The 57671-nt window shown below is 46.3% G+C and carries 51 protein-coding genes and 1 other annotated feature (1 of these 52 running past the window's edge); of the genes, 12 read left to right on the top strand and 39 right to left on the bottom strand.

The features are described from left to right. Positions 1-2054, bottom strand: the 5' portion of a protein-coding gene (locus tag NCY57_RS09390; protein ID WP_173739369.1) for a methyltransferase domain-containing protein. The gene continues 388 nt to the left of window position 1, outside the view; the window shows 2054 of its 2442 coding nt (coding positions 1-2054); it begins with the start codon at positions 2052-2054; its stop codon lies off the left edge, out of view. Positions 2055-2310: 256 nt separating this feature from the next. Between NCY57_RS09390 and NCY57_RS09385 the strand changes: the two genes are divergently transcribed. Beyond that, positions 2311-2946 carry an endonuclease III domain-containing protein gene (locus NCY57_RS09385; protein WP_022427162.1) on the top strand — a complete coding sequence of 212 codons (636 nt, stop codon included), beginning with the start codon at positions 2311-2313 and terminating at the stop codon, positions 2944-2946. Between the two features lie 47 nt (positions 2947-2993). Continuing rightward, positions 2994-3527 (top strand): DUF3877 family protein, encoded by a 534-nt coding sequence (locus tag NCY57_RS09380; protein WP_161209162.1) that lies wholly within the window; start codon positions 2994-2996, stop codon positions 3525-3527. Between the two features lie 142 nt (positions 3528-3669). Here NCY57_RS09380 and NCY57_RS09375 read toward each other — a convergent pair whose 3' ends face one another. The 5 genes from NCY57_RS09375 to NCY57_RS09355 all read right to left on the bottom strand — a co-directional run bounded on the left by NCY57_RS09375 (position 3670) and on the right by NCY57_RS09355 (position 8833). Beyond that, entirely contained in the window at positions 3670-5481 is a 1812-nt protein-coding gene (locus tag NCY57_RS09375) for a DUF6320 domain-containing protein (RefSeq protein WP_059086220.1), read from the bottom strand. Then, positions 5447-6736 carry an alpha/beta hydrolase gene (locus NCY57_RS09370; RefSeq protein ID WP_330383264.1) on the bottom strand — a complete coding sequence of 430 codons (1290 nt, stop codon included), beginning with the start codon at positions 6734-6736 and terminating at the stop codon, positions 5447-5449. Before NCY57_RS09370 ends, NCY57_RS09375 begins: the two co-directional genes overlap by 35 nt. 19 nt (positions 6737-6755) lie before the next feature. Next, entirely contained in the window at positions 6756-7562 is an 807-nt protein-coding gene (locus NCY57_RS09365) for a DNA-3-methyladenine glycosylase family protein (RefSeq protein WP_021652785.1), read from the bottom strand. After that, positions 7559-8095 carry an AraC family transcriptional regulator gene (locus NCY57_RS09360; RefSeq protein ID WP_147603203.1) on the bottom strand — a complete coding sequence of 179 codons (537 nt, stop codon included), beginning with the start codon at positions 8093-8095 and terminating at the stop codon, positions 7559-7561. The genes NCY57_RS09365 and NCY57_RS09360 overlap by 4 nt, the downstream gene beginning before the upstream one ends. Positions 8096-8389: 294 nt before the next feature. After that, positions 8390-8833, bottom strand: a complete 444-nt coding sequence (locus NCY57_RS09355; protein ID WP_114001518.1) for an HD domain-containing protein — start codon at positions 8831-8833, stop codon at positions 8390-8392. A 305-nt stretch (positions 8834-9138) separates the two neighbouring features. Here NCY57_RS09355 and NCY57_RS09350 point away from each other — a divergent pair, with 305 nt between their 5' ends. Next, positions 9139-9417: a type II toxin-antitoxin system HicB family antitoxin gene (locus NCY57_RS09350; RefSeq protein ID WP_015525547.1), complete on the top strand. Its 279-nt coding sequence runs from the start codon at positions 9139-9141 to the stop codon at positions 9415-9417. A gap of 141 nt (positions 9418-9558) precedes the next feature. Here the strand turns inward: NCY57_RS09350 and NCY57_RS09345 are convergent, their stop codons facing one another. The 14 genes from NCY57_RS09345 to NCY57_RS09280 all read right to left on the bottom strand — a co-directional run bounded on the left by NCY57_RS09345 (position 9559) and on the right by NCY57_RS09280 (position 21730). Further along, positions 9559-9999, bottom strand: coding sequence for a MarR family winged helix-turn-helix transcriptional regulator (locus tag NCY57_RS09345; RefSeq protein WP_022427168.1), 441 nt, complete (start codon positions 9997-9999; stop codon positions 9559-9561). Positions 10000-10134: 135 nt separating this feature from the next. Further along, entirely contained in the window at positions 10135-11889 is a 1755-nt protein-coding gene (locus NCY57_RS09340; protein WP_250789616.1) for an acetyl-CoA carboxylase carboxyltransferase subunit alpha, read from the bottom strand. After that, entirely contained in the window at positions 11879-13243 is a 1365-nt protein-coding gene (locus tag NCY57_RS09335) for an acetyl-CoA carboxylase biotin carboxylase subunit (protein WP_250789615.1), read from the bottom strand. Before NCY57_RS09335 ends, NCY57_RS09340 begins: the two co-directional genes overlap by 11 nt. Positions 13244-13252: 9 nt before the next feature. Next, a complete protein-coding gene (gene fabZ, locus NCY57_RS09330; RefSeq protein ID WP_015525544.1) occupies positions 13253-13681 on the bottom strand; it encodes a 3-hydroxyacyl-ACP dehydratase FabZ in 429 nt (142 codons plus the stop codon). 57 nt (positions 13682-13738) lie between these two features. Continuing rightward, positions 13739-14314, bottom strand: coding sequence for an acetyl-CoA carboxylase biotin carboxyl carrier protein (gene accB, locus NCY57_RS09325; protein WP_022427171.1), 576 nt, complete (start codon positions 14312-14314; stop codon positions 13739-13741). A gap of 4 nt (positions 14315-14318) precedes the next feature. Beyond that, positions 14319-15560, bottom strand: coding sequence for a beta-ketoacyl-ACP synthase II (fabF, locus tag NCY57_RS09320; protein WP_015525541.1), 1242 nt, complete (start codon positions 15558-15560; stop codon positions 14319-14321). A 32-nt stretch (positions 15561-15592) separates the two neighbouring features. Then, on the bottom strand, positions 15593-16333 hold the full coding sequence (gene fabG / locus NCY57_RS09315; RefSeq protein ID WP_015525540.1) for a 3-oxoacyl-[acyl-carrier-protein] reductase: 741 nt from the start codon (positions 16331-16333) through the stop codon (positions 15593-15595). Positions 16334-16448: 115 nt separating this feature from the next. Next, positions 16449-17369: an ACP S-malonyltransferase gene (gene fabD / locus NCY57_RS09310; RefSeq protein WP_022427172.1), complete on the bottom strand. Its 921-nt coding sequence runs from the start codon at positions 17367-17369 to the stop codon at positions 16449-16451. A gap of 3 nt (positions 17370-17372) precedes the next feature. Then, positions 17373-18317: an enoyl-[acyl-carrier-protein] reductase FabK gene (gene fabK, locus NCY57_RS09305; RefSeq protein WP_022427173.1), complete on the bottom strand. Its 945-nt coding sequence runs from the start codon at positions 18315-18317 to the stop codon at positions 17373-17375. A gap of 121 nt (positions 18318-18438) precedes the next feature. Then, complete coding sequence (locus tag NCY57_RS09300) at positions 18439-19404, bottom strand: beta-ketoacyl-ACP synthase III (RefSeq protein ID WP_015525537.1); 966 nt, start codon at positions 19402-19404, stop codon at positions 18439-18441. A 262-nt stretch (positions 19405-19666) separates the two neighbouring features. Beyond that, positions 19667-19939: a DUF1294 domain-containing protein gene (locus tag NCY57_RS09295; RefSeq protein WP_022427174.1), complete on the bottom strand. Its 273-nt coding sequence runs from the start codon at positions 19937-19939 to the stop codon at positions 19667-19669. A gap of 56 nt (positions 19940-19995) precedes the next feature. Further along, positions 19996-20562 carry a class I SAM-dependent methyltransferase gene (locus tag NCY57_RS09290; protein ID WP_022427175.1) on the bottom strand — a complete coding sequence of 189 codons (567 nt, stop codon included), beginning with the start codon at positions 20560-20562 and terminating at the stop codon, positions 19996-19998. A gap of 23 nt (positions 20563-20585) precedes the next feature. After that, the gene (locus NCY57_RS09285) at positions 20586-21077 is read right to left on the bottom strand and encodes a GNAT family N-acetyltransferase (protein WP_022427176.1); all 492 of its coding nucleotides are present in this window, start codon (positions 21075-21077) and stop codon (positions 20586-20588) included. A gap of 14 nt (positions 21078-21091) precedes the next feature. Continuing rightward, positions 21092-21730 (bottom strand): Crp/Fnr family transcriptional regulator, encoded by a 639-nt coding sequence (locus NCY57_RS09280; protein ID WP_022427177.1) that lies wholly within the window; start codon positions 21728-21730, stop codon positions 21092-21094. Between the two features lie 291 nt (positions 21731-22021). Between NCY57_RS09280 and NCY57_RS09275 the strand changes: the two genes are divergently transcribed. After that, the gene (locus tag NCY57_RS09275; protein ID WP_021652771.1) at positions 22022-23815 is read left to right on the top strand and encodes a flavin reductase; all 1794 of its coding nucleotides are present in this window, start codon (positions 22022-22024) and stop codon (positions 23813-23815) included. Between the two features lie 222 nt (positions 23816-24037). On the opposite strand, the gene NCY57_RS09270 is transcribed toward NCY57_RS09275, so the two are convergent. Then, entirely contained in the window at positions 24038-25168 is a 1131-nt protein-coding gene (locus tag NCY57_RS09270; protein ID WP_021652770.1) for a glycerate kinase family protein, read from the bottom strand. A gap of 105 nt (positions 25169-25273) precedes the next feature. Between NCY57_RS09270 and NCY57_RS17055 the strand changes: the two genes are divergently transcribed. Then, complete coding sequence (locus NCY57_RS17055) at positions 25274-25522, top strand: helix-turn-helix domain-containing protein (protein WP_334290831.1); 249 nt, start codon at positions 25274-25276, stop codon at positions 25520-25522. 13 nt (positions 25523-25535) lie between these two features. Here NCY57_RS17055 and NCY57_RS09260 read toward each other — a convergent pair whose 3' ends face one another. Continuing rightward, entirely contained in the window at positions 25536-25808 is a 273-nt protein-coding gene (locus tag NCY57_RS09260) for an acylphosphatase (protein WP_022427179.1), read from the bottom strand. Between the two features lie 249 nt (positions 25809-26057). On the opposite strand from NCY57_RS09260, the gene NCY57_RS09255 reads away from it, so the two are divergent. Next, a complete protein-coding gene (locus NCY57_RS09255) occupies positions 26058-26576 on the top strand; it encodes a nitroreductase family protein (RefSeq protein ID WP_015525528.1) in 519 nt (172 codons plus the stop codon). A gap of 184 nt (positions 26577-26760) precedes the next feature. On the opposite strand, the gene NCY57_RS09250 is transcribed toward NCY57_RS09255, so the two are convergent. Both NCY57_RS09250 and NCY57_RS09245 read right to left on the bottom strand, forming a co-directional pair. Further along, the gene (locus NCY57_RS09250; RefSeq protein ID WP_015525527.1) at positions 26761-27672 is read right to left on the bottom strand and encodes a LysR family transcriptional regulator; all 912 of its coding nucleotides are present in this window, start codon (positions 27670-27672) and stop codon (positions 26761-26763) included. A 77-nt stretch (positions 27673-27749) separates the two neighbouring features. Beyond that, positions 27750-28703, bottom strand: a complete 954-nt coding sequence (locus NCY57_RS09245) for an SH3 domain-containing protein (RefSeq protein WP_021652766.1) — start codon at positions 28701-28703, stop codon at positions 27750-27752. Between the two features lie 365 nt (positions 28704-29068). Here NCY57_RS09245 and NCY57_RS09240 point away from each other — a divergent pair, with 365 nt between their 5' ends. Beyond that, positions 29069-30160, top strand: coding sequence for a DnaJ C-terminal domain-containing protein (locus tag NCY57_RS09240; RefSeq protein WP_021652765.1), 1092 nt, complete (start codon positions 29069-29071; stop codon positions 30158-30160). A 91-nt stretch (positions 30161-30251) separates the two neighbouring features. Here NCY57_RS09240 and NCY57_RS09235 read toward each other — a convergent pair whose 3' ends face one another. Together NCY57_RS09235 and NCY57_RS09230 are read right to left on the bottom strand one after the other, a co-directional pair. After that, positions 30252-31343, bottom strand: coding sequence for a PTS transporter subunit IIC (locus tag NCY57_RS09235; protein ID WP_015525523.1), 1092 nt, complete (start codon positions 31341-31343; stop codon positions 30252-30254). A 49-nt stretch (positions 31344-31392) separates the two neighbouring features. Beyond that, on the bottom strand, positions 31393-32517 hold the full coding sequence (locus NCY57_RS09230; RefSeq protein ID WP_173739372.1) for an aldo/keto reductase: 1125 nt from the start codon (positions 32515-32517) through the stop codon (positions 31393-31395). A 362-nt stretch (positions 32518-32879) separates the two neighbouring features. On the opposite strand from NCY57_RS09230, the gene NCY57_RS09225 reads away from it, so the two are divergent. Beyond that, entirely contained in the window at positions 32880-33725 is an 846-nt protein-coding gene (locus NCY57_RS09225; protein WP_173739373.1) for an AraC family transcriptional regulator, read from the top strand. Positions 33726-33740: 15 nt separating this feature from the next. Here NCY57_RS09225 and NCY57_RS09220 read toward each other — a convergent pair whose 3' ends face one another. After that, a complete protein-coding gene (locus tag NCY57_RS09220; RefSeq protein WP_237971967.1) occupies positions 33741-35372 on the bottom strand; it encodes a glycoside hydrolase family 36 protein in 1632 nt (543 codons plus the stop codon). A 515-nt stretch (positions 35373-35887) separates the two neighbouring features. Here NCY57_RS09220 and NCY57_RS09215 point away from each other — a divergent pair. Further along, a complete protein-coding gene (locus NCY57_RS09215; protein WP_015525518.1) occupies positions 35888-36340 on the top strand; it encodes an Hsp20/alpha crystallin family protein in 453 nt (150 codons plus the stop codon). 368 nt (positions 36341-36708) lie between these two features. Continuing rightward, entirely contained in the window at positions 36709-37353 is a 645-nt protein-coding gene (locus tag NCY57_RS09210) for a hypothetical protein (RefSeq protein WP_021652759.1), read from the top strand. 69 nt (positions 37354-37422) lie between these two features. Here NCY57_RS09210 and NCY57_RS09205 read toward each other — a convergent pair whose 3' ends face one another. Then, positions 37423-38388, bottom strand: coding sequence for a hypothetical protein (locus NCY57_RS09205; RefSeq protein WP_044962268.1), 966 nt, complete (start codon positions 38386-38388; stop codon positions 37423-37425). Between the two features lie 821 nt (positions 38389-39209). Here NCY57_RS09205 and NCY57_RS09200 point away from each other — a divergent pair. Together NCY57_RS09200 and NCY57_RS09195 are read left to right on the top strand one after the other, a co-directional pair. Further along, entirely contained in the window at positions 39210-40424 is a 1215-nt protein-coding gene (locus NCY57_RS09200) for a DUF4317 domain-containing protein (protein WP_021651296.1), read from the top strand. 10 nt (positions 40425-40434) lie between these two features. After that, positions 40435-41232: an HAD family hydrolase gene (locus tag NCY57_RS09195; RefSeq protein ID WP_044961449.1), complete on the top strand. Its 798-nt coding sequence runs from the start codon at positions 40435-40437 to the stop codon at positions 41230-41232. Between the two features lie 106 nt (positions 41233-41338). Here the strand turns inward: NCY57_RS09195 and NCY57_RS09190 are convergent, their stop codons facing one another. The 11 genes from NCY57_RS09190 to NCY57_RS09140 all read right to left on the bottom strand — a co-directional run bounded on the left by NCY57_RS09190 (position 41339) and on the right by NCY57_RS09140 (position 57562). Beyond that, a complete protein-coding gene (locus NCY57_RS09190; RefSeq protein ID WP_049946995.1) occupies positions 41339-42598 on the bottom strand; it encodes a hypothetical protein in 1260 nt (419 codons plus the stop codon). A gap of 213 nt (positions 42599-42811) precedes the next feature. Next, on the bottom strand, positions 42812-46138 hold the full coding sequence (gene mfd / locus NCY57_RS09185; protein WP_021651299.1) for a transcription-repair coupling factor: 3327 nt from the start codon (positions 46136-46138) through the stop codon (positions 42812-42814). A 7-nt stretch (positions 46139-46145) separates the two neighbouring features. Further along, positions 46146-46724, bottom strand: coding sequence for an aminoacyl-tRNA hydrolase (pth, locus tag NCY57_RS09180; RefSeq protein WP_015525511.1), 579 nt, complete (start codon positions 46722-46724; stop codon positions 46146-46148). 79 nt (positions 46725-46803) lie between these two features. Further along, the gene (locus NCY57_RS09175; protein WP_021651300.1) at positions 46804-47754 is read right to left on the bottom strand and encodes a TIGR03943 family putative permease subunit; all 951 of its coding nucleotides are present in this window, start codon (positions 47752-47754) and stop codon (positions 46804-46806) included. Positions 47755-47876: 122 nt separating this feature from the next. Beyond that, a complete protein-coding gene (locus NCY57_RS09170; RefSeq protein ID WP_114001534.1) occupies positions 47877-49073 on the bottom strand; it encodes a CobW family GTP-binding protein in 1197 nt (398 codons plus the stop codon). A gap of 212 nt (positions 49074-49285) precedes the next feature. After that, the gene (locus NCY57_RS09165) at positions 49286-49519 is read right to left on the bottom strand and encodes a hypothetical protein (RefSeq protein ID WP_044962326.1); all 234 of its coding nucleotides are present in this window, start codon (positions 49517-49519) and stop codon (positions 49286-49288) included. 136 nt (positions 49520-49655) lie between these two features. After that, positions 49656-50768, bottom strand: coding sequence for a DUF3878 family protein (locus NCY57_RS09160; RefSeq protein ID WP_021652868.1), 1113 nt, complete (start codon positions 50766-50768; stop codon positions 49656-49658). Further along, positions 50752-51684, bottom strand: a complete 933-nt coding sequence (locus tag NCY57_RS09155; protein ID WP_015525506.1) for a GTP-binding protein — start codon at positions 51682-51684, stop codon at positions 50752-50754. The genes NCY57_RS09160 and NCY57_RS09155 overlap by 17 nt, the downstream gene beginning before the upstream one ends. Before the next feature lie 225 nt (positions 51685-51909). Next, positions 51910-55242, bottom strand: a complete 3333-nt coding sequence (locus NCY57_RS09150) for a TRAP transporter large permease subunit (RefSeq protein ID WP_021652866.1) — start codon at positions 55240-55242, stop codon at positions 51910-51912. Continuing rightward, positions 55243-55746, bottom strand: coding sequence for a TRAP transporter small permease (locus NCY57_RS09145; RefSeq protein ID WP_015525504.1), 504 nt, complete (start codon positions 55744-55746; stop codon positions 55243-55245). 85 nt (positions 55747-55831) lie between these two features. Continuing rightward, positions 55832-56078: a binding site (T-box leader), on the bottom strand. Positions 56079-56164: 86 nt separating this feature from the next. Then, entirely contained in the window at positions 56165-57562 is a 1398-nt protein-coding gene (locus NCY57_RS09140; RefSeq protein ID WP_015525503.1) for an alanine/glycine:cation symporter family protein, read from the bottom strand. Positions 57563-57671 lie beyond the last annotated feature (109 nt).

The following is a 57671-nucleotide window of genomic DNA, read 5'->3' as shown; positions in this document are numbered from 1 at the left end:
TCAAATTCCTCATCCGGGAAATCCGGAGCTTCTGCATCCATCACCATAAACCGGCAGTTTGCTTTTTCTTCCTCCGCCAGCTCCTTTGCATGAGTGATCATATCCGGCGTCAGATCGATCCCGGTTACCTGATGGCCCTCCTTTGCAAGAAGAATGGTAAAAAATCCGGTTCCGCAGCCTACATCCAGGATCCGGAGATTCTTTTTCTCAGGCAGATACTTCTTAAGCTCAGTCATCCAGCGGCCTGCAAGTGCACTGTGAAGCTCTGCTCTTCTCTGTTCCAGAAAGCTGTCGCTGCGCCTGGTCCAGTACTGGGCGATCCTTGTTTTCCGCTCGTCTTTTTCTCTTACGATATTTCCGTAGGTGATCACAGGGCCGCCTTCCACAACCTGAAGACTGGATACCTGATAAAGGATCACACCATCCATGTCTGCACGACAGATTTCCTGTACATTTCCCTCATAATCACGGATCTCGCCAAGATACTCATCCTGATGAACAATATCGCCTGGTTTCTTCACCGGGTACCAGAGACCGTTGACACTGGCGCACTGATAACGCACATCATCCATTTTCAGCGGATAGTACGTACTGTGGGAACGGATTCCGTTATAGGCTCCGATGCTGCAGAGGATATTTCTTACATCTCTTCGCATGGAATCCACTTCCTCCCGTTCCCAGGTTCCCATACAGCCGCGTTCCAGAAGGACCGCCGGAATATGGAAGGTACTTGCCGCATAATTGTAGGCGCCGCCTGTACTCACATTTGACTGTACCATATATGGGACATCAACCTGCTCTGCCATTTTTCGGGAAGCTTCCACGATCTCTGGCTTTGCCACGCCTGCAAAATATACATACGGAGTCAGCTCCTCATAATCATCACCGCCGTGAAGATCGATATAATAATCTGCCTTCCGGATCAGGGATTCTGTGATGGCCGCTGCCAGTCGTTCCATTTTTGTGCCATCTTTTCTGCCAGGGAAAACACGGTTCAGATTTTTTCCGTCTTCCCAGCTGATGCTGCCTGCACGCTTCTCAAAGTCTTCCCGGTTCAGTACCTTTACCAGAACCAGCTGGCCCTTTACCTTTTCCGGTTTCAGCCGCTTCGACAGCTCGATCAGAGTCTGGATCCCTACATACTCTCCTGCATGAAGACCTGCTGTGACGAGAACGGTTTTTCCAGGATCTTTTCCACGGATGATGGTTGCAGGAAGGACAAATTCTCCATCTCCGAGCTCAAGAAAGCCTTCTGTTTTTTCTCCTGCCGCAACCGGAAGATTCAGGAAATGATCCGGCTTTACACCAGTTACCATAAACATTGGTGTGGACTGATAATTTAATCTCTCCTCCTCACTCCAGACCGTTTTCCATATTTCTGTGTCTGTGCGAATCCCAAGAAGTCCTGCTTCTCTGAGAGTTTTTACATCCCACTGGGGACGACTGATCTTTGACAGCGGTACCTGGAGGGCAATCCGCTCCATGCGCTCAATATCCGTACAGAGATAGTGATCATCCAGGCTGTTGTTTTCCACATTTTTCCGGTCGTTTTCGTAGGCCTTACGCTGCTCTTCCTCATAAAGATAACCGTACCAGTTGGCATCAAAATTCAGAAGTCTTCCTCCTACCTTCAGTACACGGACCCACTCTCTGTAAGCAACATCAGGATGCTCCAGATTCCAGGTAAGATTTCGGGAAATGACCACGTCAAAGGTATTATCCTCAAAATCCAGCTTCTGTGCATCCATCCTCAAAAAGCGGATATTCCGGCAAAGGTCTCCTGCATTTTCCTTTGCCTTTTCCAGCATTCCTTCCGTATAATCCACTGCATCTACATGATATCCGGCTTCTGCCAGGATCACAGGAAAAAATCCGGGGCCTGTTCCGATATCCAGGATACGGATCTCTTCCTTGGGTTTGTCCGGAAACTGACTGGTCAGCACCTTAAGCCATGCGTTTTTCTGCGTTCCTGCAAGCTCTTTATGATTCACTTCGGAGTACCCTTCTGTACGGGTGCTCCAGTAAGATTCGATTTCATCGAGAAGTTTTTCCACGTTGATTCCTCCGCACTTTTCTATTCACGTGAGGGAGATCAGGTCCCTCACAGGTCACGTTTAATGTACCAAATTGTCAGGGTATTAACAAGCCCCTGGGGGGGATTCCCAAAATTGCTCTGCTGATAAAATTCCCAAATGCCACACACTGCTTCTGTACTCCTGTCCACCTTGTAATTCTCCGAATGCTGTGGTATCATCCTGGCTGTAGTAATTCAGTAATATAACCGAAATTGAAAGGATGGTTCATATACAAATGACAACACAGGAACTGGCCTATGAAGTTATCAGCCGTTTAAAAAAGGAATATCCGGATGCAGACTGTACACTGGATTATGATGATGCCTGGAAGCTTCTTGTAAGTGTCCGTCTGGCAGCTCAGTGCACCGATGCCCGGGTCAATGTAGTTGTTCAGGATCTCTATGCAAAATACCCAGATGTGGCAGCCCTGGCAGCAGCAGAGCCGGAAGCGATCGAAGCCATTGTACGTCCCTGCGGCCTTGGAAAAAGCAAAGCCCGGGACATCAGCGCCTGTATGCGCATTCTCCACGAACAGTATCACGACAAGGTGCCGGAAGACTTTAACGCGCTTCTGAAACTTCCCGGTGTGGGCCGAAAAAGCGCAAACCTAATCATGGGTGACGTATTCGGCAAGCCCGCCATTGTAACAGATACTCACTGTATCCGCCTTTCCAACCGCATCGGCCTTGTCCATGACATGAAGGATCCAAAAAAGGTGGAAATGGCTCTCTGGAAGATCATCCCTCCGGAAGAAGGCAATGATCTCTGCCACCGTCTTGTCAATCATGGAAGAGAAGTCTGTACAGCGCGGACAAAGCCTTACTGTGACCGCTGCTGTCTCAATGATATCTGCGAAAAAAATGGGATCTGAATGTATGCAGTTCAATAAACCTTCAGACCCCGGAAAGGAAAAACATAATGAATTTCAAAAAACTGGAAAATAATCTCCTGGATATGATCCAGGAACAACAGGTAAAGATCGGATACATGAGCGGAGTTACCCGTTTTTATTATCCGCTGCAGTCTCTGAACCGCCTTCTTGGCACAGAGCTTACGGAAGAAGAAATGCAGCATGCAATGGAAGAATTCTCAGATCATGCCTGTGACCGTCTTGGAAAAGTAACGGCTTCTTCCAAAAACGGGCGTTTCTGCATCACCCTGCCGCCTCAGGCCTCGGACTACGTTCACGAAAACCGGAAGCCGAGTGAATTTCTGGTACGCTTTATAGGCACGGTTGCCCGTCATGGCTGTACTCTGGATGAAGTGATGGACGTTTTTCATGCTTATTCCGACCATGTACACATGGAAAAAACAACCGGAACCGGATTTGATTATCTTGTATATTTCGAAGACGGGATTCCGGATGACTACCGGTATTGTCTGTCCCTGGAGGGTGAGCATATGATCTATCATAAGTTCACACCTGAGGACTATGAGGACTTCGGATTCTGATCTCCGAACACCGGGCAAGTTTTCCCCTCTGCTTATTGCTTTTCGCAGCTCTGCAGGGAACTTCCTTTATTTGCTAAACAACCGCCGGTCTGCAGACAGATCTTCAAAAAGTCCTCTGCAGATCGACGGTTGTTTTTATTTTCTATGCACGGAATTTCTTCTGCATCTCCCGCACCATATCTTTCCTCTTAAACAGGAACAGCCATACCAGCATCAGAAAGCTGACGCATATACAGATCAGCGACGGATACAGCACCGTTACCACACCGGCAGCCAGCAGGATCACAGGGATCACTCCTCCGAAAGCTCCTGCTTCCAGAAGATAGATCATATATTCCGCCACCTCCAGCTTCTGTACCGCAGTGATCACCCACATGGAGCAGATCACAGCAAGCGAAGCCAGAGGAAGCAGATAATCCACAGACCAGCCACGCCAACCGGTAAACACATCCCAAAGCACTCCTGCAACAGCTGCGATCACCAGCTGCCACATCTCATTCTTCAGAAGATTCCGCCGCTTCACATAAGCCACTGAAACCATCAGCCAGGTGCAGAACGCCCCTGCAGTCACAAACCAGGCCCAGCCTATATGACTATCCAGCAGATAATCGATCAGATTACATACCACAGCCAGCACAATACACAGAAATGTAAAGCTCTCAAAAAGCTTCATCTGCTGTTTCTGCTCCTCTTTTTGTCCCGGAAGATCATTCTCCCGAATTTTACAGGATACCTGCTCATTTTTCAGTCTCTCCACAAAATTCCGCTCAATATTTCCATTGGGGATCTTGGACGTAAAGCTTAAAACCATCTCATCTCCAAAAGAACAGGAACACAGCTGCAGACTGTCCGTGCTTGCAAAAAGTCCGAATCTCTGAATATATTTCCGATATTCCTCCGGCATCCGGATGATCCCCACATTGGAATAGATCGCCGTGATAGACCTCCCTCCGAGAGTTGTCCCGGCAAGAAGGAACGGGGTTTTGATCTCCAGTGGTACCAGACGCAGGATCGGATTTTTCTCCAGGCTTACCAAATCATTCAGCTTTGCTTCGATCACGTCCTTACTCAGTTCCTTTGCAAACTGCTCCTTTACGGAGCTCAGAATATCCTCAAAGGCTGTATCAGGCTGAAAATAACAGCTGATCTCGATCCATCCGAAAAAATTTGCCATAGACCGGGACGGAAAATAATTTCTCAAATTTACCGGGATCATCAGACCAATGGGCTTTTTCGCCTGATTCTGAGGTACTTCTTCATGGATCGCCCAGATAAGTGCTGCCGTAAGGAAAACCGTGATCGATACACCGGCCGCTTTTGCACGGGCGTGGATCTCTTTTACCGGAACACAGACTTCCGTGATATTCATATCCTCCTGCCTGAGCTTCTCGCCTTTTAACTGGAAAGCAGGCTTCTTGGACTCTCTCTTTCTTGGCGCATCGGAGGAATAATACTGGGAAAAGCTGTCCTCCTCCATATCCCTGCCCGTAATGTTTTCATCCGAAAAAAGCTCCGGAAGCTCTGCGGATGGGTGCGTCTCCTGAAGATAATTTTTCACCAGCTCCATCAGAAAATGCATGGCTCCCGTTCCATCCGTCAGCGCATGAAATACCTCGAAATTAATCCTGTTCTTATAATAGCTCACCCGAAAAAGAAGCGTTTTTTTGTCCGGAATATAAAGTCCGCTGCAGGGTGCACCTGCTTCTTTCTTTACCACTGCCGGAATATCACGTCTCTCCAGATAAAACCAGAACAGTCCCTTTCTTAAAACTGCACGGAAAAGAGGATATTTTTCCAGTGTCCTCTCCAGGGCTTCCTGCAGGTTTTCTTCTTTTATCTCTTCTTTCAGTTCACAGTAAAAACGAAATACCCTGGTGTCATTCTTTCCTGTCACCGCCGGGAACGCCAGCGCCGCATTGTCAAGTTTTCTCCACTGTGCATATTCGTTCTTCATGATGCTTTCCTTCTTCCTGTTCCTCTGTTTCCAGAAAACGATTTACATATGCAAAGCTCTCCTGCACATGCAGAAATTTGATCCCCAGTGCAAAATACCCGTGAAACGCACCTGCGATCCTGTGCACTTCCACACGATTTCCCGCTTCCTTCAGTTTTTCACCAAATGCCTCACCTTCATCCCGAAGAGGATCGAACTCAGCGGTAAGTATCAGTGTATCCGGCATATTTCGAAAATTCTTCTCCAGGATCGGCGCAAAATAGGGATTCCTCCTGTCTTCCGGACAACTCTCATAGAATTTCAGATAATCTTCCATCTTCTCCGCTGTGAGAAGATAACCGGTTCCATTTGTTTTTACGGATTCAAAAGGAGAGTCTTCCGTATAACAGTTGTTCAGTGCCGGATAAATAAGGATCTGTTTTTTGGGAAAAAAATCTCCGCGGTCTCTGGCCATCATACATACAGCCGCTGCCAGATTTCCGCCTGCACTATCTCCCATAATGGTGATACGATCCGGATCCGTATTCAGAAGAAAACGATTGGTGTAAAAAGTCTTCGCAGCTGCATAACAATCCATCAGTCCCACCGGGAAACGGTATTCCGGTGCCAGCCTGTATTCAACAGACGCCACGATCTGACCGGTAGACTGTGCCATTCTGGCACAAACCCGCTGATAATTCTCTACACTTTCCGTAACCCAGCCACCGCCATGGAAAAACAGGATCACCGGTGGTTTTTTTCCGGAGGCGGCACCGTTTTCCATGTCCTCTTCTGTTGGAAAAAACAGACGGATCGGCACTTTATAGTCTCCGTTATAAACTTCCGCATCCAGTGTCCTGTAAAAGATCCTCATAGGATCCATCTTCTTAAGATCTGCCAGCTTTCTGGAAGCCTCCACTTCGATCCCGCCATAGGAAAGAGCATGGAGCACTGTCCGCACGGCACGTGGCATAGCCGCTTCTCTCCCGGTCGGAATGCCCGGAACTATGACTGGGCGGCTTCTTCTGTTTTCTTTTCTTGTATAGATATATTTTGTTTCTGTTTCGTATCTTCCAGGAATGCAGACTTGTTTCACGCAGGTACGCCTGTAGGCAATCCTCTTCAGGATCTCATGATCTGTACGGATGATCACTTCCGTTCCCTTATAGCCCCGGATATAATATCTGTTTTCTTTCTTTTTTATACGTGGTTGTCTCAATCGCAGTAAATATTTTTTGATTACTTTTTCCTCCGTGGATTTTTCCTTTATTTTCACCTATGATAGCATCCGCAGTCTATGAGTACAAGTCATAGTAAAAAATATACTGCTGCATGATCCCACGCATTCCTCTGTATCTGCGGTTGGGAAATCCTCTTTTGTAATGCACGTCCATGACCTGACGGATGTGGGTATCTATGGGAAAAGCATCCATATGATGCAGTGCAAACAGGCAGATACATTCAGCTACCTTTTCTCCCACACCACAGAGCTTCATCAGCTCCTTCTTTGCCTGAGGGTAACGCATATCATAGATTTTTTCCAGGGAGATCTGACCGGATGCAATGGTCCTGGCCGTTACTGCGATATATTTTGCCCGGTATCCCAGGCCGCATCCTCTTAACTCCTCTTCCGTTGCCTGACTCAGCGCCTCTACAGTCGGAAAAGCGTAGTATTCCACACCTGCAGATGAATTTTTTCGCTCTCCGTACTTCCGGCAGATGGTTTCGATACATTTGCGGATACGCTTGATATTGTTCTGCTGAGATATCAGAAACGTAACGATCATTTCCCAGAGATCCTGTCTTAATATCCGTATCCCGTCTCCTGCCTTTATTGCGGCACCCAGATATTTATCCCGTGGATTAGCAGCATTCATGTAAGCTTCATAATCCGTATCCAGATCAAAATAAAGCACCCAGTAACAGATAAATTCCTCCTGAGAGCAGCAGAAATCCACCACTCCGTCTTTCTGATACATTTCCAGATACTGGTCTCCCGCCACCATGGAAAAATGTCCGTCTCCAAGCTTTCTCATCCGGAAGCACTGTCCGGAATCGCATATTTTATCAAGGCTGAAATGTTCCAGCTCTACTGTGATCATGTCTGTTCCTCTCGTAAATATTTTTCCTTATATAATATTCTGTATTCTCTTGGTGTCATCCGGTACCGTTCCCGGAATACCCGGTTAAAAGTCCTCTGACTTTCAAATCCCGGGATCTGCACATACGCCTGTTCCACTGCAAGATTATCATCCTTCTCCTTGCGGTTTGCCCTGAGACACCGTACCGCATTTACAATATCCGGATGCACCTGCTCCTTTTTTATAACCGGGTCTTCCGGACAGCTGTTCTGAATGATATCCGCAAACTGACCAGTCAATACCGGCTTTGCCCAGAGATAGACTGCTTTGTTTTCTCCCGTAGAGAACACCTGATAGTGATGGATCACATCCGGAAAGATCACTGCAAAATCTCCCTCTTCCATATGATAAAGCTCCTGTCCCATACCAAGCTCCAGAGTTCCCTCTGTGATATAGATAAACTCTATGGAGTTATGAAGATGGGGTGAAGCATGGGCTGAGGTCCGCAGATGAATATGGAGATTCTTCTTTTTTTCTTCGTATACTGGAAACATGGATTTTTCTCTCCGCAATATTTGACTACTTTTTCTGTGTTTTTGGCACGTAATATTTCCGAGAGTTTATTATAATGCATTTGTAAGTTAAAGAAAAGAGGAGGAAAATAAAATGAAAAAAATCATAGAATTTATCAAATATGCGATCAAATGCTACGTGGAGATCAATGCAAGAAATCCATATTTCCGCTAAGAAGATCCTCAATAATATCTGAGGTCACGGATATTTTGTGTGGATCATGCGCATGAAAAAAACTGAATAAAAGTCAATAAATGACTTGTGCGAAAATAATATCACCTGGCATCATGAAGTATCTCCAAAGCCCGTTTATATCTTCCATGCAGCCGTGATATCTGTTCAGCAGACATATTTTCGCAGTCAGAAAGACGTGTTACATCAGAATTGTGGAGCAGATCAGCCTGCTTCACTTTTTTTGCGATCGGATTCTTCCGGAGCTTCCGGATATAATCGAAATAATTCATATTCTTATCTCTTGTAAGACAACGTAAGGCCTCCACAACCTCTTCCGGAAATTCTCCGGTAAGATCCTCAAATGTGATCTCTGTATCTTCTATCACATCGTGCAGAAGTGCCGTACATACACTGAGTTCATCATCCATCTGCTCCGCTACGTGAAATGGATGAAAGATATAAGGTGTCCCGCTTCGATCTGTCTGTCCATGATGTGCCTCGTACGCCACCTTCATAGCTTTTTTCGTCAAAGCTGTATAAATCATAGCTGTGCCTCCCGTCAGGTCTTTCGAACCCCCGTTCATACTCTGTATTACACAGTATAGCATCTATATTTCCTACATACAAGGATAAAAAGTTTTATATATCTATCATTTTTACTTATATACGACAATTTTCTGATTATAGCATCCCAAAAACTCTGCTGTTCTTATTTAGATCTTTCATTGGATCATGAACTCGCTTGCCCTCATTCTGAAATTGGTATATACTTACCTTGGTCAGGTAAAACTATCCATATTCGTAGTATTACACGGATCACTTCATTTTAAAAAAGAAAGGAATCTTACCTATGAAATTTATATATCCCGCAGTTTTCCGTCCCACAGAGGATAAAAAATACAATGCTTTTTTCCCGGATCTTGCCTGCTGTGAAGCCAACGGTGACACGCTGGATGATGCCATCGAAAATGCCAATGCAGCTGCATACGACTGGATCTACACAGAGCTTATGGAATTTGAGGGAAAGCTTCCTCCGGTTTCCGATGAGAGCGATCTGGAACTTCAGGAAGGAGACGTTGTCCGCAATATCTCTGTAAATATCCGCTTCCAGGATGGCTGGGACGAATAAACTCTCGTATCACAAAAACAAAGGCGACATTTAATATCATTTTCAATAAATGTCCGTGTCGAAAATGCCTGTTATGCAAAAAGCATCCGGATCGGTAATTGTCCTTTATTACCGATCCGGATGCTTTTATTATACATTTCTTCATTGTTCGTGATACTGTCTGAAAAATTTACGCAGTCCGTCCAGTGCTTTTACCAGCACTTCTGTCTCATTCTCATTCAGCTCTGCGATCACCGCTTCTGTCATCTGCCTGTGAAACTCCGCATGATGATGATATGCCATACGTCCCTTATTTGTAAGCTGGATAAATACCACACGCCGGTCCTTCTCACTTCGCTCTCTTTTCACATAGCCTTTTTTTACAAGACTGTTCATAGATGTTGTGAGGGAGCCTACGGTGATCTTAAGCTTGGCTGCAATGGAGGACATGTTCCCCCCTCCAAGACCTACAGCCTCGATAATGTGCATATCATTGTTGGAAATATCTTTATATTTATCTGTGATGATGGCTTCCTCCTCCAGTCGGAGGATCTCATTGAACAGATTCACCAGCACGTCATTTATAACTTCCCGATTGTCCACTCTACCCGCTCCTGTTTCTCCGGAGCAAAAAGGCTTCTCCGGTTCTCTGTTTATGAAGCCATCGTAACATAAATATGGCATTTTTTCCACTGGATTTTTACTTTGCGGGCTACAAAATCACTGCATTTATTGCTTCTACATTTTCCGGAAACGTTCATAGCGATGTTCCAGAAGCTTCTCCGGCTCTTCTTCGCCATATTTCTCAAGAAAATCCGCAATTCCGTTTTCCAGATAACCCGCAATATCATTTATGTTCTCACGGCTTACAGGCTCTGCTTCCGGGATCACATGCTCGATCATCCCCATCTGGTAAAGGTCTGCAGCTGTGAGCTTCATCACTGCTGCTGCTTCCTTTGCCTTTTTGCTGTCTTTCCAGAGAATGGAGGCAAAGCCCTCCGGGGACAGGATGGAATAAACGGAATGCTCCAGCATCCATACCTCATCTGCCACCGCCAAGGCAAGGGCCCCTCCGCTTCCGCCTTCACCGATCACAACGGAAAGCACCGGCACTGTGAGACCTGCCAGTGTATAGAGATTTTTTGCAATGGCTTCACCCTGTCCACGTTCCTCAGCTTCCAGCCCGCAGAATGCGCCTGGCGTATCTACAAGGCAGATCACCGGACGGTGAAATTTCTCTGCCTGCTGCATCAGGCGCAGGGATTTCCAGTACCCCTCCGGAGATACCATTCCGAAATTCCGGGTAATGTTTTCCTTTGTACCCTCTCCTTTTTCCTGTACAAGGACAGTTACCGGCTGTCCGTGGAAAAATGCCACACCACCGATCACTGCCGGATCATCCCCGCAGTGACGGTCTCCGTGAAATTCCATGAAATCGTCAAAAAGCGCTTCGATGTAGTCCTTTCCTGTAGGACGTGTTTTGGCTCTGGCAAACTGAACATGTTCCCAGGGAGTGAAATCTCCGGATGGAACGAAGTCCGGCCAGATCCTATTATCTTCCTCAACAGTTTTCATCGATTCCTGATTGTCAGACTTGAACCCATTTTTAATGTCCGTATTATCGGACTGTACATTATTTAGAACTTTATCCTGATGTAATCTCAGAATATCCGCCAATACGATCCTCTGCTCCTCACGCTTTACGATCTTGTCCACAAAGCCGTGTTCCAGAAGAAATTCCGCTCTCTGGAAGCCTTTGGGAAGCTTTTGCCCGATGGTCTGTTCGATCACTCTGGGACCTGCAAAACCGATCAGCGCTTTCGGCTCTGCTAGGATAATATCTCCCAGCATAGCAAAGCTTGCCGTCACGCCGCCTGTTGTCGGGTCTGTGAGGACCGGCACATAAAGAAGTCCGGCATCGCTGTGCTTCCGGATGGCCATACTGGTTTTTGCCATCTGCATCAGGGAAACCAGGCCCTCCTGCATTCTGGCACCGCCGGAACAGATATAGAGGATTACCGGCAGCTTCTCCTCTGTGGCACGTTCAAAAGCCCGCGTGATCTTTTCCCCCACGACTTCTCCCATACTGGACATCATGAAACGACAGTCACAGACACCAAGTGCCACAGGTGTCCCTTTTATAGTACACTTTCCGGTAACTACAGCCTCATCAAGCCCTGTCTTTTCACGAAGACCCTGAAGCTTTTCTTCGTAGCCTCTGTACTGAAGGGGATTCTGTTCTTCCATGTGAGCATCCCACTCCACAAAGCTCTTTCTATCTGCGATCATTTTGATCCGACGATAAGCGGGTACATGGAAATAATTTCCGCAGTGGGGACAGATGTATTGATTCTGCTTTACCTCGTCTACAAAAACCGCCGCTTTGCAGGCGTTGCATTTACGCATCAGGTTATCCGGCACCTCCGGAATGTTTTCCTGTTCCTCCCCCCGGATATCCCTGACTGTTTTTTTGAACATGTGCTTAATTCTCATTGATCTTCACTCCCGCAATGATATGGCTGGCAAGAAAGCCAGTGTCAAAGTTTCCGGACTGATAATCCTCATCTTTCAGGATTTCGTACTGATAGTCAATATTTGTATCGATTCCGTCAATGATCACCTCACCAAGAGCACTCTGCATTTTTGCAATGGCTTCTTTCCGGTTACCTGCATGAACGATCAGCTTCGCAAGCATGGAATCATAATAAGGCGGGATCTTACAGCCGTTATACACACAGGTATCCACACGGATCCCGTTTCCTCCCGGAAAATGCGCTCCCTGGATAGTTCCCGGCGAAGGGCGGAAATTTTTCTGGGGATTTTCAGCATTGATCCTGCACTCAATGGCGTGTCCCTGGATCTGGACATCCTCCTGAGCGATCTCAAGAGGCATTCCGGAAGCAATCTTCAGCTGCTCCTTTACAAGATCGATACCTGTTACCCACTCTGTCACCGGATGCTCCACCTGGATCCTTGTATTCATTTCCATAAACCAGAATTTTCCATCCGGTTCCAGAAGAAATTCGATCGTTCCCGCATTTACGTAACCGGCTGCTTTCGCCGCCGTCACCGCCGCATGCCCCATTTTTTCTCTTAATTCCGGAGAAACTGCAGCACTTGGAGATTCCTCGATCATCTTCTGATGATTTCTCTGGATGGAGCAGTCACGCTCTCCCAGATGGATCACATTTCCGAAGCTGTCTGCAAGGATCTGAAACTCAATATGTCTCGGATTTACCACGAAATGTTCAATATACATGGTACCGTCGCCAAAAGCGATCTCAGACTCTTTTCTGGCGGTTGCATAGGCTTCCGGAAATTCCTCCGGTGTGTTTGCCACACGCATGCCTTTTCCGCCGCCGCCAAGAGCTGCCTTGATGATCACCGGATAACCGATCCTCTCAGCTTCCTTAAGACCGGTTTCAATATCCTCCACATCCCCTTCGCTGCCCGGAACTACCGGAACACCTGCTGCGATCATGGTGCTTCTTGCAATTTTTTTATTGCCCAGCATACGGATGACCTTTGATGGAGGACCCACAAATGTGATCCCGCATTTTTCACAGAGCTCCGCAAATCTGGCATTTTCAGAAAGAAAGCCAAATCCCGGATGAATGGCATCCGCACCGGAAACCATGGTTGCACTGATGATCTGTTCCATATTCAGATAGCTCTGTGCAGATGGTCCCGGTCCGATACAGATTGCTTCGTCCGCCAGCTGTGTGTGAAGGCTTTCCTCATCTGCCTCAGAATAAACCGCCACTGTGGCAATTCCCATTTCTCTGCAGGCACGGATAATACGCACCGCGATCTCGCCTCTGTTGGCGATCAGTAACTTTCGAATCATACAATCACCTTACCCGATCATAAATGTAAGCTCAGCCTCTACGGCAACCTCGCCATCCACAGATGCCACTGCAGAACCAATGCCTACAGGACCCTTTCTGCGGATGATCTTTGTTTCAAGACGGAGCTTGTCTCCCGGAGCTACCTTTCTGCGGAATTTACACTTGTTGATGCCTCCGAAATAAGCGGTTTTTCCCTTCATGTCCTCCAGGGAAAGAATGGCTACCGCACCCACCTGTGCCAGCGCTTCTACCATCAGAACACCCGGCATTACCGGCTCCTGGGGAAAATGTCCCCGAAAAAAATCCTCGCGGAAGGTCACACATTTATATCCGACAGCAAATTCACCCGGCTCATAATCTTCAATATAGTCCACAAGCAGAAACGGATGTCTGTGTGGAATGATCTCCTCGATCTGTTTTACATCAAGATGCTTCATTCTCTATCCTCCTGAAACAATAATTTTTCTTATTCTCTGATTCTGATCTGAAGGTACTTATCGGATACGGAAAAGCTTCTGACCGTATTCTACCGGCTGTCCGTTCTCCACATAGATCTCTGCGATCTCGCCGTCAAAATCACTTTCGATCTCATTCATCAGCTTCATAGCTTCCACGATTGCAAGAACCTGTCCTTTTTTTACCTTGTCTCCCACCTGAACGTAAGGCGGAAGATCCTGTGACGGTGCAGCATAGAAGGTTCCTACCAGCGGAGATGTTACCAGGCTGCCTGTCTGATCTTCCCCGCTCTGTGGTACGTTTTCCGACTGCTCAGTACCTTTCACTCCCTGTGCTTCTGCCACAGTTTTTCCTGTCACTGCCATTTCATCTGTTGAAGCCGGTACCACAGGATCTTTGCCTGCCACCGGTGCTGTATTCACTGCCCTGCGGACTTTTCCACCGGTCATTCCTACTGCCGGAATGTTTTCCACAGTTTCTCCCATAACCCCCTGGATGATCTGTGGCTTTCCATGCTCCATACTTAAGGTCAGATCTGCTGTCTCATATGTAAAGGCAGTAAGCTCTGATGCAGATACGTGATCGATCAGTTCAAGGATCTGGTTAAATTCCATAGCTTCAGTCCTCCTCATACTTCTTTACAAGCAATGTTCCGTTGTGTCCTCCAAATCCAAGGGAATTGCTCATTGCATAACGAACTTCCTGTTTTGCCGGAGCGCCGATCATATAGTTCAGATCAAGCTCCTCCTCTGTTTCTGTTGTTCCCACTGTCTGATGGATAAATCCGTCCAGAATGGATTTTACGCATACGATAAACTCAACAGCTCCTGCTGCGCCAAGAAGATGGCCCACCATGGATTTTGTGGAATTGATCTTTACATCCTTGGCAGCGTCCTTAAACGCAAGCTTGATAGCTCTTGTTTCAAACAGATCATTGTGATGTGTTCCGGTTCCGTGTGCATTGATATAATCTACCTGCGCCGGTGCAACACCTGCTTCCTTCATGGCATTTTCCATAGCACGTGCGGCGCCGCTTCCGTCCTCGGCCGGAGATGTGATATGGAAAGCATCTGCAGTTGCACCGTATCCCACAACCTCTGCCAGGATATTGGCATTTCTCTTTTTGGCATGCTCAAGCTCTTCCAGAACAACCACACCTGCACCCTCGCCCATAACAAAACCGCCTCTGTCTTTATCAAACGGAATGGATGCACGCAGCGGATCCTCACTTGTGCTCAGTGCAGTAAGGCTTGCAAAGCCTGCGATACCGATAGGGCAGACAGCTCCCTCTGTACCACCGGCAAGCATTACATCTGCATCACCATACTGAATGGCACGGAAAGCATCTCCGATACAATGTGTTCCTGTCGCACATGCCGTTACCACGTTGGTGCATTTTCCTTTTGCGCCGGTAGCGATAGAAACATTTCCGGCTGCCATATTTGTGATCATCTTCGGAACAAGAAGCGGATCCACTCTTGAAGGACCTTTTTCCATAAGCTTCTTCTCATTGGTCTCGGTAGCCTGAAGACTTCCCACACCGGAGCCGATGATAACGCCTACCATGTACGGATCTTCCTCTTCCATCTTAAGCCCGGAATTTTCCACTGCTTCCAATGCAGCCGCTACCGCATACTGGGAAAAAGGCTCCATTCTTCTTGCAGTTCTCGGATCCATGCGATCCTTTGCCACAAAATCTTTAAGCTCTGCTGCCAGTGTTGCCTTGTATCCGGTCGTATCAAAACGGGTGATCGGTCCGATCCCCACCTTTCCTTCTTTTACTCCGTTCCAGAAGCTTTCCACATCATTTCCGATCGGTGTTACTGCTCCAAGTCCTGTTACTACTACTCGTCTTTTCATCAATCTATCCTCCTGACTCCGGGGAGCCTTCTTTACATTGCCATTCCGCCGTCTACGCGAAGTACCTGTCCTGTGATGTAACGTGCACCGTCTGATGCCAGAAATGCGGCTGCCTTTGCCACGTCTTCTGTTGTTCCCATGCTTCCCATGGGGATAGATGCCGCAATATTTTCTTTTACTTTGTCAGAAAGCACGTCCGTCATGTCTGTTTTGATAAATCCCGGTGCAATAGCGTTGACCGTGATCCCTCTGGATGCCAACTCCTTTGCAGCGGATTTTGTAAGACCGATGATCCCGGCTTTGGATGCCGCATAATTGGCCTGTCCTGCATTTCCACGAAGGCCTACCACCGATGAAAGGCTGATGATCCGGCCGCTTCTCTGCTTCAGCATCATTCTGGACACATGACGGATGCAGTTGAAGGTTCCTTTCAGATTGATGTCAACAACTCTGGAAAAATCTTCCTCACTCATTTTCATGAGAAGTCCGTCCTTCGTAACTCCGGCATTATTTACCAGGATATCAACACGTCCGTATTTTTCTGCAACAGCTTTGAAAAAAGCTTCACATGCATCAAAATCTGCCACATTGCACTGCAGGATATCTGCCTGGCCGCCGGCTGCCTCGATCTCTGCTTTTGTTTCCCGGGCTTTTTCTTCTGAGCCGTTATAATTGATCACTACAAGGTTTCCTGCTTTTGCAAGCTCCAGGGCGATGGCTTTCCCGATCCCACGTGCACCGCCTGTTACAACTGCGATTTTTTTCTCTGACATATGAATTCCTTTCTGATGTTATGCGGTCATCCGTGATCCGCATTTGTTACCTGGCATTTCTGTCTGCTGCACTATGCCTGCTTTATTTTTGATTCTTTATCTTTTTTTCCAATATTTATACCAGTTCCTGGCAGACCTTCTCTGCATCTTCTACGGTCTGAATGTTATATACTTTTACATTTCTGTCGATCTTTCTCATAAATCCGGCAAGGGTTCTTCCCGGTCCGATCTCAACAAATGTATCAACTCCCTGACGGATCATATTTTCCACACTCTGCTGCCAGCGCACGGAAGAAGAAATCTGTTTTTCCAGAAGTGCTTTTGTTTCCGCCGGATCTTCCACATACTCTGCGGTCACGTTTGTCACATACGGGATTTTAAGTTCATGAAGTGTGACACCCTCCAGAACCTTTCCAAGTTCTTTTCCTGCAGTGGCAAGCATTGCGGAGTGGAACGGTCCGCTGACATTTAACGGGATCACTCTTCTTCCTCCGGCTGCCTTCAGCTTTTCAGAGGCTTCCGCAACTGCCTCCGCAAGGCCTGTGATCACGATCTGGCCGGGACAGTTGTAGTTTGCAATGCTTACATCTGCAATGTCTGCAAGCACTTCCTCGATCTTCTCTGTCTCCATTCCCATAACTGCTGCCATGCTTCCCTTACCTGCCGGAACTGCCTGCTCCATAAGGATTCCCCTTTTTCTCACGGTAGTAACAGCATCCTTCAGCTCCATGCCGCCGGCAGCTTCAATAGCGCAGTACTCGCCAAGGCTTAGTCCTGCAGTTACATCTGGATGAAGTCCCATCTCCTCTACCACCTTCTCCATGGCAAGACAGGTAGTGACCAGTGCAGCCTGTGTATATTCAGTCAGGTCAAGCCTGTCATTTTCTTCAAAGCAAAGTGCTTTCATATCCAGATCCAGCCACTCACCGGCAGAGTCGAAAACATCCTTTGCTGTATCGTATTTCTCATAAAAATCTTTTCCCATTCCGGCCTTCTGTGCACCCTGGCCCGGAAAGATGAATGCTGTTTTTCCCATTTATTATTCCTCCACAAGAAAACTGTTTTTCTTTACAGTCTCTTTTGTCTCTCTGATCAGTCTTGCCATCAGCTCCTTACAGGTCGGTACATCCTTTACCATACCTGCGATCTGTCCGGACATAACGCTTCCGGTTTTTACATCGCCGTCAACAACAGCCTTCCTGAGGCCACCAAGTGTCAGCATTTCCAGTTCTTCAAAGGATGCACCTGCAGCTTCTTTCTCCAGATATTCCTTTGTCATAGGGTTTCTTAAGGTACGGACCGGATGACCTGTGGTACGGCCGGTTACTCTTGTGTCGATATCCCTGGCTTTCAGAAGGAATTGTTTGTAATTCTCATGTACGTGACATTCCTCTGTTGCCACAAATCGGGTTCCCATCTGTACGGCTTCTGCACCCAGCATAAAGGCTGCCGCGATCCCACGACCGTCTGCAATTCCACCTGCTGCAATTACCGGGATCTTTACTGCATCCACGACCTGCGGTACCAGCGCCATAGTGGTTGTCTCACCGATATGTCCGCCGGACTCGGTTCCCTCTGCTACCACTGCATCTGCGCCACAGCGCTCCATTCTTCTTGCAAGAGCTACAGATGCAACAACCGGGATCACCTTTACTCCGGCAGCTTTCCATGCTTCCATGTATTTTTCCGGGCTTCCGGCACCGGTTGTTACTACCTTGATCCCTTCTTCTACTACGATCTTCGCAACCTCATCGGCACTTGGACTCATCAGCATGATGTTTACACCAAAAGTCTTATCTGTCAGTTTTTTCGCCTCACGGATCTGCTCACGCACCCACTCTGCCGGTGCGTTTGCCGCTGCGATCAGTCCCAGGCCGCCTGCCTCGGATACTGCTGCCGCAATGTGATGATCTGCCACCCAGGCCATACCGCCCTGGATGATGGGATATTCAATACCAAGTAATTCTGTAACTTTTGTTTTCATCTTTTACCTCCGGAAAATTAAATCAAGCGGATAAAAGCATCCGCGGTTTATTTGGATCAAGCGGATAAAAACATCCGCATTCACTACGTAGCCTTATTTTAACAATTCATTAACAGGGGCTTTAATACTCGATCAGGCTTGCTCCGTACGTCAGTCCGCCGCCGAAGCCTGCAAGGACCATTCTGTCACCCCGCTGCAGTTTTCCACTTTTTTTCATCTCATCCAGGAGGATAAGAAGACTTGCGGAAGAAGTATTGCCGTATCTGTCCATATTCATAGGGAACTTGGAAATGTCTTCGCCCAGCCGCCTTGCTGCAGAACGGATGATGCGCTCATTTGCCTGGTGGAGAAGATAATAACTGATATCTTCACAGGAAACCTGCTCTCGGGAAAGAAGCTCCTTCACAGCCTCCGGTACCTTGCTCACGGCAAAGCTGAACACTTCCTTTCCGTTCATCTGTATGTAGGTTTCCTTTGCCTTCGGATCATTTTCATAACGGATCTGATTTCTGCTCTGTAAGGTAAGTGCACCGCCTTTTTTTCCAATGGAATGGGTTACCTGTGCATAGCTTCCACCCTCTTCTGCTCTCAGCACGACTGCTCCCGCACCATCCCCGAAAAGAATGCAGGTGCCACGATCTGTCCAGTCCGTTAAACCGGACAGTTTTTCCGCTCCGATCACAAGGGCATTCCTATATATTCCCTGGGCCAGGTATGCCTGCGCAGTGTTCAGTGCCAGAAGAGATCCTGTGCAGGCGCCGTTCAGATCAAAGCAGGTAGCCTTTTCCGCTCCGAGCCGCTCCTGCACCCCACATGCCACACAGGGCATGATCTCTGTTGGAGAAATGGTTGCCACAAGGATCAGATCGATTTCTTCTGCCTTCATTTCTGCGTCTTCCAGAGCTTTTAATGCTGCCCCCGCTGCCATCGTCACAGTATCTTCGTCCTCTTTTGCAATATGTCTCTGTACCACACCGGTTCTTTCCCGAATCCACTGATCACTGGTTTCCACCATCTTTGCCAGATCGTTGTTATCCCACACTCTGTCCGGTGCCCACGAACCGGTTCCACATATTTTACCTGTCATATTTTTCTCCATGATATCTGTCTTAAATCAGTCTGTATAAATCTGTACTGCTGTTCTCTGAATTATCTTTTATCTTAAAATATTTTGATTATCAAATTATATCATCATAAAAGTATTTGTCAAGAAGGAATTTTTGAGCATCCTTTTATAAAAAAAATAACAGCTGCCCCAGGCGTGGAGTATTGGTCTCTCCTCTGTCCTGTGACAGCTGTCTTATTTTTTTCAGACAGGTATTGTATTTATGGTTATTGCATTTATAGTTTTACTTCATCGCCCACTGTACCAGGCACACCACACCAATCTGCACCAGCAGTATCACCGGTACACCAATTGCAAATCTGGCTTTTCGGGTTTTGTGGTGAAAAAATCTCATGCCAAGGATCGCCCCGACGCTGCCACCAATGACAGCACTTAAGATCAAGGTCTTCTCCGGGATCCGCCATTTATTACGACGGGCTTTCTGCTTGTCAACTCCGAAAAGCACAAAGGCCAGGATATTGACTGCAAGCAGATAATAATATATGTAATCATTCATGATAGCTCCCTCCGGGCTCTGTGTCCTGTATTTCGGACAGTAACCGATTTATGTATTCATTGCAGTTTGATGATCAGCACCGGTATGGGCGGATCATTAGGCCGGTTTGCATATTCCGACAGGATCACCAGATATTTATGAGGATCCAACTGACGGATAAACGCAAGCATCTCATCCCGTTCCTGATATCCTGTATCCCCGCCACTGTAAATGCAAAGTGTCATAAGTCCGCCTTTTTTCAGAAGCTTAAGTCCGCTTTCCACCGCACTTATGCTGCTGTCTGCTCTGGTCGCCACCGAATGGTCTCCGCCGGGAAGATATCCCAGATTAAAGGTGATGCAGGACACGGTTTCTTCTTCTGCATAAACATCCATATTCTCATGAGACTCCAGAAGAAGCTGATAATTTTCCGGACAGTTATCTCTTTTCAGTCGCTCCTTCGTATGTTCCAGTGCCTGCTTCTGAATGTCAAAAGCCAGAACCCGTCCCCTTTTTCCTGCAAGCTGGCTTAACAGAGCCGTGTCATTGCCATTTCCCATTGTTGCATCGATACAGATGTCTCCCGGCATGACCTGCTGCCGTATAAAATGCTGCATGTATGCAGTGATCTGAAGATTTTTCATTTAAAAATCCTTTCAAAATTCTCTTACAGTTCATGATAATACGGACAGATATCCTCATAATGTCCATCCTTCATACGGAACCCCTTCGGGATCACGCCAAGCTGGGTAAATCCAAGTCTCTCATAAAGATGTCTTGCAGGAACATTGCAGGCCACAACCGCATTAAACTGCAGGACACCAAAACCATGCTCTTTTCCCCGGGTCAGACAGTCGGATACCAGCTTTTCTCCAATGTGAAGTCCTCTGGAATCTCTGCTTACCGCATAGCTGGCGTTACAGATATGACCGCATCTTCCGATATTATTCGGATGAAGAATGTAAAGTCCGTAAACGTTTCCGCTTTCCGCATCTACTGCTACAGCTGTATAGGTCTGTTCTGCAAAAAAAGCTTTTCCTGTCTCTTCGTTAAGGCATTCTTCCTGTGGAAAAGCCACACCGTCTTCTACAACCTCATTCCATATCCGGATCAGATCCGGAAGATCTTTTTCTTCGTATTTTCTTACTGTAACATTCATGATGATCTTCTCCTCTATTTAAGCAGCTCCACATTCCGTCCGTTTCTTCGGATCACACCCTCATCCGAAAGATTTTTGATCTCCCGCATCATGGCACTACGGTCCACACTTAAGTACTGGGCCAGTGCGGTATAGGACATGGGCAGCTTGAATTTCCCGGCATTTTTTTCCGCAGCCAGAGAATGCAGATAAGCTATCAGCTTCTTCCTGGTGGAGGATCGTGAAAGCATGTATATCCGATCCGTCTGCTGCCTGGAACGGAGGGCTGTCATCTGCAGAAGATTACTGACCATCTGGCTGTGATGATGACAGGCATTTTCACAGCGCTTGATCACATGCTCATAATCAATAAACAGCACCTTCGTCACGGTAGTGGCACATACATAATAATGCTGGGAATCTGACGGAAGCAGAAACGGTTCGCCAAATACACTGTCCCTATTCAGTTCATCGATGACATACTCATTTCCATCCTCGTCGCAGCAGTAGAGAACTGCTCTTCCCTCCTGGATCAGACCGATCTTTTTCATGGAGCTGGAATATTCCATGATGGTTTCTCCATTCTGAAAAACTTTCTCCCGGACTTTAAAGCAGACACGCATTCTTTCCTGTTCTTCGGGCAAAATATCCGTAAATAAAGTGATATGCTCCATAAATTTTCCTCCCACCGGCAAAATACTCTTCCGCATATCTGTACTTTCCTCTTTGTATACAAGACTATGTAAGAGGACTCTCAAAGCAACTATCCGCATTTTATTTTGCTGCATGTTTCTGATTTTATACCAGCACGAAAAAAATGTAAAGTCTGGAAATTTTTCCTGTTTTGTTGTATTTGCAACAGTTTTTGCCATCAATTTCTGTTATATTTTTATCAAAGTTAAGAAACAAACAAATCACTGAAGCATATAAATAAATCCACCATAGAAAGAAAAGAGGAATCGCTCATGAAAATCACAGATACCATCAAATATGTAGGCGTTAATGATCATCAGGTTGACCTTTTTGAGGGCCAGTACAAAGTGCCGAACGGCATGTCCTACAACTCCTATGTGATCCTGGACGAAAAAATTGCGGTTATGGATACGGTAGATGCAAATTTTACTCACGAATGGCTTGATAATATCCAGAAAGTTCTGGGCGACCGGAAACCGGATTATCTGATCGTACAGCATATGGAACCGGATCACGCAGCCAACATCGCAAACTTCCTGAAGGCTTATCCGGACACCATCGTTGTTTCCAACAAAAAAGCCTTCGCCATGATGCAGAACTTCTTTGACCTGGATCTGGAAGGTCATCAGATCATCGTAGATAACGGCGGAACCCTTTCCCTTGGAAAACACGATCTGACTTTTGTATTTGCACCGATGGTTCACTGGCCGGAGGTTATGGTCACTTATGACAGCACAGAAAAGGTTCTTTTTTCCGCAGACGGCTTCGGAAAATTCGGCGCCCTGGATGCAGAGGAACCATGGGACGATGAGGCAAGAAGATACTATATCGGCATCGTTGGAAAATATGGTGTGCAGGTGCAGAATCTTCTGAAAGTAGCCGCAGCTCTGGATATCCAGACCATCTGCCCACTCCACGGACCGGTTCTTACTGAAGATCTTGGACATTATATTAGCCTCTATGATACCTGGTCTTCCTACACACCGGAGGATGACGGAATCGTGATCGCCTACACTTCTGTATACGGTCATACAAAAATGGCCGTTCAGCAGTTGGCCGATAAATTCCGCAGCAAAGGATGTCCAAACGTTGTTGTCTATGATCTTGCAAGAGACGATATGTCCCAGGCACTGAGCGATGCTTTCCGTTACTCCAAGCTGGTTCTCGCAACCACCACATATAATGCAGGCATCTATCCGTTTATGAACGACTTTATTACCCGTCTGACAGAGCACAACTTCCAGAACCGCACGGTAGGACTGATTGAAAACGGAACCTGGGCACCGCTGGCAGCGAAGGTTATGAAAGAAATGCTTTCCAAATGCAAAAAGATCAGCTGGCTGAATACCACAGTTAAGATCATGTCTGCAGTAAATGAAGAAAACCGCAGGCAGATGGAAGCTATGGCTGATGAGCTCTGCCAGGAATACATTGCAAAAAGCGATGATCTTGCCAACAAGAATGATATGACTGCTCTGTTCCGCATCGGTTACGGCCTCTATGTGGTAACCTCCAACGATGGCAAAAAGGACAACGGTCTGATCGTCAATACCGTTACACAGCTTACCGACAACCCATATCGCGTGGCTGTCAACATCAACAAGGCAAACTACTCTCACCACGTGATCCAGCAGACCGGTATCATGAACGTAAACTGCCTGTCCACAGATGCTCCGTTCTCTGTTTTTGAGCAGTTCGGCTTCCAGTCCGGCAGAAGCACCGATAAATTTGCCGGACAGAAAGTAAACCACTCCGACAACGGCCTGGTATTCCTGGACAAATATATCAATGCTTTCATGTCCCTGAAGGTAGAAAACTATGTGGATCTCGGCACTCACGGAATGTTCATCTGCAGCGTCACAGAGGCCCGTGTCATGAGCGATCAGGATACCATGACTTACACCTACTACCAGAAACATGTAAAGCCAAAGCCACAGACCGAAGGCAAAAAAGGCTGGGTATGCAAAGTCTGCGGATACATCTATGAAGGCGATGAACTTCCGGAAGATATCATCTGCCCGCTGTGCAAGCATGGCGCTGTGGATTTTGAGCCGATCGAAGGATAAGACTGAAATCCCCATAAATTGATTTAATCCGGTTACAGCTCCCTTATTTTTACAAATTATAAACCACAAAAAAGACAGGCTTCTGAGGTGGCCTGTCTTTTTTGTATTATCATCCAATGTCTTCGCAGCGTCTTTCACCAAATTTATTCTTACAGCAGATCAGACACTCACGCTCTGTATTTCTGCAGGAATCCTGAAATTTACGAATCATATGCCTTTTATTTATTTCATCAGTCTGATAACCTGCTCTGTAGTATCTGCCAGATTCTGCTTTGCATTCTCATTTTTCATGGCCTCCTCCAGAGTTACCACTCCGCGGAGGATCGGGAAAAAGGCATCGATCCCTGCATCGTTGCAGGCTCTTGCGTCACGCTGTACGGCACCTGCAAAGGCGATCACTTTTTTGCCATATTTCTTTGCAAGCTTTGCAACACCTACCGGCGCTTTTCCCATGGCTGTCTGTCCATCCATACGTCCCTCACCTGTGATCACAAGATCCGCGTCTTTGATGTAGTCCTCAAGTTTTGTCTCATCCAGCACGATGTTGATCCCGGATTCCAGGACTGCATCGGTAAAGGTCAGGAATGCAAATCCCATTCCGCCGGCAGCACCTGTTCCCGGATACTTTGGATCTGCTTTCGGAAAACGCTCCTTTGCAAGCTCTGCGTAAGCACCCAGCCACTGATCCATGTCCTGGATCATCTCCGGCGTAGCACCCTTCTGCGGTCCGTAGATGGAACTGCATCCAAGCTCTCCGCAAAGAGGATTTGTGACATCACAGGCAACACGGAATTTACATTCTGCAAGCTCCGGGATCACATAGGCAGCTGTGATCTCTGTGATGTCTTTCAGGCCCCTTGCTCCCGGAAGGACCTGCTTTCCGTCTTTATCTAGAAATGCATAGCCAAGTGCCTGAAGCATTCCCACACCACCGTCATTGGTGGCGCTTCCGCCGATACCCACAATAAATCTGCGGCAGCCTTTTTCGATGGCGTCCTTGATCACCTCACCGACACCGTAGGTTGTGGTATAAAGAGGATTTCTTTTTTCGTCCGGCACCTGCGTGATCCCTGCTGCACCAGCCATTTCGATCACTGCGGTCTTTGTGCTTTCGATGATGCCATACTCACAGATCACCGGCTCGCCAAGAGGCCCCGTAACCTTTACGTGCTCTGTTTTTCCGTTCATTCCTGCGACAAGGGCTTCCACGGTTCCCTCTCCACCGTCTGCCAGTGGTCTTACCTGAACTTCTGCGTCCGCATCCACACGATGGATACCTTCAGCAGCTGCAAAGCCTGCCTCCATGGATGTCATACTGCCCTTAAAAGAATCGATCGCTGTTACTACCTTCATTTTATTTTCCTCCTGTATAATTTTTATGTAAAACTGATATCCGTACTCTCCGTTCTATCATTCCGTGTACCGGAAACGTGAAATGTTCCTTTACGTGTCAGGCGGATATTCTCTGCGCAGCTCTGCAGCCAAATAACTGTTCTGCTGTTTGGTTATCAGCTGTCCCCGGATGAAAAGAACCTTCTGCGAACTTATTTTTCCCTGGAAATGTCTCTGGCTGATGCCGCAGAGAAGCTTTTTCTCCACAAAAATACTCTTCAATATAAATTAAACCACATTTATAAAAAATGTGGTCTCAATCCCCGAAAATTCCGGGACGCTGTTCTGTTGTATCTGGCACTGGAGCTGGAATGAACCGGCCATTTCACTATCCTCTCACATGAAAGCCAAACTCCTCCTCCAGTGGAATTTCCCTCTCTTCAATCCCCTCGATCTCCACAAAGCTCTGCTGAGAAAGGCGTTCTACCATCTCCCGGATTTCTTCTCTGGTTCCCTGTACTTCCATTTCCACACGATCATCCCAGAGATTCCGTACCCAGCCGGTCAGTCCCATGGACTGTGCAATATAATAGGAGCGGTAACGAAAGCCTACTCCCTGTACTCTTCCTGAAAAATAAAAATGTTTCCGAATCTTTTCCATCTGGCACCTCATATTTTCTGTCTTAACTATTCTGTCTCTGTATCTTCACCCGAAATTCTCCCGCATCCGCCGCAGGAATATCATAACCAGATTATATAATATTTCTTTATAAATTGTAAAGTTATATCCTTCTATCTATTGGAAACTATAATCATCTGCGTTATAATGGTTTTTATCAGAATAAAAAGAAATTTACTTTCTTTTGCAGAAAATATTTTCAACAAAATTTAACATCAGGAGGTAATGATCATGAATGAAAGCATCAAAAATCTGTTAGAGCGCAGAAGCATCCGCGCCTACAAAAAAGAGCTTGTTCCGAAAGAAACTCTGGATACGATCCTGGAGGCGGGAGAATATTCCCCCAGCGGCATGGGACAGCAGAGCACTCTTATGGTAGTGACACAGGATCCGGAGCTGGTTGCAAGGCTTTCCAAAATGAACGCAGCTGTTATGGGCAGCACCTCAGATCCGTTCTACGGCGCCCCAACTGTGATCATTGTCTTTTCCGACAGCAAAATGGGCACCTGTGTGGAAAACGGAAGTCTTGTGATGGGAAATCTCATGAATGCCGCACATGCTCTCGGCGTGGACTCCTGCTGGATTCACCGTGCAAGAGAAGTTTTTGACTCCGAGGAAGGAAAAGAGCTGAAGAAGCAGTGGGGTGTTCCAGAGGAATATATCGGCGTAGGCCACTGTGTTCTTGGATACCGTGACTGTGAGTATCCAACAGCCAAACCGCGTAAGGATGGTTTTGTGATCCGTGTGTGATCGGCTTGCAGAATAAAATTTCCGCTGCCAAAAACTTTTAATGTAAATAAAGATCTGACAGATTCCTGCATGATACGCATCGCTACGTATCTGAGAATACACAGGGAAACAACCCTCCGGTATCATAAATACCAAAAGCCTTTCCCGTCTTCTCCGGTAGTGATCTGTCAGATTTTATTTTCTTTTATTTCAGTGCTTTATCCTTATATCTGGAAATCTCCTCCAGATATTTTTTCCCAAGGGCACTGATGTTAACACCCTTTCTGGCAACATAACCGATCGTCATGATCTCATCGGAATCCAGCTTCACAGCACAGTAATCGGAACCATTAAGATCCTCACAGATAATACCGGAGCATAAGGTATATCCATTCAGTCCTACCATCAGGTTCAGCATAGTAGCCCTGTCATCGGCTTTGATCAGCCGTTTGTATTCATAGGTGCTCAAAACCTCCTCAGCAAAATAAAAAGAGTTATTTCCTCCCTGTTCAAAGGACAGACACGGATATTCCTTCAGTTCTTCCAGCGTGATCTTCTCACGCTTCGCCAGAGGATGCCCCTTCCACATATAAACGTAGATCCGACAATTGAGAAGTTCGTGAAACTCCAGACCATACTCGTGAAACATTTTTGTAAGTACCTTACGGTTAAAATCATTTACGTAGAGGATCCCGATCTCACTCTTGAAATTACGGACATCCTCGATGACCTGATGCGTCTTGGTCTCGTGGACCGCAAATTCGTACTCATCCATGCCGAATTGCTTTACCAGCTCCACAAAGGCATTAACTGCAAAGGTATAATGCTGCATGGAAACACTGAATTTTTTGCGTGACTGTTCCTTGGAAATATATTTGGCTTCCATCAGTTCGTACTGTTCCACCACCTGCCTTGCATACCCCAGAAATTCTTCGCCTGCAGGCGTTACGGCGATTCCTCGGTTCGTTCTTCGGAAGATCTCAACACCGGTTTCTGCTTCCAGCTCCCGGATTGCCGTGGAAAGACTGGGCTGAGAAATATAAAGGCTTTTTGCTGCCTCGTTCATAGATCCGGCTTTTGCAATTGCTATGGTATATCTGAGCTGTGCCAGAGTCATCTTTCTGCCTCCCCGTTTCTTGTTCCGGCTTTCTGTTCCTCTTCAGGCAGATCCGGCAACAAGCATCCTTTATCTTTTTATTTAAGGTAGTTCTTATCTACATATCCTTCTTTTCCAAGCTTCGGAACATATACATACCAGTAAGTACTGTCTTTCTTCTCAATGACTTCTACAGTATCTCCGTTATTCAGCTGGGCGATCTCATTGTCCTTGTCATACGCCTTTGTACTGCGCAGAGCCAGATAGCCGCTTTCCACTTTAACAGTCATGGATGGAGTTGTTGTACCTGAGCCTCCGGTAAGATAATTCCTGTCAACATAACCGGTCTTATCCAGCTGCGGAACATATACATACCAGTACTGATCGTTGCTGGTGTCCTTCACCTGAACCGTGTCACCGGTATTCAGCTGTCCGATCTCATTGCTTTCATTATAGGCTGCCTTGTTGCGAAGGGCAAGATAACCAGTTTCTACTTTAACTGTCCACAGACCACTGTTGTAAATATACCGGTTATCCACATATCCGGATTTATCAAGCCCCGGAGCATATACGTACCAGTAAGTAGAATCACTGCTGTCCTTTACAAGAACGACATCTCCGGTATTCAGACGTCCGATCTCGTTACTGTCATTGTAAGCTGCGGTACTTCGAAGAGCCAGATAGCCTTTTTTTACCTTTACTGTCCAGGAATCGTTGGAAGCTGTGGCGTTCTCTGCTATCTGGATATAGTTTTTGTCCAGATAGCCGGATTTATCCAGTCTTGGCACGTATGCATACCAGTAAGTAGCGTCCTTCCGATTTGTAACTTCCACAAGATCTCCTGTATTCAGCTGTCCGATCTCATTGCCTTTGTCAAAAGCCTTCTCACTCCGAAGAGCCAGGTATCCATCTGTGACTTTGACTTTAAAAGTGGTTCCTGCTGCTGCCTTTGTCTCCCGGATCGTCGCCGGAAAAGCTGCTGCCAGTATAAGTGTCAGAAGTACCAGCCTTTTTACTGCCTTTATATGGGACAGAAGAGTTCTTTTTCTCATATTATACGCCTCCTTTTCTTTTTTGGATCTTTCTCTGATCTGCTGCTCTCTCTGTTTTTTATTTACTGAGCAGACCGCACCGGAATTTATGGTAGTATTATATCATATTTTTAGCTGATAGCTGTAAGAATCATATCTCTTATTTCAGTCCAAAATGTTCTTTTTCACAATGCAGGTATTGACACTTTTAATTAGCAGTGTTATATTACATGTAGAACAAGATAAAAGTAATGCCCCCGGGATTTTTCCCGGGGAATTTTATACGCATACGTTCAATATATGACAGTCCGGGAGATCTGTCCTCTGAGAGGACAGATCGATCATCCGGGACGCTGCAGACTATAATATAAGGGAAGGTGAATACCATGGCAGTAAAAAGAGATTATTACGATGTTCTGGGCATTGACCGGAACGCAGATGAAAAAACAATAAAAAAAGCCTATCGTAAACTGGCCAAAAAATATCATCCGGATACAAACGCCGGTAATGCAGATGCCGCAGATAAATTTAAAGAAGTAAACGAAGCCTACGATGTCTTAAGTGATCCAAAGAAGAAAAAAATGTATGATCAGTTTGGTCATGCCGCATTTGAAGCAGGAGCTGATCCTGGAGCCGGCGCAGGTGCCGGTGGATTCGGCGGATTCCAGGGTGGCGGCAATGGCAGCTATCAGGAATTTCATTTTAACGGTGAAAATATGGACGATATTTTTGGTGATATCTTCGGAAATATGTTCCACGGCAGTCACGGCGAAAGCCGCGGTTTCGGCAGCAATGGCACATATGAGCATTTCACCGGTAACGGTGGCAGCTTTCACAGTGGATTTGGCGGAAGTGGCTTTCACAGCGGCAACGGCTTCGGCGGATTCCATCAACAGGATTTTCCGCAAAAAGGCTCTGATGTGAAGGCCAGCATCAACGTTACCTTTGATGAGGCAGCTTTTGGTGCAGATAAAAGGATCTCTCTGTCCGGTCCGGACGGAAGCTCCGGTGCACCGCAGACACTTCAGATTCATATTCCGGCAGGTATTGATACCGGCAAGAGTATCCGTCTGAAAGGAAAAGGCATGCCCGGAACCGGCGGCGGTGAGCCTGGTGACCTTCTTCTGAAGGTTACCGTAGGAACACGTCCTGGCTATGAACGAAAGGGATCAGATGTTTATACCACCATTTCTATTCCTTACACAACCGCTGTTTTCGGCGGTGAAGCCACCGTTCCCACCCTTTACGGAAATGTTATCTGTAAGATCAGGGAAGGTATGCAGTCCGGTTCCAAGATCCGCCTGAGAGGAAAAGGCATTGTTTCCATGAAGAACCCTTCTGTCCGCGGTGATCAGTATGTAACCATTCAGATCCAAGTTCCTCAGGATCTGAATTATTCCGCAAAAGAGAAACTCCATGAATATGCAAGGGCCTGTGGACTGGAACGGAGTAATGCCACCGGATCACATGTAGCATAAAAGTTAAAATAAAAGAGTATCACAAAGCTCATCACTATCAATGAGTTCCTGTGATACTCTTTTTTGATTTTAAAGTAAGATCTGATATAGCTTATGACAGCGTCATATCTCCATCTTTCACCCATCCGAGCTTACGTACAAACATATTGATCAACGGGCAGAGAACTGCCGGGAGAATAAAAGAGATCAGAAAAAGTCCTGCCCAGTCCATAGCTGTAACAGCTGTCTTGGTTCCTTCTGCAATATCATTCATCCATCCTGTATACACACCGATCTGACCTACAAAACCGCAGGTACCCATTCCTGAGGATACAGCAGTTCCGTTCATCTGAAGCCTGAACAAGCAGGTTGCAATAGGTCCTGTGATAGCAGATGTTACGATCGGAGCGATCCAGATCCTTGGATTTCTGACAATATTACCCATCTGGAGCATGGAAGTTCCAATTCCCTGAGAGACAAGACCACCCCATTTGTTTTCCCTGAAGGACATGACCGCAAAACCGACCATCTGCGCACAGCAGCCCGCTACTGCAGCGCCGCCTGCCAGTCCGGTAAGTCCCAGAGCCGCGCAGATCGCAGCAGAAGAGATTGGCAGCGTCAGTGCGATTCCAACAAATACAGAAACCAGGATTCCCATAAAGAATGGCTGCAGATCTGTTGCCCACATGATCACGCTTCCTACCTTCATGGCAGCTTTTCCAAGGGCCGGTGCCCACCATGCGGAAAGACCTACGCCCACACCGATGGTTACAAGAGGCGTTACAAGGATATCGATCTTTGTTTCCTTTGAAACTGCCTTACCGATCTCAGCTGCAACAATAGCAACAAACAGTACAGCCAGAGGACCGCCTGCTCCGCCAAGTGCGTTGGAGGCAAATCCAACGGTGATCAGCGAAAACAATACCAGCGGCGGGCAATGCAAGGCGTAACCGATAGCTACTGCCATGGCAGGGCCGCTCATGGCAGATGCCAGAGAACCTACTGTGTACTGGGTATCATTGACTGTGGCAACTGCCATAGTCAGAAACGGAATGTGAAACTGTGTGCCAATGGTGTTGATGATCGTACCGATCAGCAGGGAACAGAAAAGTCCCTGTGCCATAGCTCCCAGTGCATCGATACCATATCTCTTCAGAGAGATCTCAATATCCTTCCGTTTCAGAAATGCTTTGAATTTTTCCATTTTTAAACTCTCTCCTTACCCTGATCCGCTTCCTGCCGGATCAGTTCCTTTATTTGCAAAAAGCCTCGCTTACTTTCTCAAGTTCCTCGCGGATGGAAATATGCTGTGGACATACTTCCTCACACTGTCCGCATTTTACACATTCATCTGCACGCTTTCTGCCATGACTGACTACCAGCCAGTCTTCCTGATGCGCTGCGGCGGCTTTATTTCCGTACAATGTCAGATAATTCATTGCTGTAAAAGAACCGGAAATTCCGATTTCCATCGGACAGACCTTTGCACAGTAGTTACAGGTTGTGCATGGGATCAGAGGAATTTTGCTCATAGCCTCTCTTGCCTTATCAAGAGTCTCCTTCTCACTGCCAGTAAGGCCATTGAAATCCTTCATAAAGGAAAGGTTATCCTCCATCTGTGCAACATTGCTCATTCCGGAAAGTACGGTGATCACGCCTTCCAGATTTGCCGCAAAACGGATCGCCCAGGATGCTGTGGATGCTTCCGGCTCTGCTTCCTTCAGAAGCTTTTCCACTGCTTCCGGCGGAGTTGCAAGCATGCCGCCTTTTACAGGTTCCATGATAATGACCGGTTTTCCATGTTTTCTGGCTACCTCGTAGCAGGCTTTTGACTGGATCACCGGATTTTCCCAGTCTGCGTAATTGATCTGCAGCTGTACAAATTCCATTTCCGGATGTGCAGTGAGAAGTGCATCCAGCTCCTCCGGTGTAGAGTGGAACGAAAATCCTGCATGTCTGATCAGACCGGCTTCCTTCTGTTCACGGATCCAGTCCCATAAACCGTACTCATCAAAATATTTTGTTCTGTGCTCTCCAAGATTGTGGAGAAGATAAAAGTCGAAATATCCTGCCTTTGTTCTCTCCAGAGATGTTTTAAACTGTGCAAGAGCTTCATCTCTTGTCTTGCAGTTGATCCAGGCTGCCATCTTGGTGGCTAGTTGATATTTTTCTCTCGGATAACGCTCTACCAGCGCTTCGCGGATAGCATCTTCGCTTCCTGCATAAGCCCATGCTGTATCAAAATATGTAAATCCGGCTTCCATAAATTTGTCCACCATGACTTTGGTCTGCTCCACATCGATCACACCTTCTGATTTCTGCGGAAGTCTCATAAGGCCAAAACCAAGTTTTTTGATCTCTTCACCTAAATATGCCATATCTTTCTCCCTTCTTATTACATACCGGAAAATTCCTCATATCATCTGATATATCACCGGATAAGCAATATTTCTGACACAGATATCTCCCGGACCGTTATATTTTTGCCGCAGAGAAACTGCGTTTCTCCTATTATAACGATATTTTTCCTGGTGGTAAACCTTTTTCTTTTACAAGTGTCAAGACAATGCCTGCATTACGTCTGAATTTTTGCAGAAAACAGAAAAACAGCTGCCACACGTTTATCGCACGGCAACTGTCTTTTGTCCTATCAGTTCATCTTTGTTCTTTACACCTCAGATCAAATATTTTAAACTGATATTACTTATAATAACCATATATCGAAAGGCAGAAAACTCTCATGAAAAACAAGCAGGTCATGAACCGCCAGACTTCATCAAAAGAACTTCATCTTATTTCCTGCGGCTGGGAAAAATGTACACCGGAACAGTCCTACGGCCCTGGTGTCCGGCGATATTACACCATCCATTTTGTGCTGAGCGGACAGGGATATTTCTATATGAACAACCGGAAATATACCCTGAAAGCCGGACAGTGCTTTTTCATTCCTCCTATGACCAGTTCTCTCTACAAAGCGGAACCTTCTGATCCCTGGACTTACATCTGGATCTGCTTCAACGGAGAAAACGCTCCAACGCTTTGCGAACACTGCCATCTTACCGGGGAAACTCCGGTCCAGCAGCTGAATTCGGTTCTTCCATATCAGGAAACTATTCTTGAAATGATGGCTCATCCACAACTGACGCCTTCCGGTGAGGCCTATATCCAGAGCGGTCTTTACCGGATCATTGCCCTGCTGGAGGAAGAATTTCATGCTTCCTACACCACCATGGAATCCAATGAGAATTTTTACATCACACAGGCTGTTGATTACATCAAAAAAAGTCCGCTACAGAATATCACTGTGACAGATGTTGCTGACTATCTCCATATCAGCCGCAGCCACCTTTACGGACTTTTTAAAAAACATCTTGGAACCACACCCCAAGCATTCCTGACTTCAGCCAAGATCATCAACGCCCGGGAGCTTCTGACCATCACGGATATCCCTGTCTCCAGCGTGGCGTTCTCCTGCGGATATCAAAATCCATTTGCCTTTTCCCGTGCCTTCAAAAAAGAAACCGGCATGACGCCACGGGAATACCGGGAAAAATATCATCATGCCGAGGATCTTCTGGATTGCTGAACCACTTTTCCTGATTTACGGAACAACTACCTTGGCATTATAGTACTCCACCGCAGCATCCATGGTCGGACCTTCGTTGTCAAACCAGTCATAAGTGATAGTTTCGCCGTTTTCTCCCCATACCTCCGGGCAGTCGATTTCTTCCCAGTCAAGCGGAACAAAATGCTCTTCCTGTTCTGATGCACGCAGCATGATCTGATGCAGCTCCTCAAATTCCTCCGGATTCAAAACTCCAGGTTTTGCGGATACAAACAGTGGTGTACCGCTCTTTGCAAGAACGTCTGCCCACTGACGATTTTTCTCCCATGGGATCATTCCGAAAATACCGACACAGTCTGCATCAATATGGTAAAACGTATTGTGCTGCGGAAGACGGAATGCCAGCGTATTTACGCCCATTCGTCTGGTACGCTCCCAGATACGTCCGCTGGTATCGTCACCGGTCCGGTTCAGATGCATCAGGCCTGCGCCGAGATGTCCGATGGTATTGCAGCCGATGATCACTGCGTTGTTACTCCGGGAAGCATCATAAATCTCCTGATAAAGCATTTTTACGATTTCTGCGCTGGTTTTTGTCTGATCATAAAAATGCCATTTCTCCATGGAATTGTCTCTTAAATTCGCCTCAAATCCCCATTTTCCAAAGAGATCAAAGGTAGAAAAATCATGCTTGATCAGCGTGTATCCCCAATCACAGATTCTCTCGATATCTTTACGGATATATTCCAGTGCATCCGGGTGGGACGGATCGAGACAGTCATTATAGGAAATTCTCCACTCATCCGGGATATTCTCATCTTCATTAAGAAGCAGACGGACCCAGATACCCGGGCGGACACCTTTTTTCTCCAGCTTGTCTGCAAGACCTTTCATATCCGGAAATCTGGCATTGCCTTTTGTCCAGGGTCCACCGTTGTATTCATCCAGGCGGTGATGCTCCTGCCAGCAGTCATCAATGACCATGAACGGAGGATTTTTTACACCTTCGGTCAGTTTCAGGATATAATCGGTATCACTTAAGATCTCCTCTTCGGAGCTGTCACCGTAAGCATAATACCAGTTATTGCTTCCATATACCGGAAACTCCGGGAAGATCGGATCTGTACACATTTTTTCACAGAATTTCTGTGCAGTTTCAAAAGTATCTGCTCCTTCTGCTTCCATGCCGACGATCTGTGCGGCACACAGCTTTCTTCCTTTCAGCTGTACTCCTGTATTTCCGCAGCGAACATCCAGAAACAAAGTAATTCCTTTGGTATCCACCTGCCAGCAGCACATAGCAGAAGGACGGACCTTTACACCAAAGCAGAGAACCTTCTCAGAAAACTTCGCCAGAAAATACCATGGCAGATAACGGTTTCCGCTCATTCCATGCCATTCCGCATCACCATAGGTACGTTCCCAGGCATCTCCCAGAAATCTGGCTGATTTCGGGATCTTATAGTTCCATCTCAGTTTCACACATCTCACTGCATCCTCGGATGTGACAAATATATCCTCATGTTCACCTGCGTCCTGAAATTCCACAGTAGTTGCACCGGCAGCTACTGTCGTCTGCCCTCCCTGGCACACAAGTCTCTCCTCTTCTGTTTCCACTGTTACATAATCCGGTACCCCAAGCTTAAAATCTGCATATTTTTTCTGCATTATTCTCTCCTCCTGTACTTTTTCATTTACATTTTGCTTTACCTGCATACTCATGAACACTGTCTTTCTATCGTCTGTTCAACTCAGAAGAATGTACGAAAAATTTTTTTAATACATTTTGTCTATATGCCTTATTATATTGATTTTTTTGGTTTTTTCTATGCTTTAAAGTTATTATAACATTGCAGAATGTTCAATCTGCATAAGCTTTTCAGACCTTGTCCGATTCGCTTTTTAATATAAGAACATAAAGGGCTAAAGGTGGAAATTAGTTTTTCATTTTACGGAACACAAATTCTTCACAACTTTTTAGCACTCGCCTCTTGACTTTGCTAGCAACAGGTGTTATATTACATATAGAACAAAGGAGAAGATAAAAAAGAACTTCCAGATGTTCAGAATAAAACCAAACGATCACCACTGCGGAATAACCCGAAGTGGTAACTATATACCGGCAACAGTTGGATTTCTTGATCCACCGGAACGGCTTTTCAATTTGAAAGGAGAAATGACTTATGATGTTCCCGAGTGTATTTGGAGAAAACTTATTTGATGACTGGATGGATGATTTTGGATTCAGAGATAATTTCTTTAGCGGAAAGAACCCTCTTTATGGCAAACATGCAAAAAATATCATGAAAACTGATGTACGTGAAACAGATAAAGGCTATGAGCTGGATGTAGATCTTCCAGGATTTAAGAAAGATGAAGTACAGGTACAGCTGAAGGATGGTTATCTTACCATCTCCGCTGCCAAGGGTCTTGACAAAGACGAGGAAGACAAGAAAGGCAATTATATCCGCCGTGAACGTTATGCCGGCAGCACAAGCAGAAGCTTCTATGTTGGTAATGGTGTAAAAAACGAAGATGTCCATGCAAAATTTGAGAACGGTGTTCTGAGACTTTCTATTCCGAAAAAAGCAGCTGAAGAGATTGAAGCTGATAAATATGTATCTATTGAAGGCTGATATTGACTCACTCTCACAGGGGGAGGATCCTTAGGGATTCTCCTCCTCTTTTTTATACGCAATAATACATATGACACTCTCTTTCCAATTTACTACGTACTCACAAGTACTTTCACTCTATAGTAATGATCCTATTGTCAAAGTTTTCATGATATTGGATATTTTTTAACAAATACGCTTGATTTTTTGAATATTTTTTATATATTTTGCATTATATTATTTCATTTTTTTGAAATTAATGGTATAATATGCACAGCTAATCGGATATTTGCAATCCGCATTCGGTTAAATAAATCTGTTTCGTAATCCTTCAGGATAATTCTCCTGAACAACCACGTAAAACACGATCACGACAGGAGGTTTTTATTATGGATCAGGACAACATCATAAAAATTTATGCACGCACTGACAACCGCATACAGCTTAAAATGATTCCGGGACACTTCGTAACATCCCAGTCCCATATCACACACTACCTGGATCTCACTACTATGAAATCCAGATGCGCTGAAGCACAGCGTATTGCATCCGCTCTCGCAGCAAATTACGAAGCATCCATTCCGGTAGACACCATCGTCTGCATGGACGGACTTGAAGTGATCGGTGCTTATCTCGCCGAAGAACTGACCAAAGCCGGCGTCCTTTCCATGAACGCACACCAGACCATCTACGTCATCACCCCTGAGTTCAACAGCACCGGGCAGATGATCTTCCGCGACAACTATGAACCAATGATCAATGGAAAAAACATCCTCGTCCTAAATGGTTCCATCACCACCGGATCCACATTGAACCGAGCTATCGAAAGCGTTCTGTACTATGGCGGTAAAATCCGCGGCGTGGCAGCCATCTACAGCAGTGTAGACAGTGTAGCCACACTCCCTGTCCACTCTATCTTTCAGGCCAGAGACATCCCGGACTATCACTCCTACCGCTCTGACAACTGCCCACTGTGCAAAAACCGCCAGAAGATCGATGCTATTGTCAGCAGTTACGGATATTCTGTATTATAAGATTCAGATCAATCAACGAATCCCCCATGGATAGCAAAACCAGTGGGGGATTCTCTTTATCTTTTCTTATTATAATTGATATTCTCTGTACATAGCTTCACGCATTTCTTTATCTGTAACAACCTTCTGAATCTCATTACCACGATTATCAAGTATAAGCCTGTTGATCAGAACACTAAGTCGTTCTTCCCCCTGGGCCATTCCCTGAGCCATTCCCTGAGCCATTCCCTGTTCTCGCCCCAGTGCTTCAGCCTGTTCTTTAGCTTCCGCCATCAGTCTTGCCCTTTTCTCAGATTCCAGTTCCAGAACATGTCCACCCATAATCTCACCTATTCCTTTCCGGACTTTCTCCTCATTTCTGAAAATATGATCAGATATCCGAGTTATCAGTCCAATCAGATCACTGAACAGTTCAGACCTTCCAGATTCAGTGATCTCTACCTCCAGTTTACTCCGGATCACTTCATATTCATTCAGTAATTCCTGAAAAAGTTGTGGATTCTCACTCATCTCATGCCCTCTTTTTTCATATCGCATGATATAAAAAGGAAGCAGCATAAGAAGACTCTTTTCAAATATCTTATCTTTTGTATAATTCTCTACTTTAATGGCAGGCACTCTGTACAAATGACATCCTCCATCCGGAAAAACCACATCCACTTCCAGAAAATCCGGCGTATTCCTACTATTTCTCAGATACAACACACAAGAACGTGGAAACTCCATCCGATACCTCCGTCCCTGCTTTCTGGCAAACTCAACAGCAGTTGCAAAATCATACTCTATCATCCGTACAGCCATTGTCGTGTCATCCGTACTCTGACATTCTATATGATAAATCCTGTTTCCGATCAACAGCCGCGAATCCGTAATAATCTCACCATCCACCCGCTGATACTCATTACGCAGCTGCACAATCTCCACATCAGCCGGGTATGATGTATGAAAAACATCATTGATCAAAGGCACGACCAGAAACGTCATTTTCTCCATCATAGTACGAAAAACATCATCAAAAATCGTATTATCTCTCAAACAATACTCCTTCTGGTATATACAATTATACCATCAACCAAACACTTCAGAAACCCTGTATACAGTTTTTATAAATATTTTTTGAAAAAACGCTTCAGACATTGAAGCAAAAAGAAACCAAATAAATGGATAGATCTTATAAGATATACAAATCATACCACACATCCCACCACAACACCACAAAAAACCATCTCCAAATTTCGACACCACCTTCCAGCGTCCAGCAACGCACCGACATTCACAACCTCCCTCCAAACCACATGGAATCTCAACCTTCCAAACTACAGGCGTCCAGCAACGCGCCGACGCTCACAACCTCCCTAACAAACACATAGAATCTCAGGCTTCCAAACTACAGGCGTCCAGCAACGCACCGACGCTCACAACCTCCCCGGCAAACCACAAGGAAACTCAGCCTTTCCTCCCAGCCATCCAGCGCAGCGCTGATGACTCATCCAACTCCCGTCAGACCACTCTATCCCTCCCACCATGACCGCACAGTGTGAGGTTTGCAGCAGAAGTCCGGGTGCTTTGGAGTGAGCCTTGGTCCATACTTAGCGTCTGAGGTGGTTCACGGAGAGGTACCCGGCGGCCACAAGCCGCAGGGTAAGGCCCATCTGTCTGAGCCAGGTACGCATCAGCGTACATGGCGAGTTATGGGCCGGCCGCTCCGTGAGACACCTCAGACGCTTAGTATGACCAGGCGAAACGACGGCACCCGGACTTCTGCTGCAAATCTCACACGTCCGTCCGCGTCATCTTGCCCCCACCAAACACCTGTGCTATAATCAAACTAATTAAAAAACCGAGGTAAACCACACATGAACAAAAAAGAAATCGCAGAAATAAAAAAACAATTCACCCCTGACCGCTGCTCCATCACCCGCATCTGCGGCTGCTACGTAGACGGTGAAAAAAACAAAAAAACCGAACTCAAAGAAGCCTTCTTATCCTTATCAGAGGAAGAAACCTTCAAATACTTCGACATCTTCCGAAAAACCCTCACCGGCACCATCGGAAAAAACCTCATCAACATGGAATTTCCTCTGAATCAGGAAACCGAAGGCGGAACCCAAAACTTCCTCATGAAACTCCGCAAAAGCAAACTCACCGACGACACCCTCACCGAAGCCTTCTACGACAGAATCATAGAAAACTACGACTACGGTGAAAACTACTACATCATCCTCATCCACGCAGTCTACGACATCCCCGGCAAATCCTCCGACGGTGCCGAAATGTTCGACGCTTCCGATGAGATCTACGATCACATCCTCTGCAGTATCTGCCCGGTCAAGCTCTCCAAAGCAGGCCTGCATTACAATGCAGAGACAAACAATATTGAAGACCGTATCCGGGACTGGCTGGTAGAAATGCCTGACTGGGGCTTCCTTTTCCCACAGTTCAACGACCGCAGTACCGATATCCACGGACTTCTCTACTACACCAAAAACGCCGAAAATCTCCGCTCCACCATGATGGAAGAAGTCTTCGGCTGCACCACACCACTATCTGCCGGAACCCAGCGTGACTCCTTCAATGCTCTGGTGGAAGAAACCCTTGGTGACGACTGTGCCTACGACACAGTCCTTGAAATCCACGAAAAACTCAACGATCTCATCGAATCCCAGAAGGACGAACCGGAACCTGTTGTCCTCACCAAATCCGAAGTCAAACGTCTCTTCGAAGAATGCGGCGTAGAAGACGAAAAGCTCCTGAACTTCGATGAACAGTATGAGCTTGCCGCAGGAGAAAAATCAGCTCTGGTAGCATCCAACATCACCAACACCCGGAAATTTGAGATCAAAACCCCTGACGTGGTGATCCACGTAGCACCGGACCGGGCAGAACTGGTAGAAACCCGCATCATCGATGGTCGAAAATGCCTTGTGATCCCCATGGAAAGTGAAATAGAACTCAACGGCATCCGTGTCAGCACACTGAACTCTGTTGAAGATACATCCGCAGAACCGCTTCCTGTTAATGATATTACTGACATTGATAACAGTAACACCGAAGAAGAAATCCCATTTTAAAGGAGACCTTATGAACGATAAAAAAATCCTGTTCTTCGACATAGACGGCACACTGCTTACGCCTCACCCCTTCAAGGTTCCGGAGAGCACCAGCCGCGCCCTCACAAAAGCCCATGAAAACGGTCATCTTCTTTTCATCAACACCGGCCGCACCAAAGTAATGATGCCCTCTGCACTCTCAGAGCTTCATTTCGATGGCTATATATACGGCTGTGGAACCCACATTTATATGGACAACAAATTGCTTTTTTTCCGCACAGTCCCAAATCTTCTGTGCAAGGAAACCGTAGACCTTCTCCGCAAATGCAAGATCGAGGCAATTTTTGAATCCAACACTGAGATCCTGTATGATGGCGCATCTCCGGCCCAGTCCGAATTCGGAGTCAAAATGCGAAAAGAAATTCCAATGGTCGACATCACGAAATTCAATCGGGAGGATGCCTGCACTTACTCCTATGACAAATTCCTGGTACATATGCTGCCGGATTCCGATGTCGAAAAATTCCGCAGCTTCTGTAATGATCATTACACCTATTTTGATCACGGAGACGGAATCTGGGAAGTCACACAAAAGGGTACCAGCAAAGCCACAGGCATGGAATTTCTCCTGGACCGCCTTTCCATCCCCAAGGAAGACTGCTATGCATTCGGAGACAGTCCCAACGACCTTCCCATGCTGAAAGCTGCCGGAGTCGGCGTTGCTATGGGAAATGCTTACGGAGGCATCGAAAAGCACTGCACATACCAGACAAGCGCAGTCGACAGGGACGGGATTCTTCACGCACTGGAGCATCTCGATCTGATCTGATGATCCGTAAAGCAGGCATGAGCATTACAAAAAACGAGCCGTGTACGATAAATCCGTACACGGCTCGTTGTCTTTTCTCTTATCATTCCATTGTAAACATTGTATCTTATTTCTCAGCTTCCGGTGTAGCAGCTGCCTCAGATTCTGTACTGTCTGCAGTCTCCTCATCAGCCTTTGCAGAATCTCCCTCTGTCTCCGGTGTCTCAGTCACATCGGTCTGCTCCTCAGCTGCCGGTGTCTCGGTTGCCTCAGCCTCTGCAGAATCTGCTGTCGGTGTCTCAGTTACATCCGGGTCCGGTGTCGGAGTTGGAGTCTGGATCGTAAAGCTGTGATTATCTGTGATCTTGATCTTCTTGATCAGTTTTTTCTCTTCTTTGATATCTGCTTTCTTCTTCCAGCCATCTGTTGTATCATTATAGAAATCATCCTTCTTAGTGTTTGTCAGAGACTCTTTCTTACTCTCCGTTGCAGTTTTATCATTCTTGGAATCCAGTCTCACAACATACCATACGGAATCTGTCTTTATGATCTCCTCGTTCAGTGCACCTTCATCCAGCTTTCTTAAAGCGGTACGAACCTCATCCGGATAAGTAGTTCCATTGGCAGCACTGTCATCACCTTCCTCATAGGTAGGGCATGTTCCGGTTGTTGCGGTCATATCCTTGGAGATCTCATCTCCAAGAGTATTGAAATCTGCAGCCGGATCCTCTTTAACCTTGTCATAGAACTTCTGAAGATTCTCTTTATTCTTCTTGATATCATCATCGGAAAGATCATCTCCGCTGACCTTTGCACTTGCATAGCTGAAGGACATCTGCTGATATTCTTTCTCATCCAGCTTCACGTCCGCTTTGGCTTCAATGGCATCCTTCATCTTCACATCGTATGTTTCAAGCTCGAGGAAAGTCTTCACCATATCTTCATCAACTGCAAGCTCTGCAATTGTCTCATCGGAATTGGCAGCCATAAAGTTCTTGGCAGCTTCCTCAAGAGCCTTCTGCTCATCATCTGTGATTTCAACATCATACTCGGAAGCGTGTTCTTTCTCCAGACACATCTTTTCAACAGTTTCAACAGAAGTTGTTACCGCATTTTCACCGTAAGTCTCATCGGAATCATCATCCATTTTGGTACTCCAGATAGACATATCGCTTCCGCCGCCAAGATACATCTTGTACATTGCCTCAGCCTGTGCCTGCTGCATACGTGCTGCCAGACTTACAACGCCAAACGGGATTTCCTGCTTATTGACTGTCACTGCGATCTTTGTACCATCGAGTTTTTTATTTCCGCAGCCTGCCATCATTCCTGCCGCTGTAACGCAGACAAGAGCAGTAACTGCCGCTTTCTTTACTGAATTTCTCATTTCATCCTCCATCTATCCGTCCATAAGAATCACGGTCCGGCTCTTATTCCATAATACTTGATTATAAACGTTTTCACCTTTAAGAGCAAGGAATTTCACGAACTTACACGACATTTCACAAATTATCCACAAGTCTTTCCGGGAAAATATCCGGTATCCACAAACCGGATGTTTTTTCCCGTGGATAACCCTAAGCTTAGCTGATTCTTCCCTTTACTCCAGTGGCTCTGCCAGTTTTGCCAGCTCCCCCGCAAACTTCATCAGCTCTTCGATCAGCCTTCCCTGTGGTGTCAGGATAAATTTCGGCTCATGATCAGCCTTAAACTGCAAACCTCTCCGGTACTGCGCCATAATAGCTGGAATACCTGCGGGATCCAGCTTGGCCTTTTCATAGAGCGTGATCCGGACATCTTTTCCAAGCTGCTTGATCTCCGTCACATATCCCTGATGGGCAAGAGCCTTCAGCCTTGCAATGGCAAGAAGATTCAACACAGCTTTTGTCGGCTCACCAAAACGGTCGATCAGCTCCTCCAGCATGTCATCATACTCCTGCTGGCTTTCAATACCGGCAATACGCTTATAAATATCCAGCTTCTGGAACTCGTTGCCGATATAGGAATCCGGGATAAATGCATCAATGTTGAGATCAATGGTCGTCTCAAAATCATCCATAGTCCGGATTCCCTTTGCCTCCTTGACAGCCTCACTGAGCATCTTACAGTAAAGGTCATAACCAACTGCGTTCATATGCCCATGCTGCTGCGCACCGAGAAGATTTCCTGCTCCACGAAGCTCCAGATCCTTCATAGCTATCTTAAAACCGCTTCCAAGGTCTGAATACTCCCGCATGGCGCTGAGCCGTTTCTCCGCGGTCTCCTGGAGCATCTTGTTTTTGGTATACATCAGGAATGCATAAGCAGTCCTGTTGGAACGTCCTACACGCCCACGGAGCTGATAAAGCTGGGAAAGGCCATATCTGTCCGAATCATGGATGATCATGGTGTTTACGTTGGAAATATCCAGTCCTGTCTCAATAATAGTGGTGGAAACCAGTACATCCACATCTCCATTGATAAAATCATACATTACCTGCTCCAGTTCCCTCTGACTCATCTGTCCATGTGCAAAATCCACTCTGGCCTCCGGCACAAGTCTGGATATCCGAAGGGCTACTTCGGCAATGTCATTGACTCGATTATATACGTAATACACCTGTCCACCCCGGCGAAGCTCCCTGCGGATGGCTTCCCGAACAGTCTCCTCATCGTACTCCATAACGTATGTCTGGATCGGCACACGATCCATCGGCGGCTCTTCCAGAACGCTCATATCACGGATACCGATGAGACTCATATGAAGAGTCCTCGGAATCGGCGTTGCCGTCAGCGTCAGTACATCCACATCTTTTTTCATCTGCTTGATCTTCTCCTTGTGAGTAACACCGAAGCGCTGCTCCTCATCAATGATCAGAAGTCCAAGATTTTTAAATTCCACATCTTTTGAAAGAACTCTGTGGGTGCCGATCACAATATCTACCTGCCCCTTTTTGATCCCTTCGATGGTCTTTTTCTGCTGGGCAGATGTCCGGAAACGGCAGAGAAGCTCCACCTTCACCGGAAATTCTTTCATACGCTGTACAAAGGTATTGTAATGCTGCTGGGCAAGAATGGTAGTAGGGACCAGATAAACCACCTGCCGGCTTTCCTGTACTGCCTTAAACGCAGCTCTTAAAGCCACCTCCGTCTTTCCGTAACCAACGTCACCACACACAAGACGGTCCATGATCCTGGTGCTTTCCATATCTCTCTTGGTATCCTCAATGGCTGCCAGCTGATCCTCTGTCTCCTCATAAGGAAACATCTCCTCAAATTCCTTTTGCCATACGGTATCCGGTCCGCAGACATACCCCTCTTTCTCCTGGCGGACTGCATAAAGCTCAACCAGCTCTTTTGCGATATTTTTTACTGCACCCTTAACACGGCTCTTGGTCTTATTCCACTCCTGACCGCCAAGCTTGTTCAGCTTGGGCGTTTTTGCGTTTTCGGAGGATCCTGAATATTTCTGCAAAGCATCCAGCTGGGTTGCCAGGATATAGAGATTACTGCCGCCCCGGTATTCGATCTTGATGTAATCCTTCACAACACGATCAACCTCTACCTTTTCGATTCCACGGTAAATACCCAGTCCGTGCTTTTCATGAACAACAAGATCACCAATGGAAAGCTCTGCAAAATCCTGGATCCTGTTTCCGCTGTACTTTTTCTTTTTTTTGCGCTTTTTCTGCTCTTTGCCGAAAATATCGGTTTCCGTCATCACTGCAAATTTGATCAGCGGATACTGGAAGCCACGTCTTGCGTGACCATAGACCACCATGATCTCCCCGGGACTGATGATACGATCCATGTCCTGGCTGTAAAAAGCATTCAGTCCTTCCTCTGAAAGATCCTTTGCCAGACGCTCCGCCCTGGTCCTGGAACCGGAGAGCAATGCGATCCGGTATCCCTGACTCTTATACTGAAGGAGATCCTTTACCAGAAGTTCAAAGCTGCTGTTATAAGAATCTACAGACTTCACCGTAAGATCAAATTCCTCATTGATCTTCCATCCGGAACGTCTGGGAGAAAGTGCGGATACAGCCACACAATTCCGTCTGTTCAGCTTCTTCTGCAGTTCCTGAAAGCCACATAGCCACTGCTCCGGAAGATTTGCCTCGCCTTTTTCCTCTCTGTGCATACGACTCTGACGGTACTCTTCCTCCACACCCTCGCCGTTTTCTGCCAGGTGGTTCAGTTCATCCAGAAATACCAGTGTTTTTTCTTCCGGAAAATACTCCAGAAAGGATACCATATCTTCTCCGTCCATCTTTTCTGCGGCCGGATAAATCGTAATTTCATCTACATTTTCCAGAGATCTCTGACTTTCCGCATCAAAGCTCCGGATAGAATCCACCTCATCATCCCACAGTTCAATACGCCAGGGATTATCCTCTGTCAGCGAATAGATATCAATGATTCCTCCACGCACAGAAAACTGCCCCGGAAGCTCTACCTGACCAGTGCGTTCATACCCCAGCTCTACCAGCTCTTCCTTCAGCTGATCCAGATCGATCACACTGTCACTTTTAAAATGAAGAAGTCTGCTTCTGATCTTTTCCAGCGGCATCAGGAAATCCATACATCCGTCGATGCTGGTAACAACGGTCACTTCTTCCTGTTCCAGAAGTGCCCGGATCACACGCATCCGCTGCCGGATCAGAAGATTTCCGTGAATATCTGCCTGAAAAAACAGAAGATCCTTTGCCGGATAAAAATATACATTTTTGTCATAGAAGCGGTAATCCTCATAGATTTCCTTTGCGTTGCGCTCATCATCCGCAAGGATCAGATGATATGGAAAAAGCCCGGAAAGTCCATACATCAGATGGACCTTCTGGGACTCCATGCATCCGGAAACATTGAGAATTCCGCAGTTTGCGCCACAGCGCTTTTTTATTCCTTCAAACTCTGCAAGACCCTGCAGAGGATGCAAAAATGCTTCCATACAAACCTCAATTCTTAGGCTTTTTCCTGTTATATTTATTCATCGCCGCATCTACGCCCTCGGACAGGATCATCTCCACAGCCTCTGCCGCATCATTGATCCCTTCATCCACAAGCTTGCGGTCACTGTCCGAAAAATGACCCAGCACAAAATCTGCCAGATCCCAGTCTTTCGGTTTTGCACCGACACCAACACGGATGCGGATAAATTTTTCAGTTCCAAGGCGGCGGATAATATCCTTGATCCCGTTATGTCCGCCTGCACTGCCTTTTTTGCGGATACGAAGCTGCCCAGGCTCCAGATCGATATCATCGTAGATCACGATCAGCTCTGTCTCCGGATCGATCTTGAAATAGCCGGACATCTCCTGGATCGGACCGCCGCTTAAATTCATATAGGAAAGCGGTTTCATCAGAATAGCTTTTTCACCGCCGATGATACCTTTTCCATACATGGCATTAAATTTTACGCCGCCCTGCGGGATATTATGCTTCTCCACAAGACAGTCAACGGTGTCAAAGCCCATATTGTGGCGTGTAGCCTCATACTGCTTTCCCGGATTTCCCAAACCTGCAATTAAATACATAAAAACTCCTCAGCTGTAATCTACCTGTTTCAATGTCAGGCCTTCTTATGCCTTAAGGCATACAAATGCTCTGATCGTATCAGTTGAAATATACCATCTCATCAGCAAGTGGCTCACAAACTTCTACATGCTCTGCGTAAAGTACGATTCCCTCTCCCTGATATTCCATTCTCTTCTCAAACGCAACCTTCGCAGTAACATCCACCCACTGGCCTTCTGCGATCTTCGGAGCAAAAGCGCTCTTGCAGATGTAACCAAGGAATGTGGTATCATCTGCACAGCATGTCATGGCTGTTCTTCCGGGAACAAAGAATTTGCTTCCCATTCCACGCGGCTTCAGGGCACGTGCTTTAAAGTGAACGGTTTTTCCGACATAACGGTCCGGATGATCCATGGAATCCACAAACCAGATACCATAATCCTCCGGAAGGATATCGATCACCGGGGCATCAATATCAAATGGCATCTCATCCTCAAAAAGATCACCAAGCTCACCCTCTTCATCCTCAAAGATGATCTCCGCACGCTGGTTCACCACCTTGATGCTTCTTCTGTAAGAAGGAAGCGGATCGTTCTCCTGGCAGCGGTTAAAGATAACCATATCCGCATTGCGGACCATGTCCATAAAAAGGGACTTCATATTCGCCATATAGACCTGGAATGTACTTGCATCCACACAGGTGATATGCTGCTCCACGCCCCAGCCTTCCGGTTTTTCCATTTCTTCGAATTTACTTACCAGCCACATGCCATTATACTCAATGATCACCCGCTCCGGCTGATGCAGGATCTCCATTGCCGCAAGTCGTTCCGGTGTAAGCTCTTCCTCGCTGTCAATGCTCTCCACAACAGTATTGCACTGTTTCAGTGCTTCCTCATCATATTCTTCCTCACCCTCTTCGCAAAGGATCAGCAGTGTTTTTCCATCGATCTGAAAGTAATCCTGCTGCAGGGTAAAGCTCAGGAAAGAGGTCTTGCCGCTTTCCAGAAAACCTGTGATCAGATAAACGGGTACTCTGGTCTCTTCCATAAATCCATCCTATCAGATACTGTACGATTTAATGTATAGTATCTGTTTCCTTTCTGTAACAATCTATATCTGTATTCCGCTTTGGCTTTGCGTCAAAACGGACATTTATTTTATCATATGCTTTATGCGATCCCGAAAAGCTCCTCCAGTGCATGCTCGTCAAGCTTAGAACCGATCACGCACAGACGGCCTGTATATTCCGGTGCACCCTCACGGATCTCAGTTTCTTCCGGAACCATATCAAAATAGATCCATGTTCCGTCTTCTGCCGGAAGCATTCCCTTTGCACGGAGGATGATACCGTATTTATCAGACTCGGAAAGTGCCTCAAGGATCTTCTCAAGTCCCTCACGTGTATATTTTTTAATAGTCTCACGGCCCCAGCTTGTGAAGACCTCATCTGCATGATGATGGTGGTGGTCATGTCCACAGCCACACTCTCCGTCGTGGTGATGGTGATGCTCATGCTCTTCATGATCATGGCCGCAGCCGCACTCTCCGTCGTGGTGATGGTGATGCTCATGCTCTTCATGATCATGGCCACAGCCGCACTCTCCGTCATGGTGATGATGCTCATGCTCTTCATGATCATGGCCACAGCCGCACTCTCCGTCGTGGTGATGGTGATGCTCATGCTCTTCATGATCATGGCCGCAGCCACACTCTCCGTCGTGGTGATGATGATGCTCATGCTCCTCCTCAAGCATCTCCTGCTCCAGGGATACCGGATGCTCCATAACCTCTACCAGTTTCTTACCGTCAAGATTCTCGATCGGAGTTGTAATGATAGCAGCATCCTTATTCAGGCTGCGGAGAAGCTCCAGGGACTCCTGAACCTTTTTCTCACTTGCAATATCGGTACGGCTCATGATGATAGCACCTGCATACTGGATCTGATTATCAAAGAACTCACCGAAGTTCTTCATATACATTTTGCATTTTTTTGCATCAACAACAGTTGTATAGCTGTTCAGTTTAATGTCAACCTCGTCCTGAACACCCTGTACAGCCTTGATAACATCAGAAAGCTTACCAACTCCTGACGGCTCGATCAGGATCCTGTCCGGATCATATTTGGTAACAACCTCTTTCAGAGAGGTTCCGAAATCTCCTACCAGAGAGCAGCAGATACATCCGGAGTTCATCTCACGGATCTGGATCCCTGCCTCTTTCAGAAATCCGCCGTCAATACCGATCTCACCGAACTCGTTCTCGATCAGAACTACCTGCTCACCCTGAAATCCGTCCTTCAGAAGCTTTTTGATCAGAGTTGTTTTTCCGGCGCCAAGGAAACCGGAGATAATATCAATTTTAACCATTTTGTATACACTCCTTTTAACGTAGTTTGACCAGGAAGTATTATACCCCCTGGTTGTATCCTGTTATGCTCATGATGACAGAGAAAAAAATACCTGTTTCTGTATCTGCTGTCATTATATCCATTTTACAAAACAGACATTCCTATTCTGCTTTATATTCAGATTAATAGAGGGATGTGAAAAGCTCACATCCCTGAAAATCGTTCTTCCTATCAGCCGTTGATCATAAAGCTCATAAGCTTGTCGATATCCTCTTTCTCTGCTGCAACGATCTCAAGCTCCGGGATCTCACCAGCGGAAAAGATGTTTGCAAGAGATACATACTGGGAAAGCTTGGATTTCAGGTTCAGTCTGTCTCCCTCTCCTGTTACAAGCTCTACTCTACCCTTGCAGCTGTCAATTACCTCAAAAAATTTATCAATATCTGTAATATGTGTTACTTTCATTTTAAAAATCTCCTTTCTTATTAAAGGGCTGTTCTTAACTCTTTCCGTTAGATTATACCCCAGTGTTTTTAAAAAAGCAATCCCTGCCGGGCAAAAACACTTCACAGATATTCTCTACGGATCTATATATATTTCGTCATATTTCTTCAATTTCAACGGTACAGTCTTTTCTTCCCTTGTTCCATTTCATGAGATAAACCTTAAATCCCAGAGAATCTCTGGCAATGGTAAACGGTTCTTCCCTGAGTACTTCGGATCCCATACCCTGCTCGTTCAGCTCTGCCTGCTTTGTCCTGGCTTTTTCTGTAAGAACTCTAAGTTCTTCATCGGCTTCTTTTCCAAAAGAACGATTCCCATATCCGGATGAAGCTTCCCGCAGCTTTTCAGAAAGGCACATCGTTACCTGGATGTGTTTTGTACGGTGAAGCATTCCTGCCAGTTTCCGTGCTACCCATTTAAACGGAAGTTTCCGGTAAATTTCAAGCCACCTGACAAAGGTACGGTCTCCTGCCTGCCTTGCGATCTCTCCCATTACCTCAAATGCCTTTTCCGAGGGAATCCACGGATTTTCCCTGGGAACAATATACTTTTCCGGAACAGCAGGATAACAGCAGTAATTCAATGGCGGAAATTCCACCAGTGCAGAAAGCTTCTCCTCCAGAGCGTTGCAGCTGTCCCCGCCTATATAATCATATTTGTCGCGGAGGATCGCCAGCCGATATTCCAGCTGCCGTAAGTATTCATACCCTTCTACCCAGAAATGACCGATCCGGCTGTAATCGTAGAGATGTTTTTCCAGAGACAGAGTTTCAAAAAACAAAGTCACCACCGAATCATCCTGGTGGACCACAAGGATATATTCTCTCCCCTGCCGGCTTAAATCTGCCAGGATCTCGCCCTCGTAATCCGGTTTGTATACACCTGTCATACGGGCATTTCCAAAAACAAGAAAGCTTTCTACCGCATCATTCATAAGATACACAAGACGGATTTCGCCGTTTTTTACATAAGAATCCACTCTGTACATATTGTCATCGGACTTTTCCGCAATTGCTTCCGAAAAAGCACTTTCTGAAGCTGCTTTCTGATCCTGCGGATCTTTCTCATCATTCACTGCCACCAGTTCAAACTGATCTTCTCCAAGCAGCTCTGCAAGCTTCTGAAAGGTATCTGGCAGCTCTTCAAAGGCCTTCTCTGAGACATATCTCTCCGGTGCTGTTTTTCCTGCAGTATTATTTCCAGTATCCATCAATTACCTCTTTATTCAGTTTCTCCCCAATAACGATCATGATCTCCTGTCCCAGCTTTGCCGGCCGGATGCAGATCTCATGGCGGGTAGCATTCAGCTCCAGCCACTGTCCATCTTCTTTTCTGAGAAAACCTTTTACGCGAAAAACATCTCCGCAAGATGGATCATTCAGGATCCTTTCTGCAGTTTCATGAAGTTCCTCCTCGCTTTTATGAACGTTCATAAAAAACAGAGAATCAAATCCGCCGCCTTCCGCATAGGATTCCTTCACGTAATCCTCTGCCACATACCCGCAATCCAGGATCTTTTCCAGGTCTGTGTCTGTGAGATCATCCCAGTTTCCGGTGAGAATCTCACTGTCCAGACGGCGCCTGCACTGAATCTGGCCAAGTGCACGGTTGAGATGCTCTTTTGTGCTGCTGATCTCTTCCACCGTGGCTTCCTGGCTCCTGCTCAGTAATACATAGCCTGCATCTGCCACCTCGGAAGCCAGCAGATAATCCGCTTCCGCAGAAAGATCCTCTGCCAGCTTCGCATCCACAATGGCGATCACATTTCCGATCTCATACCATTTATCCAACGGTTCCTCATGGAGGGCGTCAAAGAACTCATCCACATCAAAGATTCCGGATGGTTCTACGATGACACGGTCGTAACCGCACATTCCCATGGCGATCAGCTTTGTCTTAAATCGCCGTCTGTGACAGTCCGCATCACAGCCCCCGGAAACCATCTCCAGCTCACAGTTGTCTCCCATTAGATCCTGAAGCAGCATCATATCCACATTCACTGCCCCGAAATCATTTTCCAGGATCCCGATGTTCATGCCTTTTTTCAGAAGATAGGAGGCATATTTTTTTATAAATGTTGTCTTTCCGGATCCGAGAAATCCGGTTATCAGATCGATCTTTATCATATTTCTTCCTTTACCTTATCAACTCTCCGGAGCATACAGTAAAATAAATGCAAATATATGCTTTACTTATGTTCCGGTCATATTTCAATAATCTCCTGCCCAACAAATGCCGGACTGCTATCAGTATATAATCTTTTTTCCGCAAAGAAAAGAGGCGGTCCTGAAAAATCCTCTCAGAACTACCTCTTTCCGGCTATTTTATCTTTTTATAAACATATATGAAGATTACTTTGTAAACAGATCTACCAGATCCTGACCATCATTATAGCCCTGTTTTTTCAGTTCCTGAACAAACCAGTCATCTACACCGTCTACTGCTTTCTTAAAGGAATCGATATCCATGTCCTTTTTCTCTGTGAAGGTCACACTGTTTTTGTCTGCCCAGCGTGCTTTGATCTCATCATCACTGGAACGGTTGATGTAACGCTCATACTCAACAGCTTTCTGACCACACTCGTCAACAACAGCCTGCTGCTCCGGTGTCAGCGCATCATAAATATCCTGGTTGATGCAGAAGAACAGGCAGTCATAGATTGCATCCCACATGGAGCAATATGGCTGTACCTCCTGTACACTGGCTGCATCGATGGCGGGCAACGGATTCTCCTCGCCCTCTACCGTATTCTGCTGAAGTGCTGTGTAGGTCTCGGACCAGTTCATATTTGTAGCATCTGCCCCCCATCTCTTATAACACTCCATAAGAAGATTAGAGCCGGCTACACGAACCTTCAGATTCTTCATATCATCTACAGATTTTACCTCATGCTTGCTGTTTGTCAACTCACGAAATCCGTTCTCTGCAATACCCATACAGTGAAGTCCGTAGCCGTTAAGGATCTCCTTCAGCTTGTCTCCGGCCTCTCCGTCAAACTTCGCATCTGCATCATCATAGGAATCATAGATGAACGGCAGGGATACCACATTGAAGCGTGGATCAAATGCAGAATAGATCAGATTGGAATGCATGGAGATCTGTACCGGGTCTCCGTTCATCAATGCCTGGATTCCCTCGGACTGATTTCCGTTTGTCAGCTGATCCGCTGCGTAAATGTTAACCTTGACCTTTCCTCCGGTAGCCTTTTCCATGAGTTCACCGAACTTACGTCCTCCATCAGCCCAGGTACTTGTCTCCGTTGTGGAGCATGCAAAGTTCCAGGTTGTCTCAGGCCAGTTCAGATCACTGTAATCCTCCACGGTATCTACCGAATCCTCTGTAAACAGATCTACAAGATCCTGTGCATCGTCATAGCCTTCACTCTTAAGCTCCTTTACAAACCAGTCGTCGATTCCGTCTACTGCTTTCTTGAAGGAATCGATATCCATATCCTCTTTCTTTGTAAAGGTCACACCGTTGCTCTTCTCCCAGCGGCTCATGATCTCCTCGTCGCCGGAACGGTTGATATAACGCTCATACTCAACGGCCTTCTGGCCTGCCTCATCAACAACCTGCTGCTGTTCCGGTGTCAGGCTGTCATAGATATCCTGGTTGATACAGAAGAACAGACAATCATAGATTGCATCCCACATGGAGCAGTACGGCTGTACCTCCTGTACACTGGCTGCGTCGATCGCAGGCAACGGGTTCTCCTCACCCTCTACCGTATTCTGCTGAAGTGCTGTGTATGTCTCAGACCAGTTCATATTTGTGGCATCTGCCCCCCATCTCTTATAGCATTCCATAAGAAGGTTGGAACCGGCCACACGAACCTTCAGGTTCTTCATGTCGTCTACTGTTTTTACTTCATGCTTGCTGTTTGTCAGCTCACGGAAACCATTCTCTGCGATTCCCATACAATGAAGTCCGTACTCACCAAGGATCTCTTTCAGCTTTTCTCCGGCCTCACCGTCAAATTTTGCATCCGCGTCATCGTAGGAATCATAGATAAACGGCAGGGATACTACATTGAATCTCGGGTCAAATGCAGAATAGATCAGATTGGAATGCATGGAGATCTGTACCGGATCTCCGTTCATCAGTGCCTGGATTCCCTCGGACTGATTTCCGTTTGTCAGCTGATCTGCTGCGTAAATATTAACCTTGACTTTTCCGCCGGTTGCTTTTTCCATAAGCTCACCAAACTTACGTCCTCCGTCAGCCCAGGTACTTGTTTCAGTTGTAGAGCATGCGAAGTTCCATGTCATCTCCGGCCAGTCAAGATCACTGTAATCCGCGATGGTATTAAAGGAATCACTTCCGTCTCCGGAATCCTTGGAACTCTGGCTTTCTGTGTCAGAAGACTGGTCTCCTGTATAGGAGCCCTCTTTTGCAAGAGCCTTCGGAAGAGCTGTGGAAACAGCCGGAATATAAGTGATGATCAGAAGAACTGCAACGGATGCAGCGATCATCGGCATAACTGCTCTGGAGATCTGCTGAAGAGTAACCTCCAGACCTTTTTTGATCTTGATACTGATGGCAACGAAAAGATTTACACCTACCGGAGGTGTTACCTGTCCGATCGCAAGGTTAACTGTTGCCATAACGCCGAATGCTACCACATCATAGCCCAGAGCCTTACATACCGGAAGCATGATCGGTACAAAAATGTACATCGCAGAGTTTGCATCAATGAAGCATCCTGCGATCAGGAAAATGATGTTTACGATCAGAAGGAAGGTAAACTGATTATGTGCAATGCCGGCAAGAAGCTCAGATGCCGCATTTGCAATACCAAACTTGGTACATACAAAAGAGAACAGGGAAGCACTCGCTACGATCAGCATGATTCCACCGGTTGTCTTTGCAGAATCCACAAGAATGTCAAACAGATCTTTGAGCTTAACCTCACGGTAGATCACCATACCAACAAACAGACCGTAAACAACAGATACGGCTGCAGCCTCAGTTGGTGTAAAGATACCGCCGTAAATTCCTCCGAGGATGATAACCGGCATCAGGAATCCCCAGAATGCATCTTTAAATGTATCCCAGCGCTCTTTTGCGGAAGCTTTTTCACGGGATGGCTGAATGTTATGTTTCTTTGCCTCGATCATAACGATGATCACAAGAGCAACACCCATCAGAAGTCCCGGAACGATACCAGCCATAAACATATCTGCAATAGATACACCTGTGATGGAAGCGTATACAACAAATGCGATACTCGGCGGTATGACAATGGCGATGGAACTGGAGGTTGCCATCAATGCCGTGGAAAACGGTGCGGAGAAACCGCCCTGCTCAACCATAGCCGGGATCAGAACTGCTCCAAGTGCCGCAACCGTTGCAGGACCGGAACCGGAGATTGCTCCGAAGAAGCAGGCTACAATAACACATACAATGGCGATACCGCCCTTTTTATGTCCTACGCAGGTATCTACGAAGTTGATCAGTCGTTTGGAAATACCGGCTTTTGCCATAATGTTTCCGGACAGAACAAAGAACGGGATAGCAAGAAGCAGGAATTTACTGATTCCGGAGTACATATTTGTAGCTACGATCGTCAGAGATGTACCGGAATAAAGGATGGCACATACAGATGACAGACCTAAGCAGATCGCAATGGGAAGTCCCAGGATCAGGAAAACAAAGAAGGAGATAAATAAGATTGCACTGATCATTTATTTGTCCTCCTTTTCATCATCTTTTTTCAGGCAGAAGTCCAAGCAGTACTCAATAAAATGAAGGATCATACAGCCTGCTCCGATCGGCACGAAGGACCAGAAGATCCACTCCGGCCAGTTCAATACGAAAGTTCTCTTGCCGTTTGCCAGCTGTGTAAGAACTTTGTCCATTCCATATTTAAATAAAATTGCGGAAAAAACAATGCTCAGGACCGTGATCAGGATCACAGATGGTTTTTCCAGTTTTTTCGGAAGACGGTCCGTAACCAGTGTCAGACTTACCAGTCCTCCTTTTTCACGGCAGGCAAGTGCTGCTGCCAGAAGTGTGATGAGAACAAACACCGCTACAACAAGCTCTTCTGTAAAAGACCATGAGCGATGGATGACCTTACGGGAAAATACATTTCCCACAGTCAGCACAAGGATCAGCAGTGTGGAAATGACCAGTACGATTTTTTCTACTGCTGCAAGTGCGTTCATGAGTTTTTTGTACACTTTCATACTCTTTCCCCTTTTGTATATTTTTCCGGTTTCAGATCCTTACCGCGTGGTTTAAAATGTTTTGGATAAAAAAAATCCGTCCCCTTTCAGGGACGGATATAAAATTCCGCAACCACCCTGTTTCTCCATTGAAACAAGCACGATTCTGCAACGTACCGGCATACGCGACTTCTGTAACGGGAAGCACCCGTGAAAACCTACTTACTTGTCTGAAACTTTCGGCTTTCCTTCTCAGGGATGATATTCAAGGCAGTTCCGACGCTGCATCACACCAGTCACAGCTCTCTGAAGACGGTTCCTCTGTCTTTACTGATTCCCTTCATGGAATTTACTTCTGTTATGTGTTAACTCTTTAATGAGCTAAACCAATTCTAACTCTGTTTGTTTTGATAGTCAAGTTTTTTTTTCAAAAACTCCTTCAGGCGTTCTTTCCTTCTCCGGCGAAGTACTCCTTCACAAGCTTTACAACCACACCGGAAAGCAGGAATACTGCGATCAGGTTAGGGATCGCCATCAGACCGTTGAAGGTCTCTGCGATACTCCAGAGAAGTCCAAGGTCAACAGTTGCGCCGATGATCGCTACCAGAGAGTACAGTACCATAAAAGGTCTGATAGCTTTTTCCTTAAAAAGGAACTCCGCACATCTGGCTCCGTAAAGTCCCCATCCAATGATAGTGGAAAATGCGAAGCAGCACATGGCAACTGCTGTAAAGATGGAAACCCAGTTTCCGTATGTACTGGTAAAACCGCTGATGGTAAGCTCCGCTCCTGCTGCTGCGCCATAACCAACCGGCACCCCGCTGCAGAGGATGACAAGCGCTGTCAGCGTACAGATCACGATCGTGTCCGTGAATACCTCAAAGATCCCGAAAAATCCCTGTTTTACAGGTTTTCTGGTGTCTGCACAGGCATGTGCGATGGAACCGGTACCAAGACCTGCCTCATTGGAAAAAATACCTCTGGAAACACCTTTTTTCATACTCATGAAAAAGCTTCCTACTACGCCGCCTGTCACAGATGCCGGATTAAATGCCCCTCTGATGATAGCGCTGAAAACACCCGGAACATTTTTCCAGTTGATGATAACTACACCGACAGCAAGAATAATATAAAACAATGCCATAAACGGTACCAGCTTTTCTGTAACCTGGCCGATCCTTTTGATTCCGCCAAGCAGGATCATTGCCACAAGAATCGCAAGGATGATCCCCATAACAAGGTTTACCGTAGAAGTATTGTCTGCAGCGATCACATTGTAATTGATCAGTGCAGAATCAATAGCTGTTGTAATGGTATTAACCTGGGTTGCATTTCCGGTTCCGAAAACAGTAAGCACACCAAAAGCGGAAAACAGATATGCCAGCCAGTGCCAGTGTTTTTTTAGACCATTCTTAATGTAATACATTGGTCCTCCAACCAGATCTCCGTTGGCATTGGTTTCGCGGAAATGTACCGCAAGTGTTACTTCTGAAAACTTTGTACACATTCCAAGAAGTGCGGAAATCCACATCCAGAATACGGCTCCCGGTCCTCCGATGGCAATAGCACCTGCCACACCTGCAATATTTCCCGTTCCCACGGTAGCAGCTAACGCCGTACAAACAGCCTGAAACGGTGTCAGACTTCCATCGGAAGCTTCTCTTTTCCGAAGCATACGTCCGATAGTGACCCTGATGGCATAGGGAAATTTCCGAATCTGAAGAAAATTCGTGCGGATACTTAAATAAAGACCTACACCAATAATACAGATCATCGCAGGAACGCCCCAGATAAAATTGTTTACAGCAGCATTCACTGATTCAATAACAGATAACATTCTATAATCCTTCCCTTATTTAATTTTGTCTTTTTGGATTGTACGTTTGTCTGTACAAAAAGACGATTCGTTAGATTATATCACATTTTTTGTCGAATGTATAAGAGAA

Source organism: Blautia sp. MB18-30 (assembly GCF_023669475.1).
Classification (GTDB): Bacteria; Bacillota; Clostridia; order Lachnospirales; family Lachnospiraceae; genus Blautia_A; species Blautia_A fusiformis.
Note: the sequence above shows the minus strand (reverse complement) of the source record. Positions and strands in the feature narration are given on the sequence as shown.

Bases quoted from the DNA above. Each gene is read 5' to 3' on its own strand.
- NCY57_RS09275 (WP_021652771.1), top strand. From the start codon at position 22,022: ATGAAAATCACAGATACCATCAAATATGTAGGCGTTAATGATCATCAG.
- fabF (WP_015525541.1), bottom strand. From the start codon at position 15,560: ATGAAAAGACGAGTAGTAGTAACAGGACTTGGAGCAGTAACACCGATC.
- NCY57_RS09195 (WP_044961449.1), top strand. From the start codon at position 40,435: ATGAACGATAAAAAAATCCTGTTCTTCGACATAGACGGCACACTGCTT.
- NCY57_RS09235 (WP_015525523.1), bottom strand. From the start codon at position 31,343: ATGGAAAAATTCAAAGCATTTCTGAAACGGAAGGATATTGAGATCTCT.
- NCY57_RS09260 (WP_022427179.1), bottom strand. From the start codon at position 25,808: ATGGAAAAGATTCGGAAACATTTTTATTTTTCAGGAAGAGTACAGGGA.
- NCY57_RS09140 (WP_015525503.1), bottom strand. From the start codon at position 57,562: ATGTTATCTGTTATTGAATCAGTGAATGCTGCTGTAAACAATTTTATC.
- NCY57_RS09155 (WP_015525506.1), bottom strand. From the start codon at position 51,684: ATGATAAAGATCGATCTGATAACCGGATTTCTCGGATCCGGAAAGACA.
- NCY57_RS09340 (WP_250789616.1), bottom strand. From the start codon at position 11,889: ATGAGAATTAAGCACATGTTCAAAAAAACAGTCAGGGATATCCGGGGG.
- NCY57_RS09290 (WP_022427175.1), bottom strand. From the start codon at position 20,562: ATGAAAAATCTTCAGATCACTGCATACATGCAGCATTTTATACGGCAG.
- NCY57_RS09350 (WP_015525547.1), top strand. From the start codon at position 9,139: ATGAAATTTATATATCCCGCAGTTTTCCGTCCCACAGAGGATAAAAAA.
- NCY57_RS09190 (WP_049946995.1), bottom strand. From the start codon at position 42,598: ATGAGAAATTCAGTAAAGAAAGCGGCAGTTACTGCTCTTGTCTGCGTT.
- NCY57_RS09150 (WP_021652866.1), bottom strand. From the start codon at position 55,242: ATGATCAGTGCAATCTTATTTATCTCCTTCTTTGTTTTCCTGATCCTG.
- NCY57_RS09215 (WP_015525518.1), top strand. From the start codon at position 35,888: ATGATGTTCCCGAGTGTATTTGGAGAAAACTTATTTGATGACTGGATG.
- NCY57_RS09375 (WP_059086220.1), bottom strand. From the start codon at position 5,481: ATGAAGAACGAATATGCACAGTGGAGAAAACTTGACAATGCGGCGCTG.
- fabD (WP_022427172.1), bottom strand. From the start codon at position 17,369: ATGGGAAAAACAGCATTCATCTTTCCGGGCCAGGGTGCACAGAAGGCC.
- NCY57_RS09165 (WP_044962326.1), bottom strand. From the start codon at position 49,519: ATGAAAGTAACACATATTACAGATATTGATAAATTTTTTGAGGTAATT.
- NCY57_RS09145 (WP_015525504.1), bottom strand. From the start codon at position 55,746: ATGAAAGTGTACAAAAAACTCATGAACGCACTTGCAGCAGTAGAAAAA.
- NCY57_RS09385 (WP_022427162.1), top strand. From the start codon at position 2,311: ATGACAACACAGGAACTGGCCTATGAAGTTATCAGCCGTTTAAAAAAG.
- pth (WP_015525511.1), bottom strand. From the start codon at position 46,724: ATGTATTTAATTGCAGGTTTGGGAAATCCGGGAAAGCAGTATGAGGCT.
- fabK (WP_022427173.1), bottom strand. From the start codon at position 18,317: ATGAAAACAAAAGTTACAGAATTACTTGGTATTGAATATCCCATCATC.
- accB (WP_022427171.1), bottom strand. From the start codon at position 14,314: ATGGAATTTAACCAGATCCTTGAACTGATCGATCACGTATCTGCATCA.
- NCY57_RS09240 (WP_021652765.1), top strand. From the start codon at position 29,069: ATGGCAGTAAAAAGAGATTATTACGATGTTCTGGGCATTGACCGGAAC.
- NCY57_RS09245 (WP_021652766.1), bottom strand. From the start codon at position 28,703: ATGAGAAAAAGAACTCTTCTGTCCCATATAAAGGCAGTAAAAAGGCTG.
- NCY57_RS09255 (WP_015525528.1), top strand. From the start codon at position 26,058: ATGAATGAAAGCATCAAAAATCTGTTAGAGCGCAGAAGCATCCGCGCC.
- mfd (WP_021651299.1), bottom strand. From the start codon at position 46,138: ATGGAAGCATTTTTGCATCCTCTGCAGGGTCTTGCAGAGTTTGAAGGA.
- NCY57_RS09170 (WP_114001534.1), bottom strand. From the start codon at position 49,073: ATGGTTAAAATTGATATTATCTCCGGTTTCCTTGGCGCCGGAAAAACA.
- NCY57_RS09230 (WP_173739372.1), bottom strand. From the start codon at position 32,517: ATGGCATATTTAGGTGAAGAGATCAAAAAACTTGGTTTTGGCCTTATG.
- NCY57_RS09175 (WP_021651300.1), bottom strand. From the start codon at position 47,754: ATGGAAGAGACCAGAGTACCCGTTTATCTGATCACAGGTTTTCTGGAA.
- NCY57_RS09225 (WP_173739373.1), top strand. From the start codon at position 32,880: ATGAAAAACAAGCAGGTCATGAACCGCCAGACTTCATCAAAAGAACTT.
- NCY57_RS09285 (WP_022427176.1), bottom strand. From the start codon at position 21,077: ATGAATGTTACAGTAAGAAAATACGAAGAAAAAGATCTTCCGGATCTG.
- fabG (WP_015525540.1), bottom strand. From the start codon at position 16,333: ATGTCAGAGAAAAAAATCGCAGTTGTAACAGGCGGTGCACGTGGGATC.
- NCY57_RS09200 (WP_021651296.1), top strand. From the start codon at position 39,210: ATGAACAAAAAAGAAATCGCAGAAATAAAAAAACAATTCACCCCTGAC.
- NCY57_RS09280 (WP_022427177.1), bottom strand. From the start codon at position 21,730: ATGGAGCATATCACTTTATTTACGGATATTTTGCCCGAAGAACAGGAA.
- NCY57_RS09355 (WP_114001518.1), bottom strand. From the start codon at position 8,833: ATGATTTATACAGCTTTGACGAAAAAAGCTATGAAGGTGGCGTACGAG.
- NCY57_RS09250 (WP_015525527.1), bottom strand. From the start codon at position 27,672: ATGACTCTGGCACAGCTCAGATATACCATAGCAATTGCAAAAGCCGGA.
- NCY57_RS09360 (WP_147603203.1), bottom strand. From the start codon at position 8,095: ATGTTTCCAGTATACGAAGAAAAAAAGAAGAATCTCCATATTCATCTG.
- NCY57_RS09160 (WP_021652868.1), bottom strand. From the start codon at position 50,768: ATGGATACTGGAAATAATACTGCAGGAAAAACAGCACCGGAGAGATAT.
- NCY57_RS09295 (WP_022427174.1), bottom strand. From the start codon at position 19,939: ATGAATGATTACATATATTATTATCTGCTTGCAGTCAATATCCTGGCC.
- NCY57_RS09270 (WP_021652770.1), bottom strand. From the start codon at position 25,168: ATGAAGGTAGTAACAGCGATCGATTCTTTTAAGGGCAGTATGACATCC.
- NCY57_RS09380 (WP_161209162.1), top strand. From the start codon at position 2,994: ATGAATTTCAAAAAACTGGAAAATAATCTCCTGGATATGATCCAGGAA.
- fabZ (WP_015525544.1), bottom strand. From the start codon at position 13,681: ATGAAGCATCTTGATGTAAAACAGATCGAGGAGATCATTCCACACAGA.
- NCY57_RS09365 (WP_021652785.1), bottom strand. From the start codon at position 7,562: ATGATCACAGTAGAGCTGGAACATTTCAGCCTTGATAAAATATGCGAT.
- NCY57_RS09210 (WP_021652759.1), top strand. From the start codon at position 36,709: ATGGATCAGGACAACATCATAAAAATTTATGCACGCACTGACAACCGC.
- NCY57_RS09220 (WP_237971967.1), bottom strand. From the start codon at position 35,372: ATGCAGAAAAAATATGCAGATTTTAAGCTTGGGGTACCGGATTATGTA.
- NCY57_RS09335 (WP_250789615.1), bottom strand. From the start codon at position 13,243: ATGATTCGAAAGTTACTGATCGCCAACAGAGGCGAGATCGCGGTGCGT.
- NCY57_RS09300 (WP_015525537.1), bottom strand. From the start codon at position 19,404: ATGACAGGTAAAATATGTGGAACCGGTTCGTGGGCACCGGACAGAGTG.